55 protein-coding genes and 1 pseudogene (2 of these 56 cut by a window edge) are annotated in these 57,671 nt (G+C 47.7%); 48 read left to right on the top strand and 8 right to left on the bottom strand.

The window, feature by feature from the left end; translation table 11 throughout:
• Positions 1 to 243, bottom strand: partial view of a hypothetical protein gene (locus ACESZH_RS00565; RefSeq protein WP_373216069.1) — the 5' portion only. Its footprint begins 216 nt before the window's first position; 243 of the gene's 459 nt are visible here — the first part of the coding sequence; it begins with the start codon at positions 241 to 243; its stop codon lies beyond the left edge, outside the window.
• Positions 244 to 256: 13 nt separating this feature from the next.
• Positions 257 to 724 (bottom strand): hypothetical protein, encoded by a 468-nt coding sequence (locus ACESZH_RS00560; RefSeq protein ID WP_373216067.1) that lies wholly within the window; start codon positions 722 to 724, stop codon positions 257 to 259.
• A gap of 119 nt (positions 725 to 843) precedes the next feature.
• Here ACESZH_RS00560 and ACESZH_RS00555 point away from each other — a divergent pair, with 119 nt between their 5' ends.
• From ACESZH_RS00555 to ACESZH_RS00475, 17 genes and pseudogenes are all read left to right on the top strand, one after another.
• Positions 844 to 1,398 carry a PadR family transcriptional regulator gene (locus ACESZH_RS00555; RefSeq protein WP_373216066.1) on the top strand — a complete coding sequence of 185 codons (555 nt, stop codon included), beginning with the start codon at positions 844 to 846 and terminating at the stop codon, positions 1,396 to 1,398.
• Positions 1,399 to 1,643: 245 nt separating this feature from the next.
• Positions 1,644 to 3,380: a hypothetical protein gene (locus ACESZH_RS00550; protein WP_373216064.1), complete on the top strand. Its 1,737-nt coding sequence runs from the start codon at positions 1,644 to 1,646 to the stop codon at positions 3,378 to 3,380.
• Positions 3,381 to 3,453: 73 nt separating this feature from the next.
• Positions 3,454 to 4,911: a UDP-N-acetylmuramoyl-L-alanyl-D-glutamate--2,6-diaminopimelate ligase gene (locus ACESZH_RS00545; protein ID WP_373216063.1), complete on the top strand. Its 1,458-nt coding sequence runs from the start codon at positions 3,454 to 3,456 to the stop codon at positions 4,909 to 4,911.
• A 3-nt stretch (positions 4,912 to 4,914) separates the two neighbouring features.
• A complete protein-coding gene (priA, locus tag ACESZH_RS00540) occupies positions 4,915 to 7,131 on the top strand; it encodes a primosomal protein N' (RefSeq protein ID WP_373216062.1) in 2,217 nt (738 codons plus the stop codon).
• A 98-nt stretch (positions 7,132 to 7,229) separates the two neighbouring features.
• Entirely contained in the window at positions 7,230 to 7,706 is a 477-nt protein-coding gene (gene def / locus ACESZH_RS00535; RefSeq protein WP_373216061.1) for a peptide deformylase, read from the top strand.
• Between the two features lie 8 nt (positions 7,707 to 7,714).
• The gene (fmt, locus tag ACESZH_RS00530; protein ID WP_373216060.1) at positions 7,715 to 8,662 is read left to right on the top strand and encodes a methionyl-tRNA formyltransferase; all 948 of its coding nucleotides are present in this window, start codon (positions 7,715 to 7,717) and stop codon (positions 8,660 to 8,662) included.
• A gap of 4 nt (positions 8,663 to 8,666) precedes the next feature.
• The gene (locus ACESZH_RS00525) at positions 8,667 to 9,374 is read left to right on the top strand and encodes a zinc metallopeptidase (protein WP_373216059.1); all 708 of its coding nucleotides are present in this window, start codon (positions 8,667 to 8,669) and stop codon (positions 9,372 to 9,374) included.
• The gene (gene rsmB, locus ACESZH_RS00520) at positions 9,367 to 10,719 is read left to right on the top strand and encodes a 16S rRNA (cytosine(967)-C(5))-methyltransferase RsmB (protein ID WP_373216058.1); all 1,353 of its coding nucleotides are present in this window, start codon (positions 9,367 to 9,369) and stop codon (positions 10,717 to 10,719) included. The genes ACESZH_RS00525 and rsmB overlap by 8 nt, the downstream gene beginning before the upstream one ends.
• An 11-nt stretch (positions 10,720 to 10,730) precedes the next feature.
• Positions 10,731 to 11,771, top strand: coding sequence for a 23S rRNA (adenine(2503)-C(2))-methyltransferase RlmN (gene rlmN / locus ACESZH_RS00515; RefSeq protein WP_373216057.1), 1,041 nt, complete (start codon positions 10,731 to 10,733; stop codon positions 11,769 to 11,771).
• A gap of 1 nt (position 11,772) precedes the next feature.
• A complete protein-coding gene (locus ACESZH_RS00510; protein WP_373216056.1) occupies positions 11,773 to 12,519 on the top strand; it encodes a Stp1/IreP family PP2C-type Ser/Thr phosphatase in 747 nt (248 codons plus the stop codon).
• Positions 12,513 to 14,762 (top strand): Stk1 family PASTA domain-containing Ser/Thr kinase, encoded by a 2,250-nt coding sequence (gene pknB / locus ACESZH_RS00505; RefSeq protein ID WP_373216054.1) that lies wholly within the window; start codon positions 12,513 to 12,515, stop codon positions 14,760 to 14,762. Before ACESZH_RS00510 ends, pknB begins: the two co-directional genes overlap by 7 nt.
• Positions 14,763 to 14,765: 3 nt before the next feature.
• On the top strand, positions 14,766 to 15,644 hold the full coding sequence (gene rsgA, locus ACESZH_RS00500) for a ribosome small subunit-dependent GTPase A (RefSeq protein ID WP_373216053.1): 879 nt from the start codon (positions 14,766 to 14,768) through the stop codon (positions 15,642 to 15,644).
• A 2-nt stretch (positions 15,645 to 15,646) separates the two neighbouring features.
• On the top strand, positions 15,647 to 16,318 hold the full coding sequence (gene rpe / locus ACESZH_RS00495) for a ribulose-phosphate 3-epimerase (protein WP_373216051.1): 672 nt from the start codon (positions 15,647 to 15,649) through the stop codon (positions 16,316 to 16,318).
• Positions 16,315 to 16,998 carry a thiamine diphosphokinase gene (locus ACESZH_RS00490; protein ID WP_373216049.1) on the top strand — a complete coding sequence of 228 codons (684 nt, stop codon included), beginning with the start codon at positions 16,315 to 16,317 and terminating at the stop codon, positions 16,996 to 16,998. Before rpe ends, ACESZH_RS00490 begins: the two co-directional genes overlap by 4 nt.
• A 142-nt stretch (positions 16,999 to 17,140) precedes the next feature.
• Positions 17,141 to 18,238, top strand: coding sequence for a redox-regulated ATPase YchF (gene ychF / locus ACESZH_RS00485; RefSeq protein ID WP_373216047.1), 1,098 nt, complete (start codon positions 17,141 to 17,143; stop codon positions 18,236 to 18,238).
• 12 nt (positions 18,239 to 18,250) lie between these two features.
• Positions 18,251 to 19,093 (top strand): annotated as a pseudogene (lgt, locus tag ACESZH_RS00480) (prolipoprotein diacylglyceryl transferase); the annotation flags it as partial.
• Between the two features lie 46 nt (positions 19,094 to 19,139).
• Positions 19,140 to 19,340 (top strand): aspartyl-phosphate phosphatase Spo0E family protein, encoded by a 201-nt coding sequence (locus tag ACESZH_RS00475; protein ID WP_373216045.1) that lies wholly within the window; start codon positions 19,140 to 19,142, stop codon positions 19,338 to 19,340.
• A 157-nt stretch (positions 19,341 to 19,497) separates the two neighbouring features.
• Here ACESZH_RS00475 and ACESZH_RS00470 read toward each other — a convergent pair whose 3' ends face one another.
• Positions 19,498 to 19,680, bottom strand: coding sequence for a DUF6783 domain-containing protein (locus ACESZH_RS00470; RefSeq protein ID WP_373216135.1), 183 nt, complete (start codon positions 19,678 to 19,680; stop codon positions 19,498 to 19,500).
• On the opposite strand from ACESZH_RS00470, the gene ACESZH_RS00465 reads away from it, so the two are divergent.
• The 14 genes from ACESZH_RS00465 (at position 19,600) to ACESZH_RS00400 (ending at position 37,104) form a co-directional block, all read left to right on the top strand.
• Complete coding sequence (locus ACESZH_RS00465; RefSeq protein WP_373216133.1) at positions 19,600 to 19,770, top strand: DUF6783 domain-containing protein; 171 nt, start codon at positions 19,600 to 19,602, stop codon at positions 19,768 to 19,770. The two genes, ACESZH_RS00470 and ACESZH_RS00465, sit on opposite strands and share 81 nt — an antisense overlap.
• A gap of 169 nt (positions 19,771 to 19,939) precedes the next feature.
• Positions 19,940 to 20,371 (top strand): division/cell wall cluster transcriptional repressor MraZ, encoded by a 432-nt coding sequence (gene mraZ / locus ACESZH_RS00460; RefSeq protein WP_373216043.1) that lies wholly within the window; start codon positions 19,940 to 19,942, stop codon positions 20,369 to 20,371.
• A 36-nt stretch (positions 20,372 to 20,407) separates the two neighbouring features.
• Positions 20,408 to 21,349 (top strand): 16S rRNA (cytosine(1402)-N(4))-methyltransferase RsmH, encoded by a 942-nt coding sequence (gene rsmH, locus ACESZH_RS00455; RefSeq protein WP_373216041.1) that lies wholly within the window; start codon positions 20,408 to 20,410, stop codon positions 21,347 to 21,349.
• A gap of 64 nt (positions 21,350 to 21,413) precedes the next feature.
• The gene (locus tag ACESZH_RS00450) at positions 21,414 to 21,980 is read left to right on the top strand and encodes a hypothetical protein (protein WP_373216039.1); all 567 of its coding nucleotides are present in this window, start codon (positions 21,414 to 21,416) and stop codon (positions 21,978 to 21,980) included.
• A 20-nt stretch (positions 21,981 to 22,000) separates the two neighbouring features.
• On the top strand, positions 22,001 to 24,226 hold the full coding sequence (locus ACESZH_RS00445) for a peptidoglycan D,D-transpeptidase FtsI family protein (protein WP_373216037.1): 2,226 nt from the start codon (positions 22,001 to 22,003) through the stop codon (positions 24,224 to 24,226).
• Between the two features lie 64 nt (positions 24,227 to 24,290).
• Positions 24,291 to 26,048: a peptidoglycan D,D-transpeptidase FtsI family protein gene (locus tag ACESZH_RS00440; protein WP_373216036.1), complete on the top strand. Its 1,758-nt coding sequence runs from the start codon at positions 24,291 to 24,293 to the stop codon at positions 26,046 to 26,048.
• 99 nt (positions 26,049 to 26,147) lie between these two features.
• Positions 26,148 to 27,104 (top strand): phospho-N-acetylmuramoyl-pentapeptide-transferase, encoded by a 957-nt coding sequence (gene mraY, locus ACESZH_RS00435; protein ID WP_373216034.1) that lies wholly within the window; start codon positions 26,148 to 26,150, stop codon positions 27,102 to 27,104.
• A gap of 15 nt (positions 27,105 to 27,119) precedes the next feature.
• Positions 27,120 to 28,481: a UDP-N-acetylmuramoyl-L-alanine--D-glutamate ligase gene (murD, locus tag ACESZH_RS00430; RefSeq protein ID WP_373216032.1), complete on the top strand. Its 1,362-nt coding sequence runs from the start codon at positions 27,120 to 27,122 to the stop codon at positions 28,479 to 28,481.
• Between the two features lie 64 nt (positions 28,482 to 28,545).
• Positions 28,546 to 29,661: an FtsW/RodA/SpoVE family cell cycle protein gene (locus ACESZH_RS00425; RefSeq protein WP_373216030.1), complete on the top strand. Its 1,116-nt coding sequence runs from the start codon at positions 28,546 to 28,548 to the stop codon at positions 29,659 to 29,661.
• A 14-nt stretch (positions 29,662 to 29,675) separates the two neighbouring features.
• Positions 29,676 to 30,959, top strand: coding sequence for a UDP-N-acetylglucosamine 1-carboxyvinyltransferase (gene murA, locus ACESZH_RS00420; protein ID WP_373216029.1), 1,284 nt, complete (start codon positions 29,676 to 29,678; stop codon positions 30,957 to 30,959).
• A complete protein-coding gene (locus tag ACESZH_RS00415; RefSeq protein WP_373216028.1) occupies positions 30,937 to 32,061 on the top strand; it encodes a cell division protein FtsQ/DivIB in 1,125 nt (374 codons plus the stop codon). The genes murA and ACESZH_RS00415 overlap by 23 nt, the downstream gene beginning before the upstream one ends.
• A gap of 129 nt (positions 32,062 to 32,190) precedes the next feature.
• Positions 32,191 to 33,348, top strand: coding sequence for a cell division protein FtsZ (gene ftsZ / locus ACESZH_RS00410; protein ID WP_373216026.1), 1,158 nt, complete (start codon positions 32,191 to 32,193; stop codon positions 33,346 to 33,348).
• Positions 33,349 to 33,655: 307 nt separating this feature from the next.
• The gene (locus ACESZH_RS00405; protein ID WP_373216024.1) at positions 33,656 to 36,214 is read left to right on the top strand and encodes a glycoside hydrolase family 3 C-terminal domain-containing protein; all 2,559 of its coding nucleotides are present in this window, start codon (positions 33,656 to 33,658) and stop codon (positions 36,212 to 36,214) included.
• Entirely contained in the window at positions 36,211 to 37,104 is an 894-nt protein-coding gene (locus ACESZH_RS00400; protein WP_373216022.1) for a DMT family transporter, read from the top strand. Before ACESZH_RS00405 ends, ACESZH_RS00400 begins: the two co-directional genes overlap by 4 nt.
• A 26-nt stretch (positions 37,105 to 37,130) precedes the next feature.
• Here the strand turns inward: ACESZH_RS00400 and ACESZH_RS00395 are convergent, their stop codons facing one another.
• Positions 37,131 to 38,708: a response regulator gene (locus tag ACESZH_RS00395; RefSeq protein WP_373216021.1), complete on the bottom strand. Its 1,578-nt coding sequence runs from the start codon at positions 38,706 to 38,708 to the stop codon at positions 37,131 to 37,133.
• Complete coding sequence (locus ACESZH_RS00390; protein WP_373216019.1) at positions 38,693 to 40,456, bottom strand: sensor histidine kinase; 1,764 nt, start codon at positions 40,454 to 40,456, stop codon at positions 38,693 to 38,695. Before ACESZH_RS00390 ends, ACESZH_RS00395 begins: the two co-directional genes overlap by 16 nt.
• 109 nt (positions 40,457 to 40,565) lie before the next feature.
• On the opposite strand from ACESZH_RS00390, the gene ACESZH_RS00385 reads away from it, so the two are divergent.
• The 6 genes from ACESZH_RS00385 (at position 40,566) to ACESZH_RS00360 (ending at position 46,917) form a co-directional block, all read left to right on the top strand.
• The gene (locus ACESZH_RS00385) at positions 40,566 to 41,879 is read left to right on the top strand and encodes an ABC transporter substrate-binding protein (protein WP_373216017.1); all 1,314 of its coding nucleotides are present in this window, start codon (positions 40,566 to 40,568) and stop codon (positions 41,877 to 41,879) included.
• Between the two features lie 88 nt (positions 41,880 to 41,967).
• Complete coding sequence (locus ACESZH_RS00380) at positions 41,968 to 42,873, top strand: carbohydrate ABC transporter permease (RefSeq protein ID WP_373216016.1); 906 nt, start codon at positions 41,968 to 41,970, stop codon at positions 42,871 to 42,873.
• Positions 42,873 to 43,745 (top strand): carbohydrate ABC transporter permease, encoded by an 873-nt coding sequence (locus tag ACESZH_RS00375; RefSeq protein WP_373216014.1) that lies wholly within the window; start codon positions 42,873 to 42,875, stop codon positions 43,743 to 43,745. Before ACESZH_RS00380 ends, ACESZH_RS00375 begins: the two co-directional genes overlap by 1 nt.
• Before the next feature lie 18 nt (positions 43,746 to 43,763).
• Positions 43,764 to 44,366 carry a hypothetical protein gene (locus ACESZH_RS00370; protein ID WP_373216012.1) on the top strand — a complete coding sequence of 201 codons (603 nt, stop codon included), beginning with the start codon at positions 43,764 to 43,766 and terminating at the stop codon, positions 44,364 to 44,366.
• A gap of 76 nt (positions 44,367 to 44,442) precedes the next feature.
• A complete protein-coding gene (locus tag ACESZH_RS00365) occupies positions 44,443 to 46,680 on the top strand; it encodes a glycosyl hydrolase (RefSeq protein WP_373216010.1) in 2,238 nt (745 codons plus the stop codon).
• A gap of 48 nt (positions 46,681 to 46,728) precedes the next feature.
• A complete protein-coding gene (locus ACESZH_RS00360) occupies positions 46,729 to 46,917 on the top strand; it encodes a hypothetical protein (RefSeq protein WP_373216008.1) in 189 nt (62 codons plus the stop codon).
• A gap of 88 nt (positions 46,918 to 47,005) precedes the next feature.
• Here ACESZH_RS00360 and ACESZH_RS00355 read toward each other — a convergent pair whose 3' ends face one another.
• The 3 genes from ACESZH_RS00355 to ACESZH_RS00345 form a co-directional block, all read right to left on the bottom strand.
• Complete coding sequence (locus ACESZH_RS00355; protein WP_373216006.1) at positions 47,006 to 47,395, bottom strand: HI0074 family nucleotidyltransferase substrate-binding subunit; 390 nt, start codon at positions 47,393 to 47,395, stop codon at positions 47,006 to 47,008.
• Entirely contained in the window at positions 47,382 to 47,675 is a 294-nt protein-coding gene (locus ACESZH_RS00350; protein ID WP_373216004.1) for a nucleotidyltransferase family protein, read from the bottom strand. The genes ACESZH_RS00355 and ACESZH_RS00350 overlap by 14 nt, the downstream gene beginning before the upstream one ends.
• Before the next feature lie 198 nt (positions 47,676 to 47,873).
• The gene (locus ACESZH_RS00345; RefSeq protein ID WP_373216003.1) at positions 47,874 to 48,191 is read right to left on the bottom strand and encodes a DUF1540 domain-containing protein; all 318 of its coding nucleotides are present in this window, start codon (positions 48,189 to 48,191) and stop codon (positions 47,874 to 47,876) included.
• Between the two features lie 129 nt (positions 48,192 to 48,320).
• Here ACESZH_RS00345 and ACESZH_RS00340 point away from each other — a divergent pair, with 129 nt between their 5' ends.
• The 11 genes from ACESZH_RS00340 to ACESZH_RS00290 form a co-directional block, all read left to right on the top strand.
• Positions 48,321 to 49,727 carry a sodium-dependent transporter gene (locus tag ACESZH_RS00340; RefSeq protein ID WP_373216002.1) on the top strand — a complete coding sequence of 469 codons (1,407 nt, stop codon included), beginning with the start codon at positions 48,321 to 48,323 and terminating at the stop codon, positions 49,725 to 49,727.
• Between the two features lie 328 nt (positions 49,728 to 50,055).
• On the top strand, positions 50,056 to 50,550 hold the full coding sequence (infC, locus tag ACESZH_RS00335) for a translation initiation factor IF-3 (protein ID WP_373216001.1): 495 nt from the start codon (positions 50,056 to 50,058) through the stop codon (positions 50,548 to 50,550).
• A 40-nt stretch (positions 50,551 to 50,590) separates the two neighbouring features.
• Positions 50,591 to 50,788 (top strand): 50S ribosomal protein L35, encoded by a 198-nt coding sequence (gene rpmI, locus ACESZH_RS00330; RefSeq protein WP_019162770.1) that lies wholly within the window; start codon positions 50,591 to 50,593, stop codon positions 50,786 to 50,788.
• Positions 50,789 to 50,823: 35 nt separating this feature from the next.
• Positions 50,824 to 51,180, top strand: coding sequence for a 50S ribosomal protein L20 (rplT, locus tag ACESZH_RS00325; protein ID WP_373216000.1), 357 nt, complete (start codon positions 50,824 to 50,826; stop codon positions 51,178 to 51,180).
• 289 nt (positions 51,181 to 51,469) lie between these two features.
• Entirely contained in the window at positions 51,470 to 52,627 is a 1,158-nt protein-coding gene (locus tag ACESZH_RS00320; RefSeq protein WP_373215999.1) for an ABC transporter substrate-binding protein, read from the top strand.
• Positions 52,628 to 52,795: 168 nt separating this feature from the next.
• Positions 52,796 to 53,680, top strand: a complete 885-nt coding sequence (locus ACESZH_RS00315; RefSeq protein ID WP_373215997.1) for a branched-chain amino acid ABC transporter permease — start codon at positions 52,796 to 52,798, stop codon at positions 53,678 to 53,680.
• A gap of 10 nt (positions 53,681 to 53,690) precedes the next feature.
• The gene (locus tag ACESZH_RS00310; protein WP_373215996.1) at positions 53,691 to 54,761 is read left to right on the top strand and encodes a branched-chain amino acid ABC transporter permease; all 1,071 of its coding nucleotides are present in this window, start codon (positions 53,691 to 53,693) and stop codon (positions 54,759 to 54,761) included.
• 2 nt (positions 54,762 to 54,763) lie between these two features.
• Positions 54,764 to 55,522, top strand: a complete 759-nt coding sequence (locus ACESZH_RS00305; protein ID WP_373215994.1) for an ABC transporter ATP-binding protein — start codon at positions 54,764 to 54,766, stop codon at positions 55,520 to 55,522.
• 15 nt (positions 55,523 to 55,537) lie between these two features.
• The gene (locus ACESZH_RS00300) at positions 55,538 to 56,248 is read left to right on the top strand and encodes an ABC transporter ATP-binding protein (protein WP_373215993.1); all 711 of its coding nucleotides are present in this window, start codon (positions 55,538 to 55,540) and stop codon (positions 56,246 to 56,248) included.
• A gap of 19 nt (positions 56,249 to 56,267) precedes the next feature.
• Positions 56,268 to 56,891, top strand: coding sequence for an AAA family ATPase (locus ACESZH_RS00295; protein ID WP_373215991.1), 624 nt, complete (start codon positions 56,268 to 56,270; stop codon positions 56,889 to 56,891).
• 84 nt (positions 56,892 to 56,975) lie between these two features.
• A protein-coding gene (locus tag ACESZH_RS00290; RefSeq protein ID WP_373215990.1) for a polysaccharide deacetylase family protein crosses the window boundary here: on the top strand, positions 56,976 to 57,671 show its 5' portion. 12 nt of this gene lie beyond the right edge of the window; the window shows 696 of its 708 coding nt (coding positions 1-696); the start codon lies at positions 56,976 to 56,978; its stop codon lies off the right edge, out of view.

Here is a 57,671-nt window from a genome sequence, read left to right as displayed (position 1 = left end):
ATTTAACAGTGGAAAAAACAATAAAGCCATAAAACCGACTGCAGCACCACCGCCAAGCCAGATAAGCCATAAATTATAAACAAGTCGGACAGGGCTTTGCGGACTTCCTAAAGCACTTATAACCATTATCTTGCCGTTGTATTCAACATAAAATTGTTCCAATATCCACGGAAGAAAAAATTCGCCTGTGATGGTGAATAACAAAATTATATTAAACAGTCGATTGTCTGCTATGTTTCTCATTTCATCCTCCGCCCTAATATCTCTCTATGTCCCCTTGAAAGCTATGGGCTTTTTCCAACAGCGGTCCTTTTGCGCCCATTGTAAAGGCAATATCACTGCTGCGAATAGATAACAATTCCATTCCGGATTGCAGATTTAAAATGGATAAGGCGCTTTGCGGCATTTTAATTACACCACTTTTATCAATACCAAGCCAAGCATATTTACGTCCTTTATATTGGATAAATTCACCCTCTGAAAGCTGGCAATCTCTTAACTTTGGACATTCCTCCAAAATATGCTTAAGTTTTGAATTTGACAGCAGCGAATATGTAGTAACGCAGAATCCCCCTGTTATCTTGCTTCCTGTAAAAATAATAACTTTTCCGTCCTGTGTAGCATTATACTCTGACAATGCTTGCGGCGGAAAATGTATTGTTGAATCGGGATGTATGACTGAAAGTCCGAATATGAATTTACCGCCTTTATTAAGTTGTGGCATAAAAACCTCCTTTGTCGCTATTTCATTTTTTGTTTGATTGTGTTATACTATAGTTGATATTTATAGTACTTTATATATAAAGTACTATAAATACAATTGAATGTCAAGGAGGAAGCCAGATGTTATCAAAGCCTGCCACAATGCTCTTAGGGCTAATTTATGAAAAGCCACTTAACGCATACGAAATAATCAAACGCTTAAACTACATGAATGTAAAATGGTGGTTTAATATTGCTGATTCAACGGTATATTCTACCTTAAAAGCTCTGGAAAAAAAGGGGTATATATCAGGTACTACCGAAAAAGTAGGAAATATGCCGGACCGTACTGTTTACAACCTTTCAGACACTGGGAAAGATAAGTTTATAGATACTCTCAAAGAATCTATTTTACAATTCAACTATGATACAAACATCTTTTCCATTGCCGCTTTTTTTCTGAGTACATTTCCCCCCGATGAACAGCATGAACTTTTGGAGAAACGCCTTGAAATCCTGCAAAAATACCGTGCAGGGATTGAAAAACAAGTTAATCCATTGTGGGAGAATGAAGTTTCTGCTTATCATGTTGCAAATGTAAAAAGAATGATTGATTTGGTAGATGCCGAAATAACAGGAACAAAACGCTTACTTGCCAACTGTTCAGAAGAAAATAGCCGCCGCTACTGCGAATAGCGACGGCTGTTGTAAAATAGCTATAAATCAATATTTCCATCGCCTTTCTAAAAGAAATCGAAAATTTCTAAATCATTTCTAAAAGAAATTCATAATTTTAATAAGCTCTTGCAATTGGATAAAACTTGCAATATAGTAAACATATCTCGTTTTTGCATTCTGCGAAAACGAAAACATTCTTCTGCGCCGGGTCGGCGTAAATATCCAAAACATATTTGAAAATTTCACGAAAGGAGACTGAAAGTATGAAAAACAGAATAGGAAGTAAGAGGGCAAGTGCAGGCTTGGCTGCTGTTTTGCTGGCAGGAGCCATAATGAGCTGTGCGGGAGAACCGGCGGGAGTGACAGCGGCAGGTGCTGAGACAGGAGGGATTGCGCTGACCCAAACAGCTGTCTGGACTGACCGGGAGAACTGGAAAGGAGCTGTCCGCGTGGAGGTGACGGGGCTTGAAAGGCTGTATGTGGCTGAGCAAACAGAAACCCTGGAGGCGGAGCCAGAGCCGGATACTTTGGAAGAGGAGAATACATATGCGGAGGAAGTTGGGGAAGCTGCCGGATTTTCGGACGAAGGAATGGCAGAATACGAAGCAACAGATGCTCTGAGCAGGGAGCCTGTGTTTGTTATGTATTTATCGGAATATTTCCTTTTGGATGAATCAGAGTATACGTTCCCGGAAGGCTGGACCACCCGGGAAATTCCGGTTACCAATCAAGAGGGACGGGAAACAACGATCACCTGTATATCCTGCCCTGTGAGGACAGAGGATTCCTGGCAGCTTACAATTCCGGTGGTGCTGCGCCAGGAATACCGATATCCGGCAGCCGCATCCGTATTTCCGGTGAGCCAGGATGCGCCTTTGGAAAAAAGCGGGGAAATTGGAGGACTCTGCGCGGCGGGAACCTTTATAATGGAAGAAAGAGAAGGGACGGCGGAACTTTTGGCATATGCAGAGTCGGCTTTGCTGGAGCTGGATGCTGCCCGGGTTGATTTTTCTGTCGCACTGGAAGCGCAGCAGGAAGAAGCAAAGGCGGGACAGAGACTCTATTATCAGTTGCTCCTGGAGAATACAGGGGAAATTACCCTTGAGAATATCAGTTTTACGGCAGCGTTTGCGCCTATGGAACTGGAACCCTTGTGGGAAAGCGAGAATAATCTGGTAATAGAGAATAGTAAGGCTGTAGTGACCAGATTGGCAAAGGGAGAAACCAAAACACTGACCTTTTCTGTAAAAACAGAGGAAGATCAAAGCGGCTCTGCGACAGCTATGGTCACGGCCTCCACCCTTTATCCCGGTCAAAATGGGGAAGCAAACAATCCATTTGATGACAGCGGAGTTGCTGAAAACAATGGAGAGCTTCTGGTACGGGAAGCTGTGCTCCCTGTTGTCATTGCACCTCTAAGGGCAGCTTTTACTGTAGATAAAACGGCTGACTGTGAGGAGGCCGGACCGGGAGATACGATCACCTATCAGATATGTATCCGCAACACAGGGGAACGGACCCTTCATTCTGTTATCAGCACGGAACGGTTTCTTCATTCTAATATCCGGGCACAGTTTGAGGAGAAAGAAGGAATAGAACTGAACAGTACAAAAACACAGGCCAGGATTCCGCAGATTCCTCCCGGGGATTGTGTGAACCTGAAAGCCTCTGTAATTTTGCCTGACACGATAACGGATAATAGCCTGATCAATCAGGTTATTGTGGTAACAGACGAAACCGGAGAAGATCAGGCTCTTCGTTCCCAGGCAGAAGTAAAAGTGAAAGCGGAGCCAAGTAAAACGCCATCCGAAGCCTTGACTGGAGGCAGTGACACCGTTAATACTTATCAGACTTCACGAACCAGCCCCAAAACAGGGGACAACTCGCACAAAGCGCTGTTTGAAGCCTTGCTTCTGTGTTCTGTATTCATTTCCGCAGCAGCATCGATCCGGCTTTTCACAGAGTGGAGAAGGGGTGAGAAAGGAAAAAGGAAACGTTGAAATGGCGGCTTGGGTGTGCTATTCTATAAAGGAGTATCATGATTTCAAAGTGAATACAATGGAGGAGTGTATAATGAAATTATCATCCTTATTAGAACGTTTGGAGTATACCTGCCTGCAGGGAGATGCACAGCAGGAGGTAACAGCAGTTGTTTACGATTCCAGAAAGGTTGTTCCAGGCTGCCTGTTTATCTGCATCAGAGGTGCAGTGGCGGATGGACACAAGTTTGTCCCTGATGTAGTGGAGAAGGGAGCAAAAACACTGGTTGTAGAGGAACCTGTGGAAGCGCCGGATGATGTGACGGTGATCCAGGTATCAGATACCCGTTATGCCATGGCGTTTATTTCAGCAGCGTGGTTCGGCCATCCGGCAGAAAAACTGAAAACCATTGGTATTACCGGAACAAAAGGAAAGACCACCACAACCTATATGGTGAAATCCATCCTGGAAAATGCAGGATATAAGGTGGGACTGATCGGTACCATCGAGGCAATCATTGGGGAAAAAGTGATCCCTGCCGCAAATACCACACCGGAATCTTATGTGATTCAGGAATATTTCCGGGAAATGGTGGATGCAGGCTGTGACTGCGTGGTTATGGAGGTATCCTCCCAGGGCTTAATGCTGCACCGCACCCAGGGATTTGTTTTTGACTTTGGTATTTTTACCAATATTGAGCCGGATCACATTGGACCTAATGAGCACAGGGATTTCGACCATTATCTTTCCTGTAAGGCCCTGCTTTTGAAGCAGTGCCGCGTGGGAATCGTCAACCGGGATGATGAGCACTTTGAGAAAATTATAGAGGGTCATACCTGTACACTGGAAACCTATGGCTTTTCCCCGGAAGCAGATCTGCGTGCCGAGGATGCCAGACTGGTGGGCGGAAAGGGATATCTTGGAATCGCATACCATGTGAAAGGGCTTATGGACTTTTCCGTGGAAATTGATATTCCCGGAAAATTCAGTATCTATAATTCCCTGACAGCCATTGCCATCTGCCGCCATTTCCGGGTTTCCCAGGACAATATTATCAAAGCCTTGAAGGTGGCAAAAGTAAAAGGCCGTATCGAGATGATCAAGGTGTCAGATGAGTTTACCCTAATGATAGATTACGCGCACAATGCTATGGCGCTGGAAAGCCTGCTTTCCACCCTTAAGGAATACGATCCCCACAGGCTTGTATGTCTGTTTGGCTGCGGGGGAAACCGTTCCAAGCTGCGCCGTTATGAAATGGGAGAGGTATCGGGCCGTCTTGCGGATCTGACGATCATCACCTCTGACAATCCGCGTAACGAGGAGCCTCAGGCGATCATTGACGATATCAAAGTGGGAATGGCAAAAACGGACGGCAAATATGTGGAGATTCCTGACCGTAAGGAGGCCATTGCATACGCGATCCATCACGGCGAGCCGGGAGACATCATTGTCCTTGCAGGAAAAGGCCATGAGGATTATCAGGAGATAAAGGGAAAGAAATATCCCATGGACGAGCGCGTCCTGATTGCAGATATTCTGGCCGGAAGGTAGAACATGACATATGCAGACATTATTATAGATATTTCTCACGAAAAACTGGATAAGACCTTTCAGTACCGGATACCGGCGGAGCTGGAAGGAGAGATCCAGGTGGGAATGGTGGTTTCCATTCCTTTTGGAAATGGAAACCATATGCGCAAGGGCTACGTAGTGGGAATCTCAAAGGAAACAAAATTTGACAGCCGCCGCATCAAGGAGGTTGCCGGAATCTGCAATGACGAGGAAACTACGGAGTCAAAGCTCATTGCCCTTGCGGCCTGGATGAAGGAAAATTATGGTTCTACCATGATACAGGCGTTAAAAACTGTCCTTCCCATCCAGAACAAAATAAAGGCAAAAGAAAAAAGGTACATTGTGCTGAATATTTCCAGGGAAGAGGCGGAAAAACATCTGGAAGAACTGAAAAACACACGGTTCAAAGCCAGAATCCGTCTGCTGGAAGCACTTCTGGAGAATAACAGGATAGAGGCATCCGGGGCGGCGAAGGAATTGGGCGCAACTGCCTCTGTGCTGAAATATTTTGAAGAAAATAACATCATACAGGTTGAGACGGATGAAATTTTCCGTATGCCCCTGGATGGAAAAAACATTCCAAGAGAAGAGAAAAGCCCTCTGTCTCTGCCGCAGAAACAGGCTGCAGAGCAGATACGCCGGGAGTGGGAGGGGGCATCCCGCCCCATTCTTCTCTGCGGCGTGACGGGAAGCGGCAAGACCCAGGTTTACATGGAACTGATCGAACAGGTGACAGCCCAGGGGAAACAGGCCATTGTGCTGATTCCTGAAATTGCCCTGACCTATCAGACTGTCCGGCGTTTTTACGGCAGATTTGGGGATAAGGTTTCTGTCTTAAACTCCCGCCTCTCCCAGGGGGAGCGTTACGACCAGTTCAAAAGGGCAAAGCGGGGAGAAATCCAGGTGATGGTGGGACCGCGGTCCGCACTGTTTACGCCTTTTCCCAATCTTGGACTGATCGTGATCGATGAGGAGCATGAGCCTACCTACAAAAGTGAGAACAGTCCCAGGTATCACGCCCGTGAGACTGCTGTAAAAAGAGCGGAAATGGAAGGTGCCAGGGTGCTTATGGGATCTGCGACCCCCTCGCTGGAAGCCTACAGCAGAGCGCTTTCCGGGGAATATGCGCTGGTTAGGCTGGATGTCCGTTTCCAGGAACGGAAACTGCCGCAGGTATCTGTGGTGGATATGCGCAGGGAATTAAAAGAAGGAAACCGCTCCGTACTCAGCCGGGAATTAAAAACAGCCATAGGAGACTGTCTGGAAAAAAAAGAGCAGGCAATGCTTTTTTTAAACAGGAGAGGTTATGCAGGGTTTGTTTCCTGCCGCTCCTGCGGACATGTGATGAAATGTCCCCATTGCGATGTTTCCTTATCCGAGCATAACAATCGGCGGCTTGTGTGCCATTACTGCGGCTACGAGACATTAAAGCCGGAAAAATGTCCGGTGTGCGGCTCGCCTTATATTGGCGGCTTTAAGGCAGGAACCCAGCAGATTGAGCAGGTGATCAAAAAAGATTTTCCCCATGCCCGGGTCCTGCGGATGGACTTTGATACCACCAGGACAAAGGGCAGTTATGAAAAGATACTGTCAGCCTTTGCGTTTCATCAGGCTGATATTCTGATCGGGACCCAGATGATCGTGAAGGGGCATGATTTTCCGCATGTAACTCTTGTGGGGGTCATTGCGGCGGATCTTTCCCTGAATGCAGAGGATTACCGCTGCGGGGAACGTACTTTTCAGCTTCTTACCCAGGCAGTGGGGCGTTCGGGCAGAGGGGAAAGCCCCGGACATGCTGTGATACAGACGTACAATCCGGAACATTACAGCATTCAGGCGGCAGCAGTGCAGGATTATCCCGCGTTTTATCAGGAGGAGATCAGCTACCGGACCCTTCTGGATTATCCGCCGTCAGCCCATATGCTGGCTGTGCTTGGGTCCTGCGGCGATGAGGAGCTTTTGGAGCAGGCTATGCACTATCTGCAGCTTTTTGTCCATAAAGTGTATTCCGGCAGTGATCTGCATGTGATCGGACCTGCGGCGGCATCGGTGGGAAAGGTGAAGGATATTTACCGAAGGGTGCTTTACCTGAAACACTTGGATTACAGGCAGCTTGTAGCTGTAAAGGACAAGCTGGAAAAATACATAGAAATCAATTCCGGGTTCCGGAAAATATATATACAATTTGATTTTTCGTAAATGGGCAGCCAACCTGGCTGTTATAATTTACATAATTGCACAATTTTTCATAATAATTACACAATACATTGATATATTAAGAAAGGAAGATGGAAAAAATGGCACTGAGAACCATCAGAACAGAGGGAGATTCTGTTTTATCAAAAAAATGCAGACCTGTTGAGGAGATAACGCCCCGTATCCGCGAGCTGGTTGGGGACATGCTGGAAACCATGTACGATGCCTGCGGTGTAGGATTGGCTGCGCCTCAGGTGGGAATCCTGAAACGCATTGCAGTGATCGATGTGGGGGAAGGTCCTATTATATTGGTCAATCCGGAAATTGTGGAAAGAGCAGGTGAGCAGACGGGAGAAGAGGGCTGTTTAAGCGTCCCGGGGATGTCCGGTCAGGTGACCCGTCCCAATTATGTGAAAGTGAAGGCACTGGATCTGGATATGAATGAAGTGGAGTATGAGGGAGAAGAGCTCCTGGCCCGTGCATTCTGTCATGAGATTGAGCATCTGGACGGAAAAATGTACACCCGTCTGGTGGAAGGTGAGCTTCACCGCGTAACCTATGACGATGAGGAGGAATAAGATCAGGCATGAGAATTGTTTATATGGGAACTCCTGATTTTGCCGTAGCGCCTTTGCGGGCAATAGCAGAAGCAGGATATGAGGTGGCTGGGGTTGTGACACAGCCCGATAAGCCAAAGGGAAGAGGAAAAGCACTGATGCCTACCCCTGTAAAAGAGGAAGCATTAAAATATAACATTCCTGTATTTCAGCCGGCAAAGGTGCGGGCTCCTGAATTTCAGGAAGTGCTTCGTGAGCTTGCTCCGGATGCGATCGTGGTGGCGGCATTTGGACAGATCATTCCCAAAAGTATTCTGGAGTTGCCAAAGTATGGCTGTATCAATATACACGCATCTCTTTTGCCGAAATACCGTGGAGCGGCGCCTATCCAGCATGCGGTGATCGATGGGGAAAAAGAGTCGGGTGTCACGATCATGAAAATGGGCGAGGGCATTGACACAGGAGATATGATTTCCAAAGTGATAGTACCCATTACTCCGGAGGAAACAGGAGGAAGTCTTTTTGATAAATTGTCCCAGGCCGGGGCAGACTTACTGGTGGAAACACTCCCGCATATTTTTGACGGCACGGCTGTGTACGAAAAACAGCCGGAGGAAAGTCCCACTCCCTATGCGGCAATGATCACAAAGCAGATGGGAGGGCTGGATTTTACAAAAAGCGCCCATGAGCTGGAGCGGCTGGTACGGGGTATGAATCCATGGCCCAGCGCCTACACCTTCCTGAATGGCAAAACTCTGAAGGTATGGAAAAGCTGCGTGGAAGAGTCCTCTGATACGGATGCGCAGCCGGGAACCGTGCTTTTCACTGACAAGAAGGGCATTCACGTAGCCTGCGGGGCTAACGTGCTTGTGCTGCAGGAGGTCCAGCTTGAAGGGAAAAAACGTATGGAGGCAGACGCCTTTTTGAGGGGGTATAACATAGAAACAGGAACAAGATTCACGGACAATAAGGAGTGATTGTATGTATTATGGATACCCGTTTGGCTTTTGGTTTGACCCTACCTACTTTTTACTGATCATTGGAATGGTGCTGTCTCTTTTCGCATCAGCAAAAATGAAAAACACTTTTTCAAAATACCGCCGTGTCAGAAGTGATTCCGGTTTGACCGGAGCACAGGCAGCACAGCGGATCCTGAACGCAGCAGGGATTTACGATGTACAGATCGTTCCTGTCAGAGGAAGCCTGACAGACCACTATGATCCCAGATCAAAACGCTTGGCATTGTCCCAGGATGTGTATGGACAGACTTCCGTAGCGTCTGTGTGTGTTGCAGCTCATGAGTGCGGTCATGCCATGCAGCACGCTGCAAATTATGCACCACTGAACCTGCGTTCCGCCATCGTGCCCATTGCAAACTTTGGTTCTTCCCTTTCCTGGCCTATTTTTCTGGCAGGGTTGATTTTTTCCATCCGCTCCCTGACCATGGCTGGAATCGTGTTGTTTTCCCTGGCTGTTCTCTTTCAGCTTGTGACCCTTCCCGTAGAGTTCAACGCTTCCTCACGGGCGCTGCGTATGCTGGAAACAACAGGCATCCTCAGTGCGGAGGAAAACCTGGGAGCAAAAAGAGTTCTGAGAGCTGCGGCACTGACCTATGTGGCGGCTTTGGCATCATCCCTTTTACAGCTTTTGAGGCTGATTATTCTGGCCGGAGGTAGAGACCGTGACTAGTGGAATCAATTCCAGAGAGATGATCCTGGAAATATTACTGCAAATTGAAGAGGAGGGAGAGCACAGCCACATTGCGATCCGAAATGCTCTCTCCAAATACCAGTTCCTGCCCAAGCAGGAGCGGGCCTTTATTACCAGAGTCTGTGAGGGAACTCTGGAATACCGGATTCAGATTGACTATATTATTGATTCATTTTCCAAGGTAACAGTGGATAAGATGAAGCCCGCTATCCGGGAAATCTTACGAAGTGCTGTATACCAGTTGAAGTTTATGGATAGCGTTCCAGACAGCGCCGTGTGCAATGAGGCGGTAAAGCTGGCTCAGAGAAAGGGCTTTTATAATCTGAAACCCTTTGTAAACGGTGTGCTGCGCACCGTGTCGCGGGAAATGTCCAACCTGAAGTTCCCGAAAAAAGAAGACAATGTGGTACGCTATCTTTCCGTCCGGTATTCCATGCCGGAGCAGCTTGTAAACCGCTGGCTCGACGCTTATGGGGAAGAAGTCACAGAGAAAATGCTGGCGGATTTCCTGGAAGAAAAGCCCACTACTGTGCGCTGCCGGACCTACTTAAATTCACAGAAGGCTATTTATGAGAGTCTGGTAAGCCAGGGAGTAAAGGTGGAGCAGGCACCGTATCTGCCATATGCCTATAATATTTCCGGGTTTAACCATATCCTGGCTCTGGATGCCTTTATTAATGGAAAAATCCTGGTACAGGATGTAAGCTCCATGCTGGTTGCGGAGGCAGCAAACCCGCAGAAGGGCGATTATGTCATCGATGTGTGCGCCGCGCCCGGGGGCAAAAGCCTTCATATAGGGGATAAAATGGAAGGTTTCGGTACAGTGGATGCCAGGGATGTGAGCCAATACAAGGTGAATCTCATTGAGGAAAACATCCAGCGTACCAACTCCATTAACGTTCAGGCAAGAGTGCAGGATGCCACCCTGTTTGACCAGGATTCGGAGCTTTTGGCAGATATCGTCCTTGCGGATGTGCCGTGCTCAGGATACGGTGTGATAGGGAAAAAGCCGGAGATCAAATACAGAGTTACGCCTCAGAAACAGGATGAGATCGTGATCCTTCAGCGGACGATCCTGGACCGGGCTTCCAATTACGTAAAGCCCCGGGGAACCTTGATCTTCAGCACCTGTACCATTGCAAAGGAAGAAAACGAAGAAAATATGATGTGGTTTTTAAAAAATTACCCATTCCGGCTGGAAAGCCTGGATCCCTGTCTGCCAAAGGATCTCCACTCGGAGACCACGGCGCTTGGATATCTGCAGCTTTTGCCGGGAGTACATAAAACCGACGGATTCTTTCTTGCAAAATTCAGAAGAAAATAGGAAAAGAAAATATGACAGACATAAAGTCGATGACGATAGAGGAGCTAAAAGACCTCATGACGGAGATCGGGGAAAAGCCTTTCCGCGCGAAGCAGATCTACAGTTGGCTGCATGAGCATTTGGTAACTTCCTACGATGAAATGGCGAACATTCCCAAAGGGCTGAAGGAAAAGCTGAAGGATTATCCTGTCACGGCACTGGAAATGGTGGATGAGCAGATATCCCAGGTGGACGGCACAAGGAAATATCTGTTCCGGCTTCATGACGGGAATGTGATCGAAAGTGTACTGATGCGCTACAAGCATGGGAATTCCGTCTGTATTTCCTCGCAGGTAGGTTGCAAGATGGGCTGCCGTTTTTGTGCCTCGACCATTGGAGGATGGACAAGAAACCTTTTGCCCTCCGAGATGCTGGATCAGATTTATCGGATCCAGGCTGTGACCGGGGAACGGGTGTCCAATGTAGTGGTAATGGGAACGGGTGAGCCTCTTGACAATTACGCTAATCTGTTGCGGTTTATCCATATTTTGACGGGCGAGGGAGGCTTGAACATCAGCCAGAGAAACCTGACGGTTTCCACCTGCGGCCTTGTACCGAAAATGTATGAGTTGGCAGAGGAAAAGCTGCAGATGACTCTGGCGCTTTCCTTACATGCGCCCAACGATGAAAAACGGCGGGAATTGATGCCTATTGCAGAGCGGTATTCCATGGATGAGGTTTTGGAGGCGTGCAGGAATTATTTTGAAAAGACGGGCCGCAGGATCACATTTGAGTACAGTCTTGTGGCAGGCGTAAATGATGGGGATAAGGATGCACAGGAGCTTGCAAAGCGCATTGGAGGGCTGAACTGCCATGTAAATCTCATACCGGTAAACCCCATCAAAGAGCGTTCCTACGTGCGTTCTACCCGCCAGGCGGTGGAGAATTTTAAAATAAAACTTGAAAAATGTGGAATTAATGTTACTATTAGAAGAGAAATGGGCAGCGATATTGACGGTGCCTGTGGACAGTTGAGAAAAAGTTACTTGGAAAAAACAGAAAGCGAGAAGTAAAATGAGGATATATTCGGCTACGGATGTAGGGCAGAAGCGGAAAATGAACCAGGATTATGTGTTCGTTTCCCGGGAGCCAGTTGGAAATCTTCCTAATCTTTTTGCTGTGGCGGACGGAATGGGAGGACATAACGCAGGTGATTATGCCTCATCCCATGCAGTCCAGATTCTGGTGGACGAAATCAGAAAGGATGCGGATTATAATCCCATCAAAGTGATCCGTCATGCCATTGAGACTGCCAACACGGAAATTATAGACCAGGCACAAAAAGATGAAAAGCTTCGCGGTATGGGAACCACCATGGTGGTTGCCACCATAGTGGGACATTACGCATATGTAGCGAATGTGGGCGACAGCCGGCTTTATGTGATTCAGAAGCAGATCCAGCAGGTGACAAAAGACCACTCATTGGTGCAGGAGATGGTCAGGCTTGGGGAGATCGATGCTGAGGAAGCGAGAAACCATCCTGACAAAAATATCATTACCAGAGCGCTGGGAGCGGAAAAAACAGTAGACGTTGATTTCTTTGATATGAAACTGGAGCCGGGAAGCACAGTATTAATGTGCTCGGATGGGCTAAGCAACATGGTTGAGGACAAAAAGATCGAAGAAATCATTCTTAATCCTGACGAGGATATCCTGTGGAAGGGTACGACTCTTGTTCAGGAAGCTAACCGAAACGGCGGAAAAGATAACATTGCAATAATATTGGTAGAACCATTCACGAATGAGGTGGAAACATGTTAAAAACAGGTATGATTATAGCGGAGCGCTATGAAATTGTAGGAAAAATCGGTACCGGCGGAATGGCGGACGTATATAAGGCAATGGACCATAAACTGAACCGTTTTGTTGCGGTTAAGGTCCTGAAGTCGGAATTCAGAGAGGACGCAACCTTTGTCAAAAAGTTCAGAAGCGAGGCGCAGGCAGCGGCAGGTCTGACACATCCCAATATTGTCAACGTATTCGACGTTGGTGATGATGAGGGCGTCTACTATATCGTTATGGAGCTGATCGAAGGCATTACCCTGAAGGAATATATATCCAAAAAAGGCAAGCTTTCTGTGAAAGAAGCCACAAGTATTGCCATTCAGGTATCCATGGGACTGGAAGCGGCACACAGCCACGGGATTGTACACCGCGATGTAAAACCGCAGAACATTATCATTTCCACAGATGGAAAGGTAAAGGTAACAGATTTTGGTATTGCCAGAGCAGCATCTTCAAATACCATAAGCTCCAATGTAATGGGCTCTGTGCATTACAGCTCACCGGAGCAGGTGCGCGGCGGCTACAGTGATGAAAAGAGCGACATCTATTCACTGGGTATTACCCTTTATGAGATGGTAGCAGGCAGAGTTCCCTTTGAAGGAGACACTACAGTTGCCATTGCGATCAAGCATCTTCAGGAGGAGATGGTTCCGCCCAGCATTTATGCACCGGATCTTCCTTATAGTTTGGAGCAGATTATTTTCAAATGCACGCAGAAGAGTGTTGACCGCCGTTATGGCAGGATGGAGGAAGTGATCGCTGATCTGAAGCACTCTCTCATTGATCCCCAGGGCGATTTTGTGAAGCTGACATCTGTTGACAATGATGCAAAGACAGTGGTGATTTCGGACAAGGAGCTTGGAGAGATCAAGCATACTCCCAAGCAATCCAAACAAAGTATAAAAAATGATATTGCGGCTCTGGAGGAGGAGCTGAACGAGACGGACTATGACGACTACGATTCCGATGAGGATGAGGAGCCGCGCAGCAGCCGCAGAGAGCGGGAACGCGAAAGAGAGCGTGAGAGAGAAAGAGAGCGCGCCAGAAAAGAACGTCAGCGTAAAAAGAAGAGAAGAAGCGGCGGAATCGCATTGACCATCATCGCTTTGATCGCCGGTGCAGCTCTTCTGGTTGTTTTGATCGTGGTGATCGGACGAGCTTCCGGACTGATCGGCGGAGGAGACGAAACCCCGCAGGATCAGCAGACTGCCCAGGTGACACAGGCGCCGGAGGACAATGGTCTTGTAACCGTTCCTGACCTTGTAGGAAAAACGGAGGATGAGGCAAAAGAAGCATTGGCATCTTCCAACATCGGTATGCGCTATATGGGCGAGGAGGCCTCCAGCCAGGAGCAGGGAAGGATTTCTTCTCAGAATCCTGTAAGCGGTACTCAGGTTGAGGCAAACACGACCATTGAATATTATGTGAGCAAGGGAACTGTAGATGTCACGATTCCAAGTGTGGATGGACAGACCGGAATCGAGGCTCAGGCGGCTTTGGAGAGCGCGGGGCTTAGTGTACAGGTTCAGAAGGTCTACAGTGAGATTGACGAAGAAATCGACTATCCGGTATGCGAGCCAGGCTATGCTTATTATACGGAGCCATCCTCCGGAAGCACGGTAAAATCGGGAAGCACAGTTACTCTGTATGTGAGCAGGGGAAGAGATTTCTATGGTGAAAATGTGGAAGTGCCGAATGTAGTGGGCATGGGTAAGGATCAGGCAATTACTACTCTGGGCAAGTTTATAGAGATCAACGTAAGCGAGCAGATGAGCACAGAGGTTGCAGCGGGTGAGGTTATTTCCCAGAGCCCGGAGGGTGACTCCTATGCAAATCCGGATGAGCCTGTAACCATTACGGTAAGCACCGGAAATCAGCAGCCGGGAGCTGTGACCGATACAGCTTCGGATACGACACAGACCGGATCCAGCAATAATGCAGCAGCCGTGGCAGCAGGCGAGGTATGGAAATGTACCCAGCGACTGAATACACCGACCGGATATAACGGCGGCCTTGTCCGCCTGGAGCTGGTACAGGATGTAAACGGTCAGCCAACCGCATCAGTTGTGGTGGACGGACAGCAGCTTACCTTCCCATATCAGCTTGATATTACCGGAGCACCGGGAATCAGCGAGGGAACTCTGTATCTGTCTGAGCTGGTAGATGGAAACTACCAGGAGCTTGGACATTACCCCATCACTTTCGAGAAAGCTGAGTAGTGCATGCGGGGAAAGATCATAAAAGGAATTGCAGGTTTCTACTATATCTATGCGGAGAATGGAGAAACCTATGAATGTAAGGCAAAGGGGATTTTCAGGAAGGATAATTTCAAGCCTCTGGTGGGAGACGATGTGGAGATTGCCGTACTGGATGAAAAGGAGAAGGAGGGCAGTGTAACTGCCATCCTTCCCCGGAAAAATTCCCTGATACGCCCGGCAGTGGCAAATGTGGACCAGGCGTTTGTTATTTTTGCAATGGAAGACCCAAAGCCCAATTTTCTGCTTCTGGACCGTTTCCTTGTTATGATGGAGCAGCAGGAGATCCCTGTTGTGGTTTGTTTTAACAAAAAGGATCTGGCATCAGAGCAGGAGAGTGAAAAGCTGGCCCGTATTTATGAGGGCTGCGGCTACCGGGTAGTGCTTTCCAGCACCCTGAAAGGGGAAGGGCTGGAGGAAATACGGGAAATCCTGCGGGGAAAAACCACCGTGGTGGCCGGACCATCCGGAGTGGGAAAGTCCTCTATTACCAATTGTATGCAGGGTGAGATTAAAATGGAAACAGGCGAGATCAGCCGGAAATTAAAGCGCGGTCGCCATACGACCCGCCATTCCCAGGTGATTCCTGTGGAAAAAGATACCTTTTTGGTTGATACGCCGGGCTTTTCTTCCCTTTACCTTTTCGATATGGAGGAAGAGGAACTGAAAGGCTATTTCCCGGAGTTCAGAAAGTACGAGGATTACTGCCGCTTTCAGGGCTGCCGGCACATTCATGAGCCGGACTGCGGGGTAAAAGAAGCATTGTCCAGACAGGAGATCAGCAGCCTGCGTTACGAGGATTATCTGGAATTATATCAGGAATTAAAAGAGAAAAGGAGATACTAACTATGTATCAGTTGTGCCCTTCTATTTTATCGGCAGATTTTAACCGTTTGGGCGAACAGATAGAAATTTTGGAAAAAGAAGGAATTAAATGGCTCCATATTGATGTGATGGATGGGGATTTCGTTCCCAGCATTTCCTTTGGAATGCCGGTGATCAAATCCATCCGTAAGGAGTCTGAGCTTTTTTTTGACGTACATCTCATGGTAAGCGAACCGGGAAGATACATTCAGGACTTTGTAGACTGCGGTGCGGATTCCATTACCGTACATGCGGAGGCATGTGAGGATCTGGAGCGGACTATTGAGCTGATCCGGGATGCTGGCGTGAAGGCAGGTGTGTCCATCAAGCCCGCTACACCGGTAAACGATATCAGCCATATGCTGGAGGATGTTGATTTTGTTCTCGTCATGACCGTTCAGCCGGGCTTCGGAGGACAGAAATATATTGAGGACTGCACAGAAAAGATTCAGAAGCTGAGAGAACTGATCGACAGAGAAAACCTGGATGTGGACATTCAGGTAGACGGCGGAATAAACGATGAAACGCTTGAAACGGTCATGAAGGCAGGGGCGAATCTATTTGTGGCAGGCTCCTGGGTTTTCAGCGGAGATATTGCAAAGAATGTGCGTCATATCAGAAAAAGGATCGAGGATATCGGAGATACCATTGAATGAGAAATAGCATGATTGATACTGTGGTTATAAGCGGGGGCAATATCCAGATTGGTTTTGCCCTCGATTTTTTGAGAGAGATAAATAAAGAAAGAGAAGGGAAAACACTCCGACTGATCGCGGCGGACAGGGGCCTGGAATTTTTTATGCAGACAGGCATCAAACCTGACGTTGTAGTGGGAGATTTTGACAGCCTGTCACCGGAGGGCGCCAGATATCTGGATGACCTGGAGAACACAGAGATTGTGCGTCTGAGACCAGAGAAGGATGATTCCGATACACAGTCAGCCGTAAACCTTGCTATGGAACAGGGGGCAAAAGATATCCTGCTCCTGGGCGTTACCGGGAACAGGGTGGATCATCTGATGGCGAACCTGGGGCTTCTCGTGCTGGGCAGGCAAAAAGGCGTTCATATTGCCATGGCAGACAAAAATAATTATATGTCTTTGGTGGAAAGCGGAACCGTCCTGAATCGGGATGAGCAGCTTGGAAAGTATGTCTCCTTTTTTCCGGTTGGGGGCGATGTGGAGGGGCTGACTCTGGAAGGATTTAAATACCCTCTATACAGACACTGCCTGACAGTTTCCGACAGCGGCCTGACAGTAAGCAATGAGATTTCAGCAGAGAAGGCGCATCTGACCTATTCAGAGGGGACACTTCTGATGATCATGTCCCGGGATTAAAACCGGAAGTTTGACTGGGCTGGATGGTTATGGTAATATGTAGAAAACGGCGCAGCCTGAACAAGTGTGTCATGGCTGAGCAGCTGCGAACAGTTATTGAATACTGACAGAAAATTGTAAAGATAAAGGAAAGGGATTTGCTATGAAGCTTGGAATCGTAGGTTTACCTAATGTAGGTAAGAGTACACTGTTTAATTCACTGACAAAGGCAGGCGCAGAATCTGCCAATTATCCATTTTGTACCATTGACCCCAATGTGGGTGTGGTTACAGTGCCGGATGAAAGGCTGGGCCTTCTGGGAGAGTTTTATCATTCTAAAAAGGTAACTCCGGCAGTGATCGAGTTTGTAGATATAGCAGGACTTGTAAAGGGGGCATCCAAGGGAGAGGGGCTTGGCAACCAGTTCCTTGCCAATATCCGTGAGGTGGATGCGATCGTTCATGTAGTCCGCTGCTTTGAAGACTCCAATGTCATTCATGTGGACGGAAGCATTGACCCGCTGCGTGACATTGAGACCATTAATCTGGAATTGATCTTCTCTGATCTGGAGATCATGGAGAGAAGAATCGCAAAGGTGACAAAGACAGCCCGCATGGACAAAGAAGCTGCAAAAGAGCTGGATTTCCTCCAGAAGGTAAAACAGCATCTGGAGGAAGGTAAAATGGCAATCACCATGGAGCTGGAAAACGAGGACGAGGAAGGCTGGATGTCCACCTACAATCTTCTCACAGCAAAGCCGGTGATCTATGCAGCAAATGTTGCTGAAGATGACCTGGCAGATGATGGAGCCTCCAACAGCTATGTAGAAGCAGTGAGAAAATACGCTGCAGAGCAGAACAGCGAGATTTTCGTGATCTGTGCTCAGATCGAGGAGGAAATCTCAGAGTTGGATGAGGATGAGAAAAAAATGTTCCTGGAGGATCTTGGCCTTACAGAGTCAGGTCTGGAAAAGCTGGTAAAAGCAAGCTACAATCTCCTTGGTCTGATGAGCTTTTTGACATCAGGCGAGGATGAGACGAGAGCCTGGACCATCAAGATCGGGACAAAAGCTCCCCAGGCAGCAGGAAAAATCCACTCTGATTTTGAGCGTGGATTTATTAAAGCAGAAGTTGTCAATTATCAGGATCTTCTTGACTGCGGTTCCTACGCAGGAGCCAGAGAAAAGGGCCTGGTCAGAATGGAAGGTAAAGAATACGTTGTACAGGACGGCGATGTGATTCTGTTCCGGTTCAACGTATAATATAGGTGTTTTATGGATATGTCGATTCGTTTTCCCAATCTGGGCTTAAACCTGGGATATGTGGGAACATCCGTAAATCTGTTTGGGTTTCGGATAAGCTTTTACGGAATTTTGATCGCACTGGGAATGATCCTTGGACTTGCTTTTATCGTGCTGGAAGCAAAAAGGTGCAATGAGGATCAGGATGCCTATCTGAGCATGATGATCCTTTCCTTAATAACCGGTGTGGCAGGAGCACGTCTGTTTTATGTGGCTTTTTCCTGGAATCTGTACAAAGGAAATGTAATGCAGATTTTTAATATCAGAAGCGGTGGAATGGCTTTCTACGGAGCACTCCTGGGAGGCATCCTGGGAGCCGCGCTTTACTGCCGGATCCGCAAGCTGTCCTTTATGCAGATGGCAGATACTGCCAGTATGGGAATCCTCATCGGACAGATAATAGGAAGGTGGGGGAATCTCTTTAACAGAGAATCCTTCGGTGAGTACACAAACAATGTCCTTGCTATGCAGCTTCCGCTGTCCGCAGTCCGTTCCGGGGAAGTGACCTCAGCCATGCGTGAAAACCTGATCACCATAGGAGGCGTTTCCTATATTCAGGTACACCCATTGTTTCTATATGAAAGCCTCTGGTGCCTGTTATTGTTTCTCCTGCTTCTCGTATGGAAGCGGAAAAAACGTTTCCACGGTGAGATTTTCCTGCGCTACCTGTGCGGCTACGGCCTGGGCCGTTTCTTCCTGGAATGGCTCCGTACCGACAAACTCCTGATCCCCGGGACCTCCATCGGAATCTCCCAGGCAATCTCAGCAGTCCTGTTCATAATCTGCGGAATCGTAGTAATCGTGAAACGCTCCATGGCCAAAAAAAGGGCAGCCCTGAGAAAACGCAGGAGAGAACTGGTCTATGAAGCAGAAGAAAGAGCCGCCATCCAATCCGAAGACGATGAGCCAAAACCAGAAACAGAAACTACTACGGAAAATCAAAAAACTCCAAATCAAACTGAACACCCAGATCACAACCCGGGATCCCCTCTCCCACCCCCAAACCCTGAAACTGAGCCAAAAGCTTGACAATCTCATAAACAAATACCAAAACCTACCATAAAACCGGCTGCTTTCCCAAAGAAAGCAGCCAATTTTTATCCCCAAATCCCTATCCACCTGCATCCTTTAATTCCATCTATTTTATCCATTTCCACCCTCAAAACAGCGACACCCCACCAACGCACCGTCCCCAAAACCCTCTCTGTGCGTCATTACTCTTATGCAGGTACCAATCCGCCGTGTGACAGGCGGGCCAACAGGGGGAGCCAGGAGTGTGTTTGAAAATTCATTCCTGCAATCTGCACTTCCCACTTTGCGGTATATTTGCCCCGCACTCGGTCAGCGTAGCCCGCTACGCTTCCCTCATTTGGAGCAAATCTCCCACAAATTGTGAAGCACATCTTGCAGAAAGCAATTTTCAAACACACTCCCGGGGGCATTCGGCCTTCGCTCTCCGAGATTGCCCCCTCGCATATTTTCCCAGTTTTTAAAAAAACTCATTTCCCCCTTGTATTTTCCCTCCAAATGGTTTAGAATAAGCACATAAGTGGTAGAAAGTGGAGAATAGTGGTGGCAAATGGAGGCGAAGTGGCAGAGAAAACCATTGACACCCTGAAATACGAGGGGGAGACTCGTATTTCCTGAGAGTAGGTGAGTTACATGTTCATGGGTGAGTACAATCATACGATCGACGCGAAGGGGCGTCTGATTATCCCTTCCAAGTTCAGGGAACCCTTAGGGGAAGAGTTCGTTCTGACAAAGGGACTTGATGGTTGTCTTTTCATTTACCCGATGGATGAATGGGAAGCCTTTGAAGAGAAACTCAGAGCATTACCACTTACGAATAAAGACGCAAGAGCCTTCTCACGATTCTTTGTAGCAGGCGCTACCACATGCGAGCTGGACAAGCAGGGGAGAATTCTCGTACCGCAGACGTTACGTGAATTCGCTGGTCTGGATAAGGATGTGGTCCTCACCGGTAACTTAAACCGGGTTGAAGTCTGGAGCAAAGAGAAGTGGAGCGAAAATTGTAATTATGACGATATGGACAGCATTGCAGAAGGCATGGAGAAAATGGGAATCGTCATTTAATACGGATAGCCAGGTAAGATCCAACAGGAGACGGAAATGGAATTCAAACACAAATCTGTATTACTGGAAGAAACCATTGACGGCTTAAGGGTAAAGCCGGATGGAATCTACGTGGATGGCACTCTGGGAGGCGCGGGACATGCCCTTGAGGTATGCAGGAAACTTTCTGCCAAGGGGAGATTTATTGGCATAGATCAAGACCAAGATGCAATAATTGCTGCGAGTGAACGGCTGGCCGCCTTTGAGCAGGCGACAATCATTCGCAGCAATTATTGTTACATGGTGAATGAACTTGCCGCCCGCGGAATCCATAAGGTTGATGGAATCCTTCTGGATCTGGGAGTGTCATCGTACCAATTGGACAATGAGGAGCGCGGCTTTACCTACCGGGTGGATGCACCGCTGGATATGCGGATGGACCAGAGGCAGAGCCAGACAGCCAGCGACATTGTAAATGGTTACGAGGAAAAAGAATTATACCGTATCATCCGTGATTACGGAGAGGATAAATTTGCAAAAAACATTGCCAAGCACATTGTAGCGGCGCGGCAGAAGTCGCCCATCACCACTACAGGAGAGCTGACAGAGATCATTCGTGGGGCGATTCCCATGAAAATACAGGCTACAGGCGGACATCCGGCGAAACGGACGTTTCAGGCCATCAGGATCGAACTGAACCGGGAACTTGATGTGCTTCGGGATTCCCTTGATGGGATGATCGATATTTTAAATGACGGAGGCAGGCTTTGCATCATTACCTTCCATTCATTGGAGGACCGGATCGTAAAGACGATTTTTCGAAAAAATGAAAATCCCTGCACCTGTCCAGCCGATTTTCCGGTATGTGTATGCGGAAAGAAATCTATGGGGAGAGTCATCACCAGGAAGCCAATCCTTCCCAGTGATGAGGAGATGGAGGAAAATCCGCGTTCCAAAAGCGCAAAGCTGAGGATTTTTGAGAGAAGTTTGAAGGAGTAGGCTTTATAGGAAATATTATAAAAAGATTATGACGTTTCCTATAGAATATCAGAAGGGGTAAAACATGGCGAACACAAACAGACCTGCAACAGCGAGAAGAAACAGAGGCAGCGCCAGAAACTCCAGAGGAGTATATATCGAAGGAAATACTGCAAGAAGGCTTCAGGAGGTACCGGAGAGACGGTATTATACTGAGGAAGCACCTGTCAGAAAACAGGCAAAGCCTCAGAGAGCCGGACAGCAGGTTGTCAAAAAGGGCAGCCGGGCATTAAGCAGGGAAGCACAGAAAAACAGAGCAAAAGCCATGAGTATGAACCGCGGTTTTGTCGCGTTTATTGCTGTGGTGTCTGTGGCTGTTTTGTTCTGTTGCATTAATTACCTGCAGCTCAAGTCCCAGTATACAAGTAAGATGAGAGAAGTTGCATCCCTGGAATCCAGGTTATCGGAGCTTCGGGAGGACAATGACGCATATGAGAGCCAGGTTACTTCCAATGTGGATCTGACCAGGATTAAAAAGATTGCCATCGGCAGGCTGGGGATGAGATATCCGTCCGATGATCAGACGATGACATATACCACAGAGGGAGGAAGCTATATCAGACAGTACCAGGATGTTCCTGATTCAAAGTAGGTGATTAATTGGGCACTACCATGAAAAAAAATAAAAGAAAACCTGAGAGAAAAATCAATTATTCCATGAAGAAAAAGCTAGTAATGCTGTTTGGCGCCGTATTACTAGCTTTAGTCGGTTTGACGGCAAGAATCACGTATATCAACGCTACCAGTGGAGATAAGTACAAAAAACAGGTATTGAGCCAGGCACAGCAAAAGTACGAGAGCCGGGTGATGCCGGCAAAGCGCGGCGGTATTTATGACCGGAACGGAAACCTGCTTGCCACCAGCAATAAGGTATACAATGTAATCCTGGACTGCAAAACGGTCAATACAAACGAGAATTATATGGATCCGACGGTTCGCGCCCTGACAACTGTTCTGGGGCTGGACGAAGGGGATATCCGTACCAGGCTTACGGCAGAAGAAACAAAAAACAGTCAGTACCAGATCCTGAAAAAACAGATTTCCATGGATGACAAAAAGGCTTTTGAGGACTATGTTACGGTTTCTGAGGATGACAATCTGACAACAGAGCAGATCAAAGAAAAGAATAATGTAAAGGGTGTATGGTTTGAGGAGGATTATCTGAGAAGCTATCCCTTCAACGAGACTGCCTGTGATACCATAGGCTTTACTCTTTCCAGAGATGTTGCGGATATCGGGCTGGAGGGCTACTATAACAGCACTCTTACAGGCGTGGACGGAAGACAGTACGGATATTTCAACAGCAATGCGGATGTAGAGCAGACCATTGTAGCGGCTACAAACGGCAACAGCCTTGTGACTACCCTTGACATCGGCGCCCAGCAGATCGTGGAAAAATGGGTCAATGCTTTTAATGCCAGGATGGGCGCAAAAAATGTGGGCGTTATTGTAGAAGACCCCTCCACGGGAGAAATCCTGGCAATGGACGGCGGCGACCGCTATGATCTGAACAATCCCAGAGACATGTCCATGGTCCATTCGGAAGAAGAAATCAAAGCAATGAATGATGAGCAGACAGTGGAAGCGCTGAATGCCATGTGGAGCAATTACTGCATTACGGATGCCTATGAGCCTGGATCCGTAGTAAAGCCTATTGTCATGGCATCCGCCCTGGAAAAAGGAAGCATTTCTTCCACAGATACCTTCCTTTGCGACGGCTTCCAGAATTTTGGTGTGCCGGGCAATATTACTATGATCAAGTGTGCGGCTTACCCGGATGCCCACGGTACGGAAACGCTGGCTGAGGTAATTGCAAACTCCTGCAACGACGGTATGATGCAGATCGCATCGGCAATGGGAAGCGAGCAGTTTATCAAATGCCAGAGCGTGTTTAACTTTGGAAGCAGAACAGGAATCGACCTGCCCAATGAGGGAACAGGTATCATTCATACCACAGACACTATGGGAGAGACAGAGCTGGCTTGTTCCGCTTTCGGTCAGGGCTTTACCTGCACCATGATCCAGGAGATCAATGCTCTGTGTTCTGTTATAAACGGCGGTTATTATTATCAGCCCCATGTGGTGTCCCAGATCAAGGATTCCAACGGCGCGGTGATTAAAAACATCACCCCCACCCTGCTGAAGCAGACCATTTCCTCCAATATTTCTGCGGATATCCGCAGCTACATGCAGGCGAGTGTGGAGCAGGGTACCAGCCAGACCTCAAAGGTACAGGGCTACAGCTCAGGCGGTAAGACAGGTACGGCGGAAAAGTTCCCCCGAGGAAATAAAAAATATCTGGTATCCTTTATCGGATTTGCTCCGGTAGATGATCCGGCAGTGGTGATCTATGTAGTAGTGGATGAGCCAAACGCAGAGGACCAGGCAACCAGTACCTTTGCACAGTATATTGCACAGGGAATCCTGTCCGAGCTTTTGCCGTATCTCAATGTGGCTCCCGATGAGGCCAGCGATGGTTACGTGCCGGAGACAGATACGTGGGAAGAGCTTGACGGATTTTTGGATAACTCCGGAGATACGGTTCTGGATGAAAACGGAAATCTGATCAATGCAGACGGAAATCTTGTTGACTGGGACGGAAACCGTGTTGATGAAAACGGTTACCTTTTAAATTCAGACGGAAGCTATCAGCTTAACGAGAACGGTGAATATATCAAATCCGATAATCTGGATGGCATAGGAAGCGCAGCAGGAGGACTTCCCGAAGCAGTTTCCGACACCAGTGTTCCCGGCCCTCTGGAGGACGATTCAGACCCCATTCAGGGAAATGACATGGAAAGCGAAGGACTTACAAACGAGGAGGCCGGACTGGAATAGCCATGAATACCCCCGCGCAGACGCGTCATATATTAGTATGACACGTCCCTGCGGGGGATTTTTTATGAAAAAAAACATGACATTCCACAGGAAAAAGGTCTGGCTGGTCTTTCTTCTGTGCGGGGCAATGATGGTTGGGCTGATCGGACGGCTTGTTTATCTCATGGGTTTCCGTTCCGACTATTATTATGAAAAGGCGCAGGATCTGCATGAGAGGGAAAGAGATATCAAAGCCGCCCGTGGAGAGATTCTGGATGCCACAGGCAAGGTTTTGGCAGACAATAAGACCGTCTGCACCATTTCCGTGATCCACAGTCAGATCAAGGAGCCGGAAAAGGTGATCTCCGTTCTGGCAAAGGAGCTTTCCATGGATGAGGAGACGGTACGAAAACGGGTGGAGAAGGTTTCCTCTATTGAGAGAATCAAGACCAATGTGGAAAAAACAGTGGGAGATACCATCCGGAATTACGGCCTTTCCGGGGTAAAGGTGGATGAGGATTACAAACGGTATTATCCCTACGGTTCTCTGGCATCCAAGGTCTTAGGCTTTACAGGAGGGGATAATCAGGGCATCATCGGACTGGAAGTAAAATACGAGGAAATCCTAAAGGGAACGCCGGGAAAAATCCTTACTACCACCGATGCACGGGGTGTGGAGATCGATGAGATCGGAGAGAGCCGCATAGACCCTGTGGCGGGAGACAATCTGCAGATCAGTCTGGATGCCAATATCCAGGAGTTTGCACAGCAGGCGGCGTTAAAAGTCATGGAGGAAAAGCAGGCGGACCGGGTATCCATCCTTCTGATGAATCCTCAGAACGGAGAGATTTATGCCTGTGTCAATGTGCCGGAGTTTGATCTGAACAATCCCTTTGAGCTGAATACGGATGTGGACACATCGGGACTGAGCCAGCTGGAAAAGCAGGATCTTTTAAATCAGATGTGGAGAAATCCCTGTCTGAATGATACCTATGAGCCGGGTTCCACCTTTAAGATCATCACCATGTCAGCAGGACTTGAGGAGGGTGTGGTTTCCCTGAATGACAGCTTTTACTGTCCGGGGTATAAGCTGGTGGATGACAGACGGATCCACTGTGCCAACCGCAGGGGTCACGGCTCCCAGGATTTTGTACAGGGCGCGGAAAACTCCTGCAATCCTGTATTTATCGAGGTGGGGCTGCGTCTGGGAGTGGACAATTACTACAAGTATTTCCAGCAGTTTGGCCTTCTGAAAAAAACGGGCGTGGATCTGCCCGGTGAGGCAGGAACTATCATGCACAAAAAAGAAAGCATGGGTAATGTGGAGCTTGCAACGGTCTCCTTTGGTCAGTCCTTTCAGATCACACCCATTCAGCTTGCCACCACAGTCAGCTCTCTCATCAACGGGGGCAACAGGATCACCCCTCATTTTGGCGTTTCCGTATTAAGCCCGGATGGAACCTATGGGAAAAAGCTGGAATATCCGGTGGAGGAAGGAATCGTTTCGGCAGAAACCTCAGAGCTGGTAAGGGGAATCCTGGAAAAGGTGGTGTCCGAAGGCTCGGGCAGGAATGCGAAGATTCCCGGCTACACCATAGGAGGAAAGACGGCTACCTCCCAGACTTTGCCTCGAAGCGCGAACCGCTATATCTCCTCCTTTTTGGGCTTTGCCCCGGCTGAGGATCCGCAGATACTGGGAGTCTGCATTATCCATGATCCGCAGGGAATTTACTACGGCGGCACTGTAGCTGCCCCGGTCATCCGCAGCATTTTTGAGAATGTGCTTCCGTATCTGGGGATTGAAAAAACAGCGGAGGAGGAACCGGATGAGGAGCAGGAGTAGATACCGAAATTTCCGCCCAAGGGTTGATAATTAGGGGGAAAAGCCTTATACTATAAGATGCTTATAAACAAAAACGAAAGATTTAAAAGAGGTGTGAGGATGGAATTTCATATTGTGATCCCGGTGCTGATCTCCTTTGCGATCAGCGCTGTATTAGGCCCAATCATTATCCCCTTTCTGCGGAAGCTTAAGATGGGACAGACAGAGCGCGTGGAAGGCGTGCAGTCTCATCTGAAAAAAGCAGGAACTCCTACTATGGGAGGTGTGATTTTTCTTATTTCCACAGTGATCACGGCACTGTTTTACGTGAAGGATTATCCGAAGATCATCCCGGTGCTGTTTCTGACACTGGGATTTGGGATCATCGGTTTCCTGGACGATTATCTGAAGGTGGTGCTCCGCCGCTCTGACGGTCTTCTGGCGTGGCAAAAATTTCTCCTTCAGATCGTAGTAACCGGAATTTTTGCATTTTATCTTGTGCGCTACACAGATATTTCCCTGACCATGCGGATTCCCTTCTGGAGCGGACATTATCTGAATCTTGGGGTGCTCACCATACCGGTTATGTTTTTTGCAGTGATCGGAACTGTGAATGGCGTAAACTTTACGGACGGTCTGGACGGTCTGGCATCCAGTGTGACCATGATCGTGGCAGTGTTTTTTACCGTGGTATCCATTGGTCTGGAATCCGGCATTGAGCCGATCACCTGCGCAGTTGTAGGCGGTCTGATGGGATTTCTTCTGTATAATGTGTACCCTGCCAGGATCTTTATGGGAGATACAGGCTCACTTGCCCTTGGCGGCTTTGTGGCGGGCGTGGCATATGTGATGCAGATGCCATTGTTTATCCTGATCGTGGGTCTGATCTATCTGGTGGAGGTGCTTTCTGTCATGATACAGGTATCCTACTTTAAAGCCACCCACGGCAAAAGGATCTTTAAGATGGCTCCGATCCACCATCATTTTGAGCTTTGCGGATGGTCTGAGACCCGGGTGGTCGCTGTCTTTTCCATTGTGACTGCTATTATGTGCCTCATCGGTCTTCTGGCACTGTAAGGAGGATAAAGAATTATGGAATTAAGCGGAAAAAAAGTCCTGGTTTTCGGAGCGGGAAAAAGCGGTATCGGTGCGGCTGACCTGCTTGGCGCCGTAGGTGCCTGTCCGGTCATTTATGACGGAAAAGACGACCTGGACAAGGAAGCTGTGATACATAAAACTACAGGAAACTATCAGCTTGAGATCTATGCAGGCAGCCTTCCGGCAGAAGTTCAGGAAAGTCTGGACCTGGTAGTCTTAAGCCCCGGAGTCCCCACAGATCTGCCATTGGTAAAAAGCTTTTACGACCAGGGGCTGCCTGTATGGGGAGAGGTGGAGCTTGCCTATCAGACCGGTAAAGGTCAGGTTTTGGCCATTACTGGAACAAATGGCAAAACCACTACAACAGCTCTTCTGGGAAAGATCATGGGAGATGCCCGTCCATCCGTATTTGTGGTGGGAAACATCGGAACGCCCTATACCTCCAGAGCGCTGGAGATGACGGAGGAAACCGTAACGGTAGCGGAGATCAGCAGCTTTCAGTTGGAGACCATTGAAAAATTTGCTCCAAAGGTCAGCGCGATCCTGAATATCACAGAGGATCATCTGAACCGTCATCATACCATGGAGGAATACATCCGGGTAAAAGAGCTGATCACCGAAAACCAGACTCCGGATGATGTATGTGTGCTGAATTACGAGGATGAAGTCCTGCGGGAATTCGGAAAGACAGCCGTTCCCAGGGTAATATATTTCTCCAGCGTGAGAAAGCTTGAAGAGGGCATTTATCTGGACGGTGACCTGATCGTGCTGAAAACGGAAAAAGAAGAGATCCCTGTGGTAAGAACAGGTGAGCTGAAGCTTCTGGGCCAGCACAATTTTGAAAATGTAATGGCTGCGGTTGCCATGGCGTATTATGCGGGCGTGGAGATGGACAGCATCCGTAAGAGCATCTGTGAGTTTACTGCCGTAGAGCACAGGATCGAATATGTGACAGAGAAAAACGGCGTGGCATATTACAATGACTCCAAGGGAACCAACCCGGATGCCGCCATCAAAGGCATTCAGGCAATGAACCGGCCAACTCTGCTGATCGGCGGAGGCTATGACAAGGAATCCAGCTATGATGAGTGGATCCAGTCCTTTGACGGCAAGGTGCGCTATCTGGTGCTGATCGGTCAGACAAAGGAAAAGATCAAGGCGGCTGCGGAGAAAAACGGCTTCCATGATATTATTCTGTGCGAGGATCTAAAAGAGGCGGTGCAGGTATGCGCGGAAAAAGCAGTTCCCGGCGATGCGGTGCTCCTCTCTCCGGCGTGTGCAAGCTGGGGCCAGTTTGATAATTACGAACAGCGGGGAGACATGTTCAAGGAATATGTGAGAAGCCTGCAGCTATAATCCAGTCATATATCCGGGCTGAGCCTTCATATGTTTAAATAAGGCCGCATCCGGGAGAGTGTCCATGGCACGGAAAAAAGAAAAACAGACATATAGAGCAGATATGACATTGCTGGCACTGGTCTTGCTTCTGGTGGTGTTCGGTCTTGTCATGCTGTTTTCTACCAGTGAATATAATGGCAGAGTGCGTTTCCACGACTCTGCCTATTATTTTAAGAAACAGTTATTTGCCACAGCGCTGGGACTTTTGGCAATGTATGTGGTATCCCGGATGGATTACCGTTTTTTTGCCAGACTTGCCCCGGCTGCTTATCTTTTATCCATGGGATTATCGACTGCGGTACTCCTGTTTGGGCAGGAGATTAACGGCTCCAAACGGTGGCTGAACCTGGGACCGTTATCCTTCCAGCCGTCGGAGTTTGCGAAGGTTGCGGTAATACTGTTTCTGGCGTGGCAGATTGACAGGACAGAGAGGAACACGGCAGGCTTTTGGTTCATGTGCAGAACTATGCTGACGCTTTTGCCAATTGTTGGTCTGGTAGGTTCCAACAACTTAAGCACCGCGATCATCATCCTGGGAATCGGTGTGATCCTGATCTTTGTATCCAACCCCAAATATGCACAGTTTATTGGCCTTGGAGCAGCGGGAGTGGGATTTGTGGCTGTCTTTCTGGCAGCGGAGAGTTACCGTCTGGAACGTCTTGCCATCTGGAGAAATCCGGAAAAATATGAAAAGGGCTTCCAGACCATTCAGGGACTGTACGCCATCGGAAGCGGCGGACTGTTTGGCAGAGGGCTTGGAAGCAGCCTGCAAAAGCTGGGATTTGTGCCGGAAGCCCAGAATGATATGATTTTTTCCATTATCTGTGAGGAGCTGGGGCTTGTGGGGGCGTCCGCGCTCATCGTAATCTTCGGACTGCTTTTGTGGCGGCTGTGTGTGATCTCACTCCATAGCCGGGATCTGCTGGGTTCTCTCATTTGTGCGGGTATCATGGGGCACATGGCGATCCAGGTGATCTTAAATATCGCAGTTGTTACAAACACGATCCCAAATACAGGTATTACCCTTCCTTTTATCAGCTACGGCGGCACCTCAGTGGTATTTCTTCTGGGAGAAATGGGGCTGGCATTAAGCGTCAGCAGTCACAATCAGCCTCCTCCTGCATATGATAGAAGGTAAGAGGCCCTTTAGGAGTGAAAGGCTTGAATGATCACATTCGCATTGCCGGGGGAAAGCCCCTGGAAGGGACAATTTCCATACAGGGCTCGAAAAATGCGGCACTGCCGATGATGGCAGCATCCCTTTTGCACAGAGGAGTCAGTGTGCTTAAGGGCTGTCCAAGAATTGCCGACGTATTGTGTATGGAGGAAATCCTTCAAAGACTGGGCGCTGTGACCTGGTGGGAAGGACATGATTTATATATGGACTGTACGGATGCGGACAAAACAGAGATTCCCGCTGCGTTTACGGGAAAGATGCGTTCCTCTGTTGTTTTGCTGGGAGCAATGCTTTCCAGGAGCGGACGGGGATATCTGGGGTATCCGGGTGGATGCGTCATTGGGAAAAGACCTATAGACCTTCATCTTATGGTTTTGAGAAGCCTTGGGGCGGAGATTGAGGAAAGACCTCAGGGCATTGCTGCCTCATGCAAAAGATTTCAGGGTGCAGAGGTCACATTTCCAAAAAGAAGCGTAGGCGCCACTCAGCAGGGAATCCTGGCCGCCGTACTTGCCAGGGGAGAAACGGAGCTTCTGAACTGTGCCTGCGAGCCGGAGGTGAAATGGCTTTGTGTATATCTGAGATCCATGGGCGCCGTGATCCGGGGAGAGGGGACCAGCAGGATCCTCATTACGGGCATAGAGAGCCTGGGCGCAGGTAATATGCAGGTTCCGCCGGACCGCATTGTAGCGGGGACCTATATTTGCGCCGCTGCCATTACCCGGGGAAAGATCGTTCTGGAAAACCATCCGGAGGGAGAGCTGGACGCATTCCTGGAAGTATATCGGAAAATGGGTGGACAATATCAAGGGAAGAGTGGTAAACTAATAGTCGACGGGACGGGGATCAAAAATCCGGTTGCATTTTTGGAGACAGAGGTGTATCCTGGATTTCCTACGGATCTGCAGTCGCCGCTTATGGCAGTCCTGGCTACGATTCCGGGAAAGAGCCGGATCCGGGAACAGATTTTTGAGGATCGGTATAAAGCGGCAGAGGAGCTTGTGCGGATGGGAGCACATATACGGATCGAGGGCAGAGATGCCCTGATCGAAGGGGGATATCCCCTTCGTGGCTGTAGGGTGTATGCGCGGGAGCTTCGGGGAGGAGCGGCTTTGATACTGGCGGCACTGGCAGCAGAGGGAACTACCTGTGTGGAGGGATATTCCTTTATACGGCGGGGATACGAGCATATCTGCCAGGATTTGGGGATATCAGGAGTTGAAGGAACAGAAATTTATGAGAGCATCCAATTACCGTAAGAAGCTATTGATCAGTAAAAAAACAAAGAAAATGATATGGGGAGCCCTGGCAGCAGTGATACTGGCAGGAATTATCTTTTTTTTCGCTTATTTCCGCGTTACCTCTGTGGAGCTGATGGGCTCCACACGCTACTCGGATGAGGAGATCAAAGAGCTGGCGCTTCAGGGCCCCTTTTCGGATAATTCGATCCTGGCAGCTTTGCTCTATGCTCACAAAGAGGTGGAGGATGTCCCCTTTGTGGAGGGCATTCACATTACCAGGATCAACCACAATACGATCTGCATCAGCGTGAAGGAAAAAAAGGCGGTTGGCTGTATTCCCTATCTGGACAGTTATATTTATTTTGACCGCAACGGCGTTTTTATCGAAAGCTCCAGGACAAGGGACGAGAGCATTCCCTATTTTGACGGCATTGAGGTGAATCAGGTGATCATGAACGAGAAGCTGCCCATAAAAGGGACAACCATTCTGAACACAGCGGTAGCCCTGGCGACGATCTTCCAGAAAAATGATAAGGTGCCGGATCACATTGAATTTGACAGCAATTACCAGATCAGCCTGGTTTACGGAAATATCACCGTGATGCTGGGAAAGGACAAGTATCTGGAGGACAAGATGAACCGGGCGCTTGCCATCCTTCCCAAGATTTCCGGGGAAACAGGGATCCTTCATTTGGAGAATGTGACAGACAGCGTAAAGACCATCACCTTTGAGCGCGAGGTGGAGGAGGTGACTGCGGAGAACTGGAACGGCGGCTACGACGAAAACGGCGATTATACCGGGGACGGAGAGTACGACGAGGATGGAAAGCATGTAGGGCCGAAACCGATGACAGAGCTTGACTATGCCCTTGCGAACTGGCATGGAGGCTATGACGAGGAGGGGGACTACACCGGAGAAGGGGAGTACGACGAAAACTGGAATTATGTAGGACCAAAGCCCACTGCGGAAAGCATTGCGGCAAACGGGGACTGGCACGGCGGTTACATGGAGGACGGAAGCTATACCGGATACGGGGAGCTTGACAGGGAAGGAAACTATGTTGGTCCGAATCCCAATGAAACCAGTGACGATGGAAGCGAAGATGACGAATTTTCGTGAAAAAAGTATAAAAAAACAAAATTAGTAGTTGATTAATTTCTAAAAAAAATATATGATATATCTATATGTAGCTTGATACAAAAAATATACTGGACATGGATATCAGGTAGAAATAAAGGAGGAAGTACATTGTTAGAGATAATGTCAAACGAGGCAGAATCATCTGCAAAGATTATCGTAATCGGCGTGGGTGGAGCCGGAAATAACGCAGTAAACAGAATGGTGGAAGAAGCCATCGGCGGAGTAGAGTTTGTAGGTGTCAATACCGATAAGCAGGCTTTGACTCTGTGCAAAGCTCCAACTGTACTTCAGATTGGTGAAAAAATTACAAAAGGTCTTGGTGCCGGAGCACAGCCAGAGGTAGGACAGAAGGCTGCAGAAGAGAGCATCGAAGAAGTAAAACAGCTTATGGAAGGTGCGGATATGGTATTCGTAACCTGCGGTATGGGCGGCGGAACCGGTACAGGTGCTGCTCCTGTCATTGCTGCAGCAGCAAAGGAGATGGGTATCCTGACAGTAGGCGTTGTTACCAAGCCTTTCCGTTTTGAAGCAAAGACCCGTATGAACAATGCCCTTGCAGGTATTGAGAATCTGAAGAAAGCAGTGGATACTTTAATCGTAATCCCGAATGATAAATTACTGGAGATCGTTGACCGCCGGACAACCATGCCGGAGGCTCTGAGAAAAGCAGACGAGGTTCTGCAGCAGGCCGTACAGGGAATCACAGACCTGATCAATCTGCCTGCACTGATCAACCTTGACTTTGCAGATGTACAGACTGTTATGACAGACAAGGGCATCGCCCACATCGGTATCGGCGAGGCAAGAGGCGACGACAAGGCTATGGAGGCTGTTCAGCAGGCCGTATCCTCACCGCTTCTGGAAACAACCATCAAGGGAGCTACCCACGTCATCATCAATATTTCCGGTGACATCTCCCTCATGGACGCAAACGATGCCGCAAGCTATGTGCAGGAGCTGACAGGAGAGGATGCAAACATCATCTTCGGTGCTATGTATGACGATTCCGTAGCTGATTATGCAAGGATCACCGTAATCGCCACAGGCTTAACCGACGCAGCACAGTCCACCAGCCCATTCGGCAGCAGAAGCAGCAACGCTTCTTTCGCAAATAAGAGACCCACTGCCAGCACCGGAAACATGAATCTGAACATGCCAAGCTTCAGCATGCCCACTATGAATGCAACCCCATTCACACCAAAAACACCGTCCAGCACGGTACAGAAAAAAGACATCCAGATTCCGGATTTCTTAAGAAACCGCTAAATCTCCAATAAACACTCACACCCGGGTCCCTACCCGGGTGTTTTTTTAAAGGAAAGTACTCCATTTGGTTCCACGTGAAGATTTGCTGAACCTTCCTTTGAAACAAAAAGCGCAGCTTACGCTGCGAGGATGCACACTGCGGCGGAAAGCGGGGCCAAAAGGGGGAGCGCGAGGGGGAATGCGGCCTTCGCAACTCCGAGCTTTCCCCCTCGCACCTACAACAAAAGTACACCACAAAATCTATCAAAAGTATACCCTTTATCTGCTAAGATAAAATCATCATAACTGTTAATATGGAGGTAAACCCATGAAAAAGAAACTCAGAACATACAGCGGTACCTTAAATCCCCAGGTCAGCGCCCGCGAACTCCGAAACCGCCAGGTTGCAAAAGAAGCCGCAGCAGCAGGAATGGTCCTTCTCAAAAACGAAAACCATTTACTCCCTTTTGAAAAAGGAAAAAGCCTCGCCCTATTCGGCGGCGGCGCCGTTAAAACCATCAAAGGCGGAACCGGTTCAGGCGATGTAAACGAGAGAGAGTCTGTGACAATCCTTCAGGGCCTGGAAAACGCAGGCTTTGTAATCACCACCATGGACTGGCTGAAGGATTACGAAAAAGAGTATGCAGATGCCAGATCAGCATGGAAAAACAAAATTTTCGAAAAAGCAAGCGGAGCAGACGGAATGCAGTTTTTCTATGCCTATTCGGAAACGCCCTTTACTGTTCCGGCAGGAAGAGAAATCACGGAATCGGATATTAAAGATGCGGATACCGATACGGCGGTTTTCGTGATCAGCAGGATCGCAGGAGAAGGAGCAGACCGCTTTGCACAGCCGGGGGATTACTACCTCACGGAAAAAGAGGAAAAAAACCTGGAATTTGTATGCAGCCATTTTGAGCATGTGCTCCTGATCCTTAACACCGGCGCGCAGGTGGATTTAAGCTGCCTGGAAAAATACCCAAATATCGAGAGTGTTCTGTATATGGTACAGGCCGGCATGGAGGGCGGAAATGCCCTGGCTGATATTCTCAGCGGAGCAGCAGTCCCCAGCGGAAAGCTGACCGATACCTGGGCCGTAAAATACGAGGATTATCCCACAGCAGCGCATTTCAGCCACAATGACGGAAATGTGGATAAGGCGTATTATGAGGAAGGCATTTATGTGGGTTATCGCTATTTTGACAGCTTTGAGGTAAAACCGCGGTATTCCTTTGGCTTCGGCCTTTCTTATACGGATTTCCGAATCTCCGGCAGGGAAGAGGTTTTAAGTACAGATCAGGAAGAACAGAAGATCACTGTGAAATTAAACGTCACAAATACAGGAAAGTCCTATGCAGGAAAAGAAGTGGTACAGGTCTATGCCACTTGTCCGCAGCAGGGGCTCCCAAAGGAATTAAAAAGGCTGTGCGGCTTTACAAAAACAGAGCTTTTAAAGCCTGATGAAAGTGAAGCCGTGGAGATTTCTTTCCCGGTAAAGGCACTGGCATCCTTTGATGAAGAAAAAAGTGCATGGCTCCTGGAGGAAGGTCTGTATGGAATCTGGGCAGGAAATTCCTCGGATAACCTTACTTTGTACGGCGCGCTGGAGGTGGAAAAGGATTCCATAGTGGAAAAGACCACTCCAATCTGTGAATTGCAGGAGGATCTGTGCGAAGAGCTTCATTCTCTTCAGGTGGGAGAAGCCTTTGAGGAAAAATGGCACGGCGAGCTGGAAGAAAAGAAGCTTCCAAAGCTCTCATTGACTGTAAAGGAAGAAAAGCTTCCCGTATATCAGGAGTGTGAGGCTGAGAGGATGGCCTGGGAGCTGACAGAAAAGCTGAACGATGAGGAATTGATACATATGGTGATCGGAGAAATCGCCAAGGGACAGACCAGCAGCGCGTTAGGTTCTGCGGGAATTATGGTTCCCGGCGCGGCAGGAGAGACAAGCTCCGTTCTGGATGAAAAATACGGAATCCCCGGAATGCCTATGGCAGACGGCCCGGCAGGGTTGCGCCTGATCCAGAAATACCAGGTGTCAAATGAGGACGGCTCCGTTTATTCCCAGGGCTTCCTGGATGCCATTGAAGGAGGATTTTTTGCAGAGCATGTGGAGCATGAGAATGCGTCCACTTACTATCAGTTCTGTACGGCGATTCCGGTAGGAGCTTTGCTTGCCCAGACCTGGGATGTGAAACTGATGGAAAAGGTGGGAAAAGCAGTTGGCGAGGAGATGCAGGAATTCGGCATTACCTGGTGGCTGGCACCTGGCATGAATATCCACCGTGACCCGCTCTGCGGCAGAAACTTTGAGTATTATTCCGAGGATCCGGTTGTCAGCGGTGTGATGGCGGCTGCCATGACAAAGGGGGTTCAGGCAGGTGATGGGATTGGTACGACCATCAAGCATTTTGCCTGCAATAATCAGGAGGACAACCGAAAGGGTGCGGACAGTATCCTGTCAGAGCGTGCACTTCGCGAGATCTATCTGAAGGGCTTCGAGATTGCAGTAAAAACCTCACAGCCTATGGCGGTTATGACCTCCTACAATCTTGTAAACGGGGTCCATTCAGCAAACAGCTATGACCTGTGTACTAAGGTCCTGAGAAAAGAATGGGGATTTCAGGGCGTCGTTATGACAGACTGGACCACTACAGATGCAGACGGCGGAAGCCTGCCATGGAAATGTATGGCAGCAGGCAATGATCTGATCATGCCAGGATGCCAGGAGGACCTGGACAGCATCCGGACAGCGCTTGCCGACGGAAGTCTTTCCAGAGATGAGCTGAAGGCGTGTGTGGCAAGACTTCTTACCATCGCATACCAGTCAAATTGCTTTGAAGAGGCAAAAAGCTATAGCGAACAGCTTGAAGGGCGCAGAGGATGATAAGTAAAAAACAAGGATATATATATCTGTTTTTGACATTTGTTTTGTGGGGCAGTCTGTATGTAGTGAGTAAATATACACTTGGAAAGCTACCGCCATTTACCATTTCCTTTGTACGTTTTGTCATTGCGTTTTTAACTCTATGTGTACTGCAGGGAAAAACGAAAAAGAAAATGGACAGGAGGGATTATAAATATGTACTGCTCATTGGAGGAGCGGGATATTTTATCGCTGTGGGTGCGCAGCTTCTGGGAACAAAATATGCAGGAGCTTCGATTGCATCCCTGATCAACTCTCTGAATCCTGTGACAATGACCTTATTTGCCATGTTTCTACTGGGAGAAGCGGTTACCTTTGGGAAAATAGCCGGTATTTTTCTGGCGCTGTCAGGGGTATATGTGATTCTTGGATCAGGAGGCGAAGGGGCCGGGATGAATGGAATTCTGCTGTCTCTGTTTTCCGTAGTACTCTGGTCTGTCGTATCGGTCATGTCAAGAAAGGTAACACAAAATTACGAGCCTCTGCAGATTACGAGAAACAGCGCGGGAGTGGCAGCCATGCTTTACTTGCCTGTATGTCTGTGGGAGGTGCAGGCAGAAGGTGGGCTCCACCCGGATTTTTCATGCGTGGCAGCATTGGCTTATATGGGCATTCTATGTACAGGGCTTGCTTATCTTTTGTGGAACAAGAGCCTTTCTGTTTTGGAGGCCGGAACATGCTCTGCCTTCTATCCGATACAGCCGCTGGTATCAGCGGGACTGGGAATTATTTTCCTTGGGGAAAAAATCAGAATGACCTTCTGGACAGGGGCAGTTCTGATCGTAGCTGGTGTTCTGGTAAACCTATTGTCAGGCAGCAGGAAAAAAGCAGTGGAAGATTATACTCCGTAAAAACGAGAAGGACCGGGAAAAGGCACTTAAGCCTTTTCCTGGTTCTTTTCTGCCTGAAGGCGGTATTGCTCCGGGGTTATGCCCGTTTTCTTTTTAAATACCCGGAAGAAATACTTCACGTTATCGTAGCCCACAGCCCTGGCAACCTGATACATTTTCCGCTGGGAGCCTGCCAGAAGCTCCTTAGCTTTTTCTATGCGGATGCTGTTCAGGTAATCTACAAACTTTTCTCCTGTCTTAGCCTTAAACAGCGTACTTAAATAGCTTCGGTTGATGTAAAAGAGATAGGAGATATATTCCTGGGTAATATCTTTCTGGTAATTGCGCTCCATGTAAACCTTGATGTTCTCAATGACATCATCTCCCGCATAAACACTCTGGCTTTGGAGCAGGGAAGCCAGATTCAGGAAAAACTGCAGATAATACTTTTTCAGGTCATCCACATGGAAAATACGGTTCACCACATTCTGCATGCTGTTGGAGCCAGGCTTGTCATTTGTCTGGTTCATGTAGTAATTCAAAATCAGCCGGCACTGGTCCGAGAGAAGATAGCAGTGATACTTGGCATCCGAAAGGGTGAAATCGGGAATGGTCCGGTAATAGCAAAACAGCTCATTGGTCATTTCCTCCACAGCAGAGGTCATTCCCGATTCAATACGGAACAGGAATTCATCCTGCTTGTCCCAGGTGATGCTGCGGGGATTGGACTCCTGATAGTAGTAATAGTTGGAGGGCTGATCCGAAAGCTTCTGGTGATTCAAGGCAGCAGCCGTTTCCTGGAATGCTGTGTTCAATTGTTCCAGATTGTTGTGAGTCCGGCTGACGCCTGCCAGCACGGGAGTTTTACAATCTTCAGCCCATGGGATGAATGCCTCGATAACCTGCTGGGTGAGCTGTCTGTTGGGCAGAATGCTGTCCTCCGGGATAAAGAGGAGGAGAAAGCCCATCCGTTTATCCGAAGGATTTCCAAGATACAGAGCCAGATCTCCGAAGCCATGATCTGTCACCCATTCCTGTATGGCCTGTTCCTGAGGAACCTCCGTGAAATAGAAGGTGATGAGAATGAAATCGTGAAGCTGGTTGATGAAATTAAGTTTTTGTGAGGAAATGGATGTGGTATCGGTATGATAGCCCAGGATCAGGCTGCGCAGTATTTGCAGGTCATATTCGTAATAAGCCGCTTCTTTTTCCTCTTCACTGTTGGAAAGCTGGGTGCGGATGGCATTCTGGTCCTCCAGCCGTTTGAGAGCATCACTCATACATTTCTGTATAGCCTCTTTTCCAAAAGGCTTCAGGACATAATCAATGGCCTGGGCGGAAATCGCCTGCTTGATATAATCAAAGTCCCGGTATCCGCTGATCACGATCAAAGGAAGGTTCGGATAGTTTTCCGCAAGGTAGGGCAGCAGTCTGGTACCGTCCATAATGGGCATCTGCATGTCAAGGACAACAATGTCAGGATGAAGCTCCTTGATCTTCTCAATGCCATCCTGACCGTTTTCTGCCTCACCGATGCAAGTGACCTGATCTTCCATAGCAGAAAGCTTCTTTATGGTCCCTTTCCGTATCAATTCTTCATCGTCAATAATTAAATAGGTGTACATGATCTGTTGTCCTCCTTTGCAATCAGGGGAAGCCTGATCTGGATGGAAGTGCCCTGGTTTTGGCAGCTTCTGATGGTGAGGCCATAACCGCGGCCGTAATAAAGTTCAATTCGGGAGTGTATATTTTTCAAACCAATGCTCTGTTTGTTGCGGTGACCAAGCTCTGTAAAGGAGGGTTCCTCTTTCAGCTTACGGGTAAGGCTTTCCAACTGTTCTTGCGTCATTCCCTGACCATTGTCTGATACTTCCAGCAATATACAGTTGCCTTCCAGCCAGCCCCGGATCATAATGGTATCACCGATCGTGCAGTATTTCAGTCCGTGATAGAGTGCATTTTCTACAAGAGGCTGTAAGATGAGTTTTAGTACCTTCTGGCTTTTCAGGGAATTTTCCATCTCAATGAGGAGTTGGAAACGGTTGCTGTACCGGATCTGCTGAATGGCAACATAGTCTGATACATGCCCAAGCTCCTGCGCAATGGTAACAAGCTCGCTTTGGGTTTTTATGGTGTAGCGAAACATATTTCCAAGAGCCAGCGACATGGTGGCGATCTGTTCGTTATCCTCAAGTTCTGCCATACTGTTGATGGACTCCAGGGTATTAAAGAGAAAATGGGAGTTGATCCTTGCCTCCAGGGACTTCATCTGGGCATCCAGGATCACAAGCCTGTCCTCGTAATCCTTTTTGACGGAGGCATTCAGCTCCTCCACCATGGAATTGTATTCATTGTAAAGAGTACCGATCTCGTCTGTCCTGTTCAGATAGCGCCCTGTCATTTCCAGACTGTGTCCCTTTTGGCTTGCCATCTTGCGGCTCAGATGCTCAAGGGGATAAACGAGGTTTTTGCTGAGTGCATAGGAAAGAAGGATAATGCCCAGGGCACAGGCTCCGGCGATAAGGATCAGAAGCATCGCGGTGAGGCTGAATTCATCAAATAAAGTGTCATAATCAATGACAGCCGTCAATCTTAAGGGGGAGATAGCCAGATCCTGTTTCATGATCTGGCGGTGTCTGTCGGGAAAATCGGAGGCAAAGCCATCAATATTGCTGTACAGAACAGCGGAAGTTTCTGTGTTGTCAATCGTCAGCAGAGCGATGTCCGGCATGGTGTTTACAAGGCTCAGATCAAAAATAGAAGGGTCATAGTTCAGGACAAGAACACCCAAAAACTCATGGGTATAGACATCCCGCAGGCTCTGGGCAAAGAAAACAGAGTCTTTATTTCCGGTGAACATTGTGTGTTTTCCAACAGGGCTTACGTACAGGCCGCCGTCCAGTTCTACGGTATCCTGATACCATCCATCCCCGGTGGGGTCATAGCGAAGCTGCAGTTCGCCGTTTCTGTGGGAGCTGCCGCCCAGGATCGCGCCGGAAGGAGTAAACACATAGATACTGTACAGGTCATCATAGGTATACAGAATATTCTGGCACATAAACTTGATATTCTGATTTGCCTTAAATTCGTCATAAGGATTGAACGGCTGCTGGGAATCGGAAAAATCCTGAAGATTTTCTACAATAGAAAAATCGCTGTCGGAGTAAAAGGTAAAGGTTCCGGCAGCCTGTTTAATGCCTTCCAGAACACCGTTGGCCTGTTCCAGGGCATTGTCGAATAAGGTTGAAGAAATGTCATCCATGCGCTGATGGATAATATCCCGGTAACGCCCATATGCAAACACAGTAAGGATCAGCAGCGGGATGATCGCAACGCTGGTAAAAATGCAGAATACTTTTGTACGGAGCTTCATGGAAAACCTCAAAATCTGAATAAAAAATGTGCACTGATATAACCAACAAAAGTATACCATGGGCGTGCTAAAATGTAAAGCAAGAAAACAAAACAGGAGGAATACCAATATGAAAGGAAAGAAATTAACAGCAATCCTCGGTGCAGCAGCAATGACCGTTGGATTAACAGCAGGAAACGTTATGGCTTACGACGAAACCGCGATCGAAAATGCAGGTGACGTTACCATTACCATGATGGTATCCGGAACAGAGCAGCCCAACGATTTTGAGACTACACAGCTTCCGGAGCTGGTAAAAGAAAAATGGCCGAACGTGACACTGGAGGTTACAAAGCTTCCTGATGACAACTACTATACAGCTCTGAAAACAAAGCTGGCATCCGGAGAGTGCCCGGATATTATCCTGGTACAGCCTATGTACGCTGGCTCCAATGCCTGCTATTCTCTGGCTGAAGCGGGTTATCTGACAGACATGGGCGACATGAAGGTTATGGATCTTTTAAACGATGTTTCCGGCATGACCTATGAGGATACCACCTATGCAATTTCCGGCGGTGTTGCTATTCTGGGAACCTACTATAATAAAGATATTTTTGCAGAGTGCGGTATTGAGTCCGTACCAACAACGTGGGATGAGTTCCTTGAGGACTGTAAGCTGATCAAAGATGCTGGCTATCAGCCGATCGCAATGGGTGATAAGGATATGTATGTTATGCAGTTTGGTCTGTATCAGCTTGCTGCAAACGAGATTTATTCCAAGAATCCTGATTTCGATGCACAGCTCCGTACAGAGGACACCTCCTTCACCGATGAAGGCACATGGGATCACGTACTGGAAATGTACGGAACACTATATGAGGAAGGATATATTGATGCAAGCCAGTCCCTTGGAACCGGCGCTTCCCAGGCGATCCAGCAGTTCATCGACGGAAAAGCAGCTATGACCTTTGACGGTTCCTTCAACGCAGCCGCACTTCTGGCTGAAGGCGAAGGCGGGGCATTTGAAAGAGGATACTTCCCGCTGCCAGGCGACCAGGATGACGGAAACGTATACACAGCTACCTGCCTTTCCGCAGGCTATGCGATCTACTCCGGCTCCAAGCATATTGATGAGTGCAAAGCGATCATCGACTACTGGATGGACGGCGAATCTCCATTATGGGATGCTTATGTAAACACCGGAAGAAACATTCTTACATATGGTAACGGAATCGAGGATGCTCCGAACTCCGAGCTGTTTGCTCCATTTATCGAGCTTCTGAACGACGGAAAAGCTTTCCACTGGTGCAACCAGGCATGGCCGGCAGGAACCGAGGGAACTATGGAAGAGCTGTTCAGCGAGATGATCGGCGGACAGGGAACCGAGGTAGAAGATATCACAGAAGGTATGCAGGACAAATTCGAAGATTTGCTTGATGACTAACCGGCAGAAATGAAAAGAAGAAGGGCCGATCAGGTCCTTCTTTTTTCCCCAATAAGCACAAACCCGCTTAAGGGAGAGGGAGGTCTTTATGACAAAAAAGAAAAGATCCGGAAATACCTCACTGGTATTTCCAAACAGGATGTATGTATTTTTAATACCGGCAATGGCGTTTTTCCTGGTATTCTGGATATTCCCCATTCTTCAGTTGTTTTATTACAGCGTGACAAACTTTAACGGTATTAATTACGATTTTGATTTTGTGGGAATGAAGAACTATATCAAGATTTTTGACAATGGAACCTTGATGAATTCCGCAAAAAATACACTGATCTATACGGTTGTCATGGTAATCTGCAGCAACCTGATCGGCCTTGCTGTTGCCATGCTGCTGAATATGAAGATCCGGGCAAAGGGTCTGTTCCGTACCTGCGCATATTTTCCGGCACTGTTCAGCGCCATCGTAGTAGGCTTTATCTGGTCCTACGTTTATATGCCAGGCTCCGGTATGATCGCCGGACTTATGAATCTGGTGGGACTGGACGGTTCCGCGTTCAATCCTCTTGGAAACTTTAAGACAGCTCTTTACGCCATCGCTATCGTAGAGATCTGGAAGGGCTTCGGAACGACCATGATCATTTACCTGGCAGGTCTGCAGACTGTGGACGAAAGCCTTCTGGAAGCAGGAAGAATTGACGGCTGTACGGAATGGCAGTTAATCCGCAAGGTAAAGCTCCCGCTGATCTCTTCAACTATTACCATTAACGTGATCCTGAATGTAATTGCCGGACTGAAGGCATTCGACTATTCCTTCATTATGACAAACGGCGGTCCCGGAAAATCCACAAAGACACTGATGTTCCAGATCTACGAGATGGCATTCGACGACCAGAAGATGGGTCGTGCCAGCGCATTCTCCGTAATGTCGTTCTTACTGATCATTTTAATCACAGTATTTATGCTGTATTTCCTGAATAAGAGGGAGGTGGAATTATAATGGCATTTGGAAAAAAAGACGCATATGTGGAAAAAGAAAAGGTTGAGAAAATGTCTCCCAGGATCTTTGCGCTGTATGTCATCATTGTTTTGTTCTGCATTATTGTAATTGCACCCCTTGTGATCGTGTTCTCAAGCTCCTTAAGAGTTCCGGAGAACCAGGCTTCCCCATTGGTTCTGTTTTCACAGTTCTCTCTGGAAAGCTATAAAAAGGCATTTGCCAATATGAATTACCCCAAGGAGTTTTTTAACAGCCTGATCACCACAGCGGGCTCCGTTATCCTGGTTGTGCTGTTTGCAACCATGGCAGCTTATCCCATCGGACGTATCAAATCAAAGTTCGCAAGATTTTTGTATTTCTTCTTTATCTCCGGACTGATCGTACCGTCACAGATGGTTATCGTACCCATTGCACAGATGATTTCCAGACTGGGAATCCCCAACACCAGATTTACGCCAATGCTGATGTTTATTACCTGTTCCATGCCGTTTTCCGTATTCCTGTATGCCGGATTTATGAAGAGCGTTCCGGTGGAGATCGAGGAATCCGCATATCTGGACGGCGCCGGACTGTGGAAGCGTTTCAGTTCCGTGGTATTCCCGCTTCTGAAGCCTGCTACGGTTTCCACCATTATCACACAGGGTCTGTGGATCTGGAACGATTACTTCTATCCGATGGTATTTATCTCCAAGAAGGATCAGTATTCTCTCCCGGTAGGAATGATCCAGTTCCTTGGCGATAAAGAGAACCCGGCACAGTGGAACGTACTGTTTGCAGCTTGCGTGCTCTGTGCGCTGCCGCTGATCATTCTGTTTACCTTATTGCAGAAGCAGTTTATCAATGGTATTGCAGCAGGTGCTGTAAAGGGCTGATGGAGAAAGGATGGTAAGATGTTAAAGGGTAAGAATGCGAGGGAAAAGACAGAGTATTTCTGGATGTATTATAAGGCACCGTTTCTTGCAATACTGGCAGTGCTCCTGATCACCGGATACTGGGTGCGTGCCGCAGCGGTGGAAAAGGAACTGGCTTTTTCCGCCATGCTGGTGGACTGTCATGCGTCCGTGTCTGAGGAGGAGATGGAGCAGGATTTTGCCTCTTTTGCGGGAATGGATGCGGATACGGTTTCCTTTCAGAATTCTTACCTTTTTTCGGATTCCACATCCAGCACCTATGCCATGACAAGCCTTTCCAGATTCTATTCGGACATCGGAACCGAAAAGCTGGATGTTTGCGGACTTCTGGAGCAGGACTTTGAGAAATATGCAGGATCCGGCACGTTTCTTGATCTGCGGGAATGCTTTACAGAGGAGGAGCTTTCCAGGTATGGGGCAAACCTGTATTACTATGAGGGAAAACCGGTAGGAATATACAGAGATGGGCTGCCCGGGCTTGCAAAAAGCGGGTGTTATTCCAAAAGCAATGCAATGATCGGAATTATTTATAACACAAAACATGTGGGGACAGCGGCAGATTATATCCGCTATCTGTCGTGAACCATAGCTACCCTCAGTGGACAAGGGGACGACGCATCCTGTCCGCTGGGGGTATTATAAATAACAGGAGGTACATATGGACAGGAGAATATGGGAAAATCCGATAGAGGAAAAATCACTGGATGAAAGCCAGTGCCCCTTATGGTTCTGGAATGACAAACTGGAAAATGAGGAGCTTCTCCGTCAGCTTAAGATGCAGAGTGATGTGGGAGTAAGGTGTACAAATCCCCATGCCCGCACCAATATGGGCGACGGCTACATCGGCGGCTATCTGGACGATGATTGGTTTGAAAAGATCGGAACGGTTCTGAATTATAAAAAAGAAAATCAGGAACCGGTATGGCTCTACGATGAGATCGACTGGCCTGCGGGAACCTGTGGACAGACTCTGACAAAGAATGAAGATTTCCGGGAACGGTATCTGACCATTGAGGAGATCCGGATCCCTGCGGGGGAGAAATTCCGTGTTCAGCTTAAGGATATAACGGGAAAGGGACTGTTTTCCGTAAAAAAGGATTCGGATCTGTCCCAGTATGCGTTTAATGTGGCAGTGGTGGATGAGGAGACGGGAAAGCCATATCACATACAGGACTATCTGTCAGATCTGATGTTTGGGCCGGAGTTTGAGTTTTCAGCGGACAGGGATGCCGTTGCCTATGTGATCAGGGTGCAGAGCGATTTATATGAGTACGGTGGAAATCTTCAGGTGAGCTATATCAACGGTGAGGCAACTCAGACATTCCTGGAGTCTACCTATGAAAAATATTATGAGAGATATCCGGAATATTTCGGAAGCACTATAAAATGTGTGTTTAACGATGAGACGAGAATGTGCCATGCACTTGTGTGGAGCCGTGATTTTGTCAATGAGTTTGAAAAGAGAAAGGGATACAGCCTGGCTCCTGTGTTGTATCAGCTCGTGCGTCCGGGAGTGGAAGCGGGGCGGGTACGGTGCGACTATTTCGACGTGGTTGCAGCGCTGTTTCAGGAGAATTATTTCAAAAAGATCCATGACTGGTGTAATGAACATGGGATCGGGCTTTTTGCCCATCTTCTCGGGGAGGAGACATTGTTCGGACATGCCCGCTACAGCGGGGATTATCTGCGCCAGAACCGTTATCTGGACTGTGCAGGTGCAGACCATCTGGGAAAGGGCATCGGAAGCCTGAATATTAAATTTACCGCCTGCGGCGCCCATTCTTATGGAAGGGAAAATGCTGCGGTGGAGGTGTTTGCAGGCTGCGGCTGGGATATGACCTTTGAGGAGTATATCCGTATCATTACCTGGATGTTCCAGCAGGGCATGAAGATCATCATCAATCACGGATTTTTCTACTCGGACAGAGGAAACCGCAAAAACGACTGGCCGCCGTCACAGTTTTTCCAGTGGCAGGGATGGGACCGGATGAAGGAAGGAAACGCCATGGTCCGCAGGCTTCATTATGCCCTGACAGGAGGAAAGGCGGAGGCGGATGTGCTTGTCTATCATCCGATGGAAAGCTTCTGGCTTCACTATCTGCCGGATCAGAATTTTACCCATGGATTTTTCCATGGTGCGTTTTTGAAGGATGAAAAGGCGGAGCGGATCGACAGGGAAGTCCAGCTTTTGCTAAATGGACTGTCTTCAGAAAATCTGGATTTTGATCTGCTCCACAAGGATGCGGTGGAGAATTTCGAGGTTTCAGGGAAAAAGATCGTGAACCGAATCAATGGTCAGGAGTTTTCCGTTTTGGTGCTGCCTATGTGCGAGGTCCTTTGTATAGAGGCTGCGAGGCTTTGCAAGGATTTTACGGCAGCAGGGGGAACTGTGCTGGCAGTTGGAGAGGTTCCGTGTTACGCAATGCCGCAGGCGGCAGACGAGGAGCTTCGGGAGATCTTCCGGGAGCTGTCGGACAGTGAGAATTTTATCGTAATACCTGTAGAGGATAAAGATGCAGTATACGCAAAAATCAGGGAAATCATACCAATGCCTGTGGAAATCGTAGAAGGCGTAAAGGAAACGGTAAATAACCATCCTGTCTATGACAGCTTTTTGATCGACCCGTACATCCATACGGGAGAGGATCTTTCCGGTGTCCTGTTCACCAGATACCTGAAGGATGACAAGCGCCACACGCTGTTTATGAACTACTCCGACAAGCCGGAAACCATTGTGGCAAGAATTTCCGGAACAGAAATGGTGCCGGAGATATGGGACACCTTCACCGGTGAGATCAAAGAGGCTGAGGTTGTGAAAAAAGAAGACGGCAATTATTTCGTGAAGCTTACCCTGCCGTGTAATTATGGTGTGATTTTAGTGAGCGGGAACATGTAAAACAGTCGGGATGGCTTTCCTGGCCGTCCCTTCTAGAAGAATTACTGGATGCAAAGCCTGAGAAATGACCTGCACTCAGGGGGAGAAATACAAGGAAAAAAATTCGGTATTGCTGCCCTCGTAAAAGCGGCATATGACTGGAAAATGCCAAAGCAGGAAGTGATAAAAAAGATAGCGGAGGAATTCCAGTTGCCAGGGAATGAGGCGGAGGATTTTGTGAAAGCGTATTATAAATAGGTCATAAGGCAATCCGCAAAAGAGCAAGGCACACAAAGTCGCCCTGCTCTTTTTTTTAGAGGAATTTTGGAGATTGCTCTGTTATTCATTAGAGCCAATTGCTTTCTATTTCATTTTTTAATTCACAGAACATATGATAAAAATTCTCTTTCGCCTGTGAGACAATGCCCAGAGCTATCTTTTGATTGTATGAATGGGTTACATTGTTTCTTTCCTGAAGAGCCTTCAGCCAAAGGGACTCGTCCTTGATCATGCCCGCTTTATAAGCTGTTTTCAGAATAAGCTTTGGGGATCCGGTGGCACTTTCTTCATAACCATGGTTCTCCAGAATCTCCTTCATCATCTTCCATGCCTGCTCAAAGCATATTTCATATAAGCCAACTAAACCTGTTAATATAACATTATCGTATGGCTCTTCGTAATTATAGATTTCTTTCATATTAGCCAGGGATGAACAAAAGTTTTCATATTTTTTCATAAATTATCCTCCCGTCCTTTTGTATGGATTCCCGCAATTCGTCCTGTATATCACGATCCAGGTCAATAATATCGTATTTCAGAAGCGTTGAGGTCTCCTCGTCAACATCCAGAGCGAAACGTGTGAAATCTCCGCCCTTTACTGCAAGGTCAATATCGCTGGTACGCTTAAAATCGCCCCGGGCTCTGGAACCGAATAAAATAACTTTTTCAATTCCATATTTCTGCGCCAGTTCCTGAATTTCCGTAAGCACCTGCGGCCGAATGCCTGTATCGTTCATGATGTCACTCCAATCCATATAATTCATACTACACTGGCTATTGTATCACAGATCCCACTTTTTGAACATCCCGTCTTTACGCGCAAATATTTAGCGTTTTACCTAAAAAAGGCTGCCGCCCTGCTAATTCAGATTTAATTTGAATTAGCAGGTGCGACAGCCTCATTTTGGCTCAACTGAGAGCCCTATTAAGTTTTACTACTGACATTCAAAGGTTTCGCACTTTGTTTCCTGGCTTGTCTCCGCGCCGGAACCGCCTACGTCAATAGCAGCAGCGGTACATTTGCAGTGCTCATTGTAGGTACAGTTCTGAGCCTTACAGTCGATCTGGATCGTCTCACAGCCGCAACTGTTTTTTGCACTGTTCGTGGCAGAGCTGCCTCTTTCACGGAAGCTTCCGCAGCAGGTTTCATCGGCTCTCTGAGCGCTTTCGCCCATTACGTCGATTTCACCTCTTGAACAGAGCATGTCTTCGTTGTACATACAGGTAGTGGCTGAACATTTCAAAATAGTCATGGTTTTTCCTCCTTTTATTCAGCATGGGAATATTTTGCCCCGAAAACAAAAGATTATGTATATACTTAAGCAGAAATTAATGATATACTTTATTCATTAATGGATAAAAAGCGGGCGCGGAGATATCATATGGATGGGATAAAGCTGCGGCCGCAGAATACAAAGGGGGAAATTAAATTTATGGAACAGCAAAGAGGCAGTTTTACCAACAAACTGGGATTTGTTCTGGCCGCTGCCGGCTCCGCTGTGGGTTTGGGCAATCTCTGGAGATTTCCGTATCTTGCAGCCAAACACGGGGGTGGTATTTTTTTACTTGTCTATCTGATATTAGCAGTATCCTTTGGCTTTGCACTGATGATCACAGAGATTGCGCTGGGAAGAAAGACACGGTTAAGCGCAGTTGGCGCTTATGAGACTCTGAATAAAAAATTCAAATTTCTGGGCTATCTTTCCTGTCTGGTTCCGTTTATCATTACACCGTACTATTGCGTGATCGGCGGATGGGTCCTGAAATATTTTACGGTTTTTGTAACGAATCAGGTATCCCAGGCTGCGTCGGATGATTTCTTTACATCCTTCATTGTCCAGCCAGCCGCCCCGGTGGTATTTTTCCTGATCTACGCAGGGCTTGGCATGGTGGTAGTCCGCTTCGGTGTGGAAAAAGGAATCGAAAAGGCAAGCCGCATCATGATGCCTGTACTGATCGTCATGACTGTGTTTATCGCTGTGTTCAGCATGATGCAGCCAGGTGCCATGGAAGGTGTCAAATATTACCTGATGCCGGACTTCAGCCGCTTCAGCGCCACAACAGTATTGGCGGCCTTGGGACAGCTTTTCTATTCCATGTCCCTTGCAATGGGTATCATGATCACCTATGGCTCCTATATGCGCAAAGAAGCTCACCTGGAGCAGTCTGTACGTCAGATCGAGCTTTTTGATACAGGCATTGCATTTATGGCAGGGCTTATGATCATTCCCGCCGTATTTGCCTTTTCAGGCGGAAGTGAGGAGGCTTTGGGAAAAGGCCCAAGCCTTATGTTCGTCACACTGCCAAAGGTATTCCAGAGCATGAAATTCGGTACGGTGGTAGGCGCAGTATTCTTCCTTCTGGTACTGTTTGCTGCCCTTACCTCATCGATTTCCCTGACAGAGACGCTTGTCTCCATCGTAAGCGACAAGTTCGGCTGGAAGAGAAAAAAATCCTGTACCGTGATCATGATCTTCCTTATCCTGATCGGCGTTCCTGTTTCTCTGGGATTTGGAATCTGGGATTTCATCGCGCCGATGGGTATGAGCCTGCTGGATTTCTGTGACTTTATCAGCAACAGTATCCTGATGCCGATCGTGGCATTTCTGACCTGCATTTTCATCGGCTATGTGGTGAAGCCAAAGCTGATCATTGATGAGGTGGAAATAAACGGTGAGTTCAGGGTTAAGAAGTTTTACAATGTCATGATCAAATATATTGCCCCGGTCTGCCTGGTTGCAATTCTGGTATTTGCTGTCATGGAAGCATTGGGAGCAATTTCCGTATAAGAATTTTTTAAAACGCTTGACATTTCATGGAAAAGGTGCTATCCTATCCAAGTACGTGATAAAACAAAGCAGAGTGACACTCTCACCTCAGCGCAGACTGGCGACTCGGGTAAATATTGCACAGCGACTTGGGTAAGGATACTTTCCCATAGTGTAATTAAGAGAAGTGTGGATTCTGTCCGCACTTTTTTCTTTGCAGAAAACTTTGAGGAGAAACAGGGAAATGAGGCTGTTGTATCAGGTACGCGAGGCAGGGATTTCCTGCAAGGGGAAATGAGAGTATTGGATTATCTATCAGGTATGGAGGTGCACAACAATTAGCAATTTAATGATCAACGAACAAATCAGGGACAAAGAGGTCCGCTTAATTGGTCCGGACGGAGCGCAGCTTGGCATCATGTCCGCAAAGGAAGCAATGTTCAAAGCTCAGGAGGCAGGGCTTGATTTAGTAAAAATTGCCCCCCAGGCAAAGCCGCCGGTATGCAAAATCATTGATTACGGCAAATACCGCTATGAGCTTGCCAGAAAAGAAAAAGAAGCCAAGAAAAAGCAGAAGACCATCGATGTCAAAGAAGTGCGTCTTTCTCCAAACATTGATACCAATGACTTGATGACGAAAGTAAATGCAGCAAAAAAATTCCTTTCCAAAGGTGACAGAGTAAAGGTTACCTTACGTTTCCGCGGAAGAGAAATGGCACATATGGCAAGCAGCAAGCATGTGCTTGACGATTTTGCAGATTTGCTTAAGGACGTGGCTACCGTGGAGAAGGCTCCGAAGGTAGAGGGAAGAAGCATGACTATGTTTTTAACTGAAAAACGTTAAAATTATACAGAGAAATACCAAAATCAAGGAGGAAATTACAATGCCAAAAATTAAAACTTGTAGAGCAGCAGCAAAGCGTTTCAAAAAGACAGGTACAGGAAAATTAGTAAGAAATAAAGCTTACAAGAGCCATATCTTAACAAAAAAATCTCAGAAGAGAAAGAGAAATCTGAGAAAATCTACTGTTGTTGATTCTACAAATGTTAAGAGCATGAAGAAAGCATTACCATATTTATAAGATATAGAAGACGACGAACAGGAGGAAAATAAGAAATGGCAAGAATTAAAGGCGGCTTAAACGCAAAGAAAAAACATAATCGTGTATTGAAACTGGCAAAAGGTTACAGAGGAGCACGTTCCAAACAGTATAGAGTAGCAAAACAGTCCGTAATGAGAGCACTTACCAGCTCCTACGCAGGCAGAAAGCAGAGAAAACGCCAGTTCAGACAGCTCTGGATCGCTCGTATCAACGCAGCAGCCAGAATGAATGGCTTATCCTACAGCAAAATGATGCACGGCCTGAAGGTTGCAAACATCGACATCAACAGAAAGATGCTTGCAGAGATGGCAGTAAACGATGCAGCAGGCTTCGCAGCACTGGCTGAGATCGCAAAGAAAGCAATCGCATAAGGACGTTGCCAAATGAATAAATGAAGACAAAAGAGTCTGGTGAAAACGTTCACCAGACTTTTTCGCCATAAATGCAGATATTTCCACGCATAATTCTAAAAAAATTATTAAATAGCACTTGCATTCAAAAAAACATGATGCTATAATCTTAACATTAAAGTAGTAAAGAGAAAAAGTCAGTAGGAAGCCAAGGCCGGCTGGACAACTCCCAGTGGGCTTTTTACGTTTATCAGGACTGACAGAAGGATAACCTGCCGACACTCTAAGAAAAACAAGGAGGAGATTTATTATGAGAAATTTGAAAAAAGTACTGAGCGTTACTGCAGCAGCAGCTATGGCAGTAAGTGCAATGACCCCTGTAACAGCTTTTGCTGAAGAAGAAACCTTCAAGGTTGGCGTTATCGGACCTATGACCGGTGACTATGCACAGTATGGTACAAACGTATACAACGCAGCAAAAATTGCAATTGATGAAGTTAACGAAGCAGGCGGATTTAACGGATATCAGGTAGAGCTTCTTGACGCTGGCGATGACCAGGGAGATCCGGAGAAGGCTGTAAACGCATACAATGACCTTCTTGACAAAGGAATGCAGATGCTTTGCGGTACCGTAACATCCGGCGCTTGTATCGCAGTAGGCGCAGAGGCTGCTGAGAGCACATTCCTGTTCACACCATCCGGAAGTGCTGTAGATTGTATCACAGCAGGCTCCAATGAGTTCCGTATGTGCTTTACAGACCCGATGCAGGGAACTAAATCTGCAGAATACATTTCCGAAAAAGGACTTGCTACCAAGGTTGCAGTTCTCTATGATTCCATGGCAGACTACAATGTAGGTATCCACGACGCATTTGTTGAGGGTGCTGCCGAATATGGTCTGGAAGTTGTTGCTGACGAAGCATATACAACAGACAGCAATACAGACTTCTCCGTACAGCTTTCCAAGATCAAAGAGAGCGGAGCAGAGCTTCTTTTCCTGCCGAACTACTATTCTGACTGCGCACTGATCCTGCAGCAGGCAGCAGACGCAGACCTTGATGTTACATTCTTCGGCGTAGACGGTATGGATGGTATCCTTTCCGTAGAGAACTTTGATACATCTCTCGCAGAAGGCGTAATGCTTCTGACACCTTTCTCTGCAACAGCAGAAGATGAGGCTACTGTAAACTTTGTAACAGCATATGGCGAAGAAAACAACGGTGACACACCGAACCAGTTTGCAGCAGACGCTTATGATGTTATCTATGCGATCAAAGCAGCAGCAGAAGATGCAGGTATCACACCGGATATGTCCAACGAGGATATCAGCGCAGCACTTTCCGCTTCCATGCTGAACATTGAGGTTGAAGGTCTTACCGGTACAGCAAAATGGACAGAAGATGGCGAGTGTGACAAATCTCCAAAAGCTGTTGTAATTAAAGACGGTGTTTATGAAATGATGGAGTAATCCTTCGGCAGTGTTAGAATTTTATGACACTTCCCTGATTGCGCAGGGGATTGCCGTTTGAGAAACGGGGGACGGTACCTGTGAGTATGGGCCGTCCCTTATTTTTTTCGTCATAGGAAAGTACTCCGTTTGGTTCTGTAACAATAAATCTATTTTATGAGGTGCACTATGAGTTTTATATCTTACTTAAAAGATGGGATAAGCTTAGGCAGCGTATATGCCATTATCGCTCTGGGCTACACAATGGTGTATGGAATTGCAAAAATGCTGAACTTTGCTCATGGAGATGTCATCATGATCGGCGCTTTTGTAATTCTTTCCGCCATCACCAAGGCTGGTCTGTCTCCGCTTTTGTCCGTAATCGTGGGTGTTATCGTATGTACGGTTCTGGGTGTTACGATTGAGATGGTTGCATACCGGCCTCTCAGAAAGGCATCATCCAATCTGGCAGTACTGATCACGGCAATCGGTGTCAGCTATTTGCTCCAGAATATTGCACTGCTGATTTTCGGAGCAGACGCAAAAAGCTTTGTAACGGTCATTGACGTTCCTACGGTAACTTTGTTCGACGGGCAACTGACGATCAAAGGAATCACCATTGTTACGATCGCTGCATGTATTGTGATCATGTGCTGTCTTACATATTTCGTAAAGAAAACAAAACCAGGACGCGCCATGCAGGCGGTTTCCGAGGACAGGGATGCAGCCCAGCTTATGGGTGTTAATGTAAATGCTACGATTTCCCTGACCTTTGCCATTGGCTCCGGACTTGCTGCAATAGCAGGACTTCTTTTGTGTTCCGCATATCCTACCCTGACTCCGTATACAGGCGCCATGCCCGGTATCAAAGCCTTCGTCGCTGCGGTATTCGGCGGTATCGGATCGATTCCGGGAGCTATGGTAGGCGGTATTCTGCTGGGAGTGATCGAGATTTTCGGAAGAGCTTATATCTCCTCCCAGGTAGCTGATGCAATTGTATTTGGAGTGCTGATTATCGTGCTTCTTGTCAGACCTGCCGGATTGTTCGGCAAGAACATTCAGGAGAAAGTGTAAGGTGGCCGATATGAAGAAAATGAATAAGACATCAAAAAATAATTTTATCACATATGCAATGGTAATCGTGATCTTTGCCGTAGTACAGACCCTTTCCGCTACAGGAAACCTGTCAAGGCTTCTTACGGGACTGCTTGTTCCGCTTTGCGTTTATATCATTGCAGCAGTTTCACTGAACCTTGTAGTCGGCTTCTCAGGAGAACTGAGCCTTGGACATGCAGGCTTTATGTGCCTGGGCGCTTATTCCAGCGCGCTGTTTTCCCAGGTGGTGGGAGATTCCATGGCTTCCGTGCCGAGACTGATCCTCGCAATCCTTGTGGGAGCGGCAGTGGCTGGAGTGTTCGGTATTCTCATCGGAATCCCGGTACTGCGTCTCCGGGGCGATTACCTTGCCATTGTAACCCTGGCATTTGGTGAAATCATTAAAAACCTGATCAACATTTTATACGTGGGAGTGGACGAAAACGGTATCCATGCTGCCACCAGCTCTGCGAATCTGAAGCTTGCTGCAGGCGGAAAGCAGATCATGAAGGGTGCGCTTGGTATTTCCGGAACCTCCACACTTTACAAAGACATTAAGGACAATTTCTTCCTGATCGGTGTTATCCTGATTCTTATCACGCTGTTTATCGTGCAGAATCTGGTTCATTCCAGAAGCGGTCGCGCGATCATGGCTGCCCGTGATAACAGGATCGCGGCAGAGTCCATCGGCATCGATGTAACAAAATACAAACTGCTTGCATTCACCGTTTCCGCAGCACTTGCCGGTGTGGCAGGTGTACTTTACGCACACAACCTTTCCATGCTGAAGGTTTCTATCTTTGACTACAATATGTCCATCATGATCCTTGTGTATGTGGTTCTGGGCGGAATCGGCAGTCTGCGCGGTTCCATTATCGCGACCATTATCCTGTATGCGCTTCCGGAGCTGCTTCGTGGATTCTCCACATACCGTATGCTGATCTATGCCATCGTACTGATTGCTATGATGCTCTTTAACTGGGCACCTGCAGCGCGGAACTGGAGAAGCCGGGTCATTGAAAAAATCAAAGGAAACAGAACAAAGAAGGAGGCAGCTTAATTATGGCAGTTCTTGAAGTAAATAATTTGTCCATTCAGTTCGGCGGCCTTCATGCGGTTGACAATTTTAATTTATCCATTGAAAAAGGACAGCTCTACGGACTGATCGGACCGAACGGCGCAGGAAAAACAACGGTATTTAACCTTCTTACCGGAGTATATAAACCCACCGAGGGAATCATCCGTCTGGACGGAACAGACGTTACAGGCAAAAGCACCATCGAGATCAACAAGGCAGGCATTGCCAGAACCTTCCAGAATATCAGGCTTTTCAAGGATATGCCTGTTCTGGACAATGTTAAGGCAGGACTGCACAACCGTCACAAATATTCCACACTGACTGGCATCCTGAGACTTCCGAAATATTTTAAGACGGAAAAAGAGATGGATGAGCGGGCAATGGAGATCCTGAAGGTCTTTGACCTTGATAAAGAAGCACATTTGCTGGCAGGAAATCTTCCTTACGGCAAACAGAGAAAGCTGGAGATTGCCAGGGCCATGGCTACAGAACCAAAGCTTCTGCTTCTGGACGAGCCGGCTGCAGGTATGAACCCAAATGAAACCCAGGAGCTGATGGACACCATCCGGTTTATCAGGGATCATTTTAACCTGACGATTCTTTTGATCGAGCATGATATGAAGCTGGTAAGCGGTATCTGCGAGGAACTGACCGTATTGAATTTCGGTCAGGTGCTCTGCCAGGGTAAAACGGCAGAGGTATTAAAGAATCCAGAGGTTATCACGGCATATCTGGGCGAGTAAGGAGGAGCATGTAAAATGGCAATGTTAGAGGTAAAAGATTTACACGTTTACTACGGTGTAATCCACGCATTGAAAGGTCTCTCCTTTGAGGTAAACCAGGGTGAGGTCATCGCACTGATCGGAGCCAACGGCGCAGGAAAAACAACGACGCTCCACACCCTGACAGGACTTCTTCAGGCAAAGCAGGGCTCCATCGTGTTTGAAGGCAAGGATATCACCAAGGTTCCAGCCCACAAGATCGTAGGAATGGGAATCGCTCATGTGCCGGAGGGACGCCGCGTATTTTCAGAACTGAGCGTATACGAAAACCTGATCATGGGTGCGTATACAAGAAAAGATAAAAAAGAAATTGAGGATAGTCTTGCATACGTTTATAAGCGTTTCCCGCGCCTTGAGGAGAGAAAAAACCAGAGGGCCGGAACCTTATCAGGCGGCGAGCAGCAGATGCTTGCTATGGGTCGCGCCCTGATGAGCAAGCCAAGACTGATCGTTATGGATGAACCCTCCATGGGTCTGTCTCCGATTTTTGTAAATGAGATTTTCGATATTATCAAGGTGGTAAGCGAGGGCGGCACAACCGTTCTTCTGGTAGAGCAGAATGCAAAGAAAGCGCTGTCCATTGCAGACAGAGCATACGTTCTGGAAACCGGTAATATTACCATGAGCGGAAAAGCCAGTGACCTTCTGAACGATGAAGCCGTACAGAAGGCATATCTGGGAGAATAGAGGGAGAAAGGAGAAAACGATGGATAATTTCGTTATTACCATTGCAAGGCAGTACGGCAGCGGCGGACGCACCGTAGGGGAAATGCTTGCAAAGAAATTAGGGATTTCTTATTACGATAAGGACATCATCCGCATGGCATCCGAGGACAGCGGGATTCATGAAGAGCTGTTCGGCAGAGTGGATGAGTATTCCAGTGCAAAACCTCCTCTTTTCAAAAAAACAGGAATATACACAGGTGAGCTGATCCCGCCTCAGAGCAAGGATTTCACCTCTGATGAAAACCTGTTCAGCTATCAGGCAAAAACCATCCGCAATTTGGCAGAAACAAAGTCCTGTGTGATCATTGGACGCTGCTCCAACTATATCCTGAAGGATTATCCCAATGTGCTCAGTGTGTTTATCCATGCATCCTGGGATTTCCGTATGGAAAAAGCAGCAGAAAAGCTGAGTAAATCCCCAAGAGAGATTGAAAAATTCCTTCAGAAGGATGACAAGCGCAAGTTCGAGTTCTGCCGCCGTTTCACAGGAAAAGAGTGGACAGATGCCACAAATTATGATCTGTGTCTGGACAGCAGCAAGCTTGGTTATGAGAAGTGTATCGAAGAGATCGAGCACAGGCTGGAGGCAATGAGAAACAGCTAAACTGGAGCACCGGAGATTTCCGGTGCTTCTTTTTTGGAAAAGAAATCATATATTATGGAAAGAATCACTGCAGGCGGCTGATGGATGAAGAAAGAAATAATTTGCGGTGTGATCGCGGCTGGAGTTTTGATTTTTGCATATGGGATTGCCGGAAGGGGGACAGTGCGCCCTGTGGCGGAGAATGGCAGCGGGAAAGCGGAAAAAACCCGCGAAACCATGCCGCGAAGCAACTTCGAACAGCCCAAGGTGGCGCTGACATTTGACGACGGTCCAAGCAGCAAATATACTCCGCTGCTTTTGGAGGGACTTAAAGAACGGGGTGTTCAGGTAACCTTTTTTTTGATGGGAAAGAATATCGAGGGTAATGAGGAGCTGGTGCGGCAAATGCAGGAGGAGGGGCATGTGATCGGAAATCACACTTATAATCATGTGCAGCTTAACCGGGTATCCGAACAAAAAGCAAAAGAGGAGATTGAAAAAACAAGCAATGAGATCTATGAGGTGACTGGAGTTTATCCATCCTATATCCGACCTCCTTTTGGCGCGTGGAAGAAAAACCTGGAGCTTTCCGTTACCATGCTTCCTGTTTTCTGGGACATTGATACGTTGGATTGGAAAACCCAGAACGTAGACTCTGTTCTGGAGATCGTGCAGAGTCAGGTGGAAGACGGCGACATCATCCTGATGCACGACGGCTACCAGTCTTCGGTGGATGCGGCGCTGAAAATCGTGGATATTCTCACAGAGGAGGGATATGACTTTGTGACAGTAGACCAGTTG

The sequence above is a fragment of the Ruminococcus sp. 5_1_39BFAA genome, from assembly GCF_964240875.1.
Classification (GTDB): Bacteria; Bacillota; Clostridia; order Lachnospirales; family Lachnospiraceae; genus Blautia_A.
This window is presented reverse-complemented; position numbering and strand designations above follow the sequence as displayed.

Excerpts from the sequence above, each read along its gene's own strand:
- ACESZH_RS00370 (WP_373216012.1), top strand. The coding sequence starts at position 43,764 with ATGTTAAAGGGTAAGAATGCGAGGGAAAAGACAGAGTATTTCTGGATG.
- ACESZH_RS00445 (WP_373216037.1), top strand. The coding sequence starts at position 22,001 with ATGAAAAAAAATAAAAGAAAACCTGAGAGAAAAATCAATTATTCCATG.
- ACESZH_RS00490 (WP_373216049.1), top strand. The coding sequence starts at position 16,315 with ATGAGAAATAGCATGATTGATACTGTGGTTATAAGCGGGGGCAATATC.
- ACESZH_RS00390 (WP_373216019.1), bottom strand. The coding sequence starts at position 40,456 with ATGAAGCTCCGTACAAAAGTATTCTGCATTTTTACCAGCGTTGCGATC.
- pknB (WP_373216054.1), top strand. The coding sequence starts at position 12,513 with ATGTTAAAAACAGGTATGATTATAGCGGAGCGCTATGAAATTGTAGGA.
- ACESZH_RS00525 (WP_373216059.1), top strand. The coding sequence starts at position 8,667 with ATGTATTATGGATACCCGTTTGGCTTTTGGTTTGACCCTACCTACTTT.
- ACESZH_RS00440 (WP_373216036.1), top strand. The coding sequence starts at position 24,291 with ATGAAAAAAAACATGACATTCCACAGGAAAAAGGTCTGGCTGGTCTTT.
- ychF (WP_373216047.1), top strand. The coding sequence starts at position 17,141 with ATGAAGCTTGGAATCGTAGGTTTACCTAATGTAGGTAAGAGTACACTG.
- mraZ (WP_373216043.1), top strand. The coding sequence starts at position 19,940 with ATGTTCATGGGTGAGTACAATCATACGATCGACGCGAAGGGGCGTCTG.
- ACESZH_RS00350 (WP_373216004.1), bottom strand. The coding sequence starts at position 47,675 with ATGAACGATACAGGCATTCGGCCGCAGGTGCTTACGGAAATTCAGGAA.
- ACESZH_RS00345 (WP_373216003.1), bottom strand. The coding sequence starts at position 48,191 with ATGACTATTTTGAAATGTTCAGCCACTACCTGTATGTACAACGAAGAC.
- ACESZH_RS00425 (WP_373216030.1), top strand. The coding sequence starts at position 28,546 with ATGGCACGGAAAAAAGAAAAACAGACATATAGAGCAGATATGACATTG.
- ACESZH_RS00400 (WP_373216022.1), top strand. The coding sequence starts at position 36,211 with ATGATAAGTAAAAAACAAGGATATATATATCTGTTTTTGACATTTGTT.
- ACESZH_RS00385 (WP_373216017.1), top strand. The coding sequence starts at position 40,566 with ATGAAAGGAAAGAAATTAACAGCAATCCTCGGTGCAGCAGCAATGACC.
- ACESZH_RS00320 (WP_373215999.1), top strand. The coding sequence starts at position 51,470 with ATGAGAAATTTGAAAAAAGTACTGAGCGTTACTGCAGCAGCAGCTATG.
- ACESZH_RS00415 (WP_373216028.1), top strand. The coding sequence starts at position 30,937 with ATGAGAGCATCCAATTACCGTAAGAAGCTATTGATCAGTAAAAAAACA.
- ACESZH_RS00450 (WP_373216039.1), top strand. The coding sequence starts at position 21,414 with ATGGCGAACACAAACAGACCTGCAACAGCGAGAAGAAACAGAGGCAGC.
- rlmN (WP_373216057.1), top strand. The coding sequence starts at position 10,731 with ATGACAGACATAAAGTCGATGACGATAGAGGAGCTAAAAGACCTCATG.
- rsgA (WP_373216053.1), top strand. The coding sequence starts at position 14,766 with ATGCGGGGAAAGATCATAAAAGGAATTGCAGGTTTCTACTATATCTAT.
- rpmI (WP_019162770.1), top strand. The coding sequence starts at position 50,591 with ATGCCAAAAATTAAAACTTGTAGAGCAGCAGCAAAGCGTTTCAAAAAG.
- ACESZH_RS00360 (WP_373216008.1), top strand. The coding sequence starts at position 46,729 with ATGCAAAGCCTGAGAAATGACCTGCACTCAGGGGGAGAAATACAAGGA.
- ACESZH_RS00365 (WP_373216010.1), top strand. The coding sequence starts at position 44,443 with ATGGACAGGAGAATATGGGAAAATCCGATAGAGGAAAAATCACTGGAT.
- ACESZH_RS00555 (WP_373216066.1), top strand. The coding sequence starts at position 844 with ATGTTATCAAAGCCTGCCACAATGCTCTTAGGGCTAATTTATGAAAAG.
- ACESZH_RS00375 (WP_373216014.1), top strand. The coding sequence starts at position 42,873 with ATGGCATTTGGAAAAAAAGACGCATATGTGGAAAAAGAAAAGGTTGAG.
- ACESZH_RS00545 (WP_373216063.1), top strand. The coding sequence starts at position 3,454 with ATGAAATTATCATCCTTATTAGAACGTTTGGAGTATACCTGCCTGCAG.
- ACESZH_RS00355 (WP_373216006.1), bottom strand. The coding sequence starts at position 47,395 with ATGAAAAAATATGAAAACTTTTGTTCATCCCTGGCTAATATGAAAGAA.
- priA (WP_373216062.1), top strand. The coding sequence starts at position 4,915 with ATGACATATGCAGACATTATTATAGATATTTCTCACGAAAAACTGGAT.
- ACESZH_RS00310 (WP_373215996.1), top strand. The coding sequence starts at position 53,691 with ATGAAGAAAATGAATAAGACATCAAAAAATAATTTTATCACATATGCA.
- ACESZH_RS00340 (WP_373216002.1), top strand. The coding sequence starts at position 48,321 with ATGGATGGGATAAAGCTGCGGCCGCAGAATACAAAGGGGGAAATTAAA.
- murD (WP_373216032.1), top strand. The coding sequence starts at position 27,120 with ATGGAATTAAGCGGAAAAAAAGTCCTGGTTTTCGGAGCGGGAAAAAGC.
- ACESZH_RS00300 (WP_373215993.1), top strand. The coding sequence starts at position 55,538 with ATGGCAATGTTAGAGGTAAAAGATTTACACGTTTACTACGGTGTAATC.
- rplT (WP_373216000.1), top strand. The coding sequence starts at position 50,824 with ATGGCAAGAATTAAAGGCGGCTTAAACGCAAAGAAAAAACATAATCGT.
- ACESZH_RS00395 (WP_373216021.1), bottom strand. The coding sequence starts at position 38,708 with ATGTACACCTATTTAATTATTGACGATGAAGAATTGATACGGAAAGGG.
- ACESZH_RS00405 (WP_373216024.1), top strand. The coding sequence starts at position 33,656 with ATGAAAAAGAAACTCAGAACATACAGCGGTACCTTAAATCCCCAGGTC.
- def (WP_373216061.1), top strand. The coding sequence starts at position 7,230 with ATGGCACTGAGAACCATCAGAACAGAGGGAGATTCTGTTTTATCAAAA.
- ACESZH_RS00295 (WP_373215991.1), top strand. The coding sequence starts at position 56,268 with ATGGATAATTTCGTTATTACCATTGCAAGGCAGTACGGCAGCGGCGGA.
- mraY (WP_373216034.1), top strand. The coding sequence starts at position 26,148 with ATGGAATTTCATATTGTGATCCCGGTGCTGATCTCCTTTGCGATCAGC.
- ACESZH_RS00315 (WP_373215997.1), top strand. The coding sequence starts at position 52,796 with ATGAGTTTTATATCTTACTTAAAAGATGGGATAAGCTTAGGCAGCGTA.
- ACESZH_RS00380 (WP_373216016.1), top strand. The coding sequence starts at position 41,968 with ATGACAAAAAAGAAAAGATCCGGAAATACCTCACTGGTATTTCCAAAC.
- ACESZH_RS00470 (WP_373216135.1), bottom strand. The coding sequence starts at position 19,680 with ATGTGCTTCACAATTTGTGGGAGATTTGCTCCAAATGAGGGAAGCGTA.
- ACESZH_RS00560 (WP_373216067.1), bottom strand. The coding sequence starts at position 724 with ATGCCACAACTTAATAAAGGCGGTAAATTCATATTCGGACTTTCAGTC.
- ACESZH_RS00475 (WP_373216045.1), top strand. The coding sequence starts at position 19,140 with ATGAAGCAGAAGAAAGAGCCGCCATCCAATCCGAAGACGATGAGCCAA.
- ACESZH_RS00550 (WP_373216064.1), top strand. The coding sequence starts at position 1,644 with ATGAAAAACAGAATAGGAAGTAAGAGGGCAAGTGCAGGCTTGGCTGCT.
- fmt (WP_373216060.1), top strand. The coding sequence starts at position 7,715 with ATGAGAATTGTTTATATGGGAACTCCTGATTTTGCCGTAGCGCCTTTG.
- infC (WP_373216001.1), top strand. The coding sequence starts at position 50,056 with ATGATCAACGAACAAATCAGGGACAAAGAGGTCCGCTTAATTGGTCCG.
- rpe (WP_373216051.1), top strand. The coding sequence starts at position 15,647 with ATGTATCAGTTGTGCCCTTCTATTTTATCGGCAGATTTTAACCGTTTG.
- rsmH (WP_373216041.1), top strand. The coding sequence starts at position 20,408 with ATGGAATTCAAACACAAATCTGTATTACTGGAAGAAACCATTGACGGC.
- ACESZH_RS00510 (WP_373216056.1), top strand. The coding sequence starts at position 11,773 with ATGAGGATATATTCGGCTACGGATGTAGGGCAGAAGCGGAAAATGAAC.
- ACESZH_RS00305 (WP_373215994.1), top strand. The coding sequence starts at position 54,764 with ATGGCAGTTCTTGAAGTAAATAATTTGTCCATTCAGTTCGGCGGCCTT.